We start from the raw sequence: 52051 nt of genomic DNA, 5'->3' as shown, positions 1-52051 counted from the left end.
AGGCTCCAGGCTCCAGGCTCCAGGCTCCAGGCTCCAGGCTCCAGGCTCCAGGCTCCAGGCTCCAGGCTCCAGGCTCCAGGCTCCGTCGTTGTGCGCCAGAGGTGCGGCAGTTCTGGGACGGGGATGATGGGACGGTCGTCGATGAAGCTGCACGGGTCAAGGACCACCGCCCTGGTGAGCACGCTCGGTCCATATTCGGTGACGCGTATCACGGTGCCGTCACTGACGAAGGCGAGCCAGGACGCTCCCGGCCGTCACGGTGGCGGCACCCCCGCCGCCGGACGCTGGGACGGCGGACCGTCAGATTCCCCACGTCAGCAGACGTGGAAGCCCGCCGAATCAGCTCATGACGAGCTGGGTGCGATCATCGCAGCTTTCGGGTCCAGTATTCGAATGCCGTTGCGCGGAATATGCACACATCAGGAACACGGGCATTTACCGTGAGACCCAGGTGAACGCGGATGAGTCGCGTGACCTTTCGTCTGATGAAAGCATCAAGGGTGAAAAATGCGATTCCGCTCACACCAAACACCACAAGGTAGGCAACCCCTCCAGCATTCGACCATCTGGGGCCGGAGAGAGCGACGCACAAGACGATCACTTGGGCGAATGCCCACACGGTCAACATGAGGTGAGTCAGGACGTACCGCACGCGATACCTCGACGCTTCCGCACCTATGCGTTCAGGCCAGCTGCTCTCAACGTTCACTTCGTAGCACTTCCCCACATCCCAGCGTCATTGACCACAGAAAGCCTCCCGGATTGCCTCAATTCCCCCGTGTATGTCGATCATTCCGGCTGGCAGAGCCAGCGTCGAGGCGCCCAGCAGATTCACGCCCCAGGCCGTGGACTGATCGGAGATCAAGGTTGCGCTTCCGATGTCCGCTCCGAGAGCACCCGCACCGAACAGCGCAGCGACACAGGCTGCCTCGTCGTGGTTCATCGTGCAGGCTGCGCCGTCGAGGACACCTCCCGCTCCGGAGGCAGCTCTTCCGGGCCACTTCGCAGCGCCGGCAACCTGCCGGAGGCGGGATACCTCCGCAGTGGTCGTCTCGTTGCTTGCCGCGCTGTCGATGCTGTCTGCTTCCGCGATGCTGCTCGCTTCGCCGGCGCCTCCTTCGGCCGCACTCGCTGCCTCTGTTCCCGCTTCGGCGGTTCCCGCTTCAGCCGCTCCAGCTTCCGCAGCGCCGTCAGCTGCCACTGCCGCGATGTCCGCGCCTTCCAACGCCCCGAGCGGCCCGTCAGCGACGATCCCGATCCCGGTTGCGGTCAAGCCGACCATGACCAGGCCAATGCCGACCGCTCCGGCGACACCCCACCAGCCGGCTGCGCTGAGCAGGCCGAGAGGGTCGCTGAGGTTGATCGGGTCGTCATTGGCGTATGCGTACGCCTGCCCCGTGTGCTGAACGAGCGGATCGATGGTGAGGAAGTTGGCGGTGCGGGGGTCGTAGTACCGCGCCAGGAGGTAAAGCAATCCGGTCTCAGCGTCGGCGTACGCCCCGGCGAACTGGAAGGGAGTGGATGCGGTCCCGGTGTGTGTCGTCGCGGTGCCCCAGGCGTTGTAGGCGTAGGAGCCGACCACCGCGCCGGTTGCGTCGGTGAGCGCGGCGGTGGAGTTGTGTGCGTCGGTGAAGTAGTACTGCGGCGCGGAGCTGTTCGACGCGGTGTACTGCTCGATTGGCGTACCTGTTGGACCGTAGATGTAGTTCGTGGTCCCGTCGGTGAGGAGCTCGGGAATCGGGGTTGCGGTGTCCCAGGTGAACGCGGTGCTCGTTGCTCCGACGACCTTCTTGGACCGGATCCCGTCTCCGTCGTAGCTGTACTGTGTGGTCGCAGTTGCCTTGACACTCGTCAATTCGTTCGCCGCGTTGTAGCTATAGGTGGTCGCCGCGGAACCACTTGGCGTCATGGTGGCTCGTTGTCCATCGGCCGAGTACGTGTAGGCGGTGGCATTCGAGGGAGTCGTCGCGCAGCTCGGGCCACTGACCGTTGTGGTGGTGCTCCAGCAGAGTTCGTTCGCGGCGTCGTACTGCTGTTGACCGGAGCCGACGTTGGTGAAGTTGCCGTCCGCGTCGTAACCGTAGGTCATGGTGGCAGCCTTGGTGAGTCGCTGCGAAGCGTCGTAGGTGTAGGCCTGCGTCACTCCTGCGGCGCCGTTGCTCGGCGTCTGTGAAGCAACCGTGCCGTCGTCCGCTCGCACGTCGGTGAGCTTGGCGAGAACGGTTGTCCCCTTCGTGAGGGTGCTACCGGTCGCGGAGTCGGACGCCCCGTAGGTCTCGGTGGCGGTTGTGCCGTTCGGCGCTGCCGTACTGAGGAGGTCACCGTCGACGTCATACGTGAATGTAGTCGTCTTCGCCATGGGGTCGGTGACACCGGTGAGCCGTCCTTCGTTGTTGAAGGTGCGTGTGACGGCTTTCGCCGAGCCGGGGTATGTGATGCCGGTGGTGTTCCCGTCTGCGTCGTACACGTACGCGACGGCCTTGCTCGCACCGTTTGTTTCACCGGTCATCTCGTTGAACGCGTCGATCGTGTAGCTGGCAGTCCCGGTGCCGTCGACCATTTTGGTGCGGGTTCCGTTGGCATCGTAGGTGAACGCCACCGGGTGGGTGCTGTCGGAGTAGCTGGTTCCGCCGAGTTGTCCGGTCGGCGTGTAGGTGTTGGTCGTGGTGACACCGGACGGTTTGGTCGTGGTCAGGACTCGCCCGTCGAGGTCGTATTGCAGTGTCGTGACGGCCCCCTTCGGCGTTGCGGTGGTCGCGGGCGCGGCTACCGTGATCTGCTCACCGAGCGAATCGTACGCATACGACGTTTCCGCAGCTGAACCGCTGGTCCATGGCGACGCCGCGCTGCAGGTCGGAGTCGTGCCGACGCTGCCGTTGGGCGCAATGGTCGCGGTGCGGTCGCCGTTCGGGTCGTAACACTGGCGCGTGGTCGCTGCGGCGCTGGTGCCGGCGCCGGTGGTGGTGGATGTCTGGTGTCCGGCAGGGTCGTATGCGTACATTGTGGTGTTTGACGTGGTCGCGGCGACCGCGGACCCGGGGGCGTCCGTTTCTGTCAATCGTCCGGCGGCGTCGTACACCGAGGTGGTTGTGACGGTTCCACCGGTCGTGCTCGAGGGGCTCGGGCTGACGGTACTGACGGGTTTGCCGATGGTGTTGTAGGCCGTCGTCGTCGCGTCCGCGGCAAGGCGCTTCGTGTATCCCTTCGGGTAGCTGGTCGGGCACGAGGCGGCGGTGAGCTTGTTCGCGGCGACGCCGGATGGTGGGACTGTCTGAGACGGGTGGCCGTCACCGTCGTAGCAGGTGAGTGTGGCGTGGCCGTCCGGGTCGGTCAGCAGTTGGAGTTCATCGGCAGCGTCGTATGCGTACTGCGTCGCTTTTCCGCGGGGGTCGGTGGTGGTGATCTTGTTGCCGTCCAGGTCGTACTGGGTTGTGGCTTTCCGCGCGGTCACCGTGGCACCGGAAGCGCCCGCCTTGGTGGTGGACGTGGTCCGGCCATCGGAGTCGTACGTCGTCGTCGTTGTGAAGTTCGCGGCGGTGGCGCCGCTGACGTTCCCGTTCGGCGTGATCGTGCTGGTCTGTTCACCGTCGGCGTCGTAGGCGAAGGTCACGGTCGACATCTGGGTGCCATTGCCGTTGGGGACACTCACGGCGGTGAGGTTGGTCGCCGAGTCGTAGGTCAGCTGCGTGACGACACCGGTCGGATCGATGGTGGCGCAGGGCAACGACGCCATGGGGGCGCTCTTCGTACAGGTTTGCGCTTTGCCCGCGAGGGTCACGGACTGGCTGTTGTACAGCCGGTAGGTGGTCCGGATGGCGGAAGCGTTGGTGGCGCCAGGAGCGTACTGACCGGCCGACTGCCAGATCTGCCGACCCAACGTGTCGTACTGCGTGTACGTCACGTACGCCGGCGGGGCGGAGGCGGGCGGAGTGATGGTTGAAGCGGTGCTGGGGGTTGCTGTGGGCGGGCTGAGACTGCTGCAACCGTTGGCTGCTTCGGGCATCGCAACACACGTGGCTTGACCGAACGAGTTGTACGAATAGCTCGTGACGCTGCCGTTGCCATCGACGGCGGTAGCGGTGTCTCCGGCCGGCGTGTACGTGCTCTGGCTGAGATTCCCGTCGGGGTCGGTCACCGAAGTCAGCGCGTTGGATGCGCTGTCGTAGGTCTCCGTGGTCGTCGCCGCTTCCGAGGTGCCGTATCCGGTCGTGATCGAGGTCAGGTCTCCCGAGGTGTACACGTCGCGCTTGACGTTCCCATCGGGGTCCGTGATGAGTGTGGCGCCAGACAGGCTGGATGCGTCGACACCGTACGACCAGGTGGTGGTCCGTCCGAGCGGATCGGTCTGTGATGTGACTTGGTTCCCCGAATCGTAAGTGTTCGTGGTGGCGCAACCATTGAGTCCGGCGCAGCTGTTCGAGGTCTGCTGAGACCGTTGGTAATTGTTCGGAGTCATCAGCGACGTGATCCGGTGGGCGGAGTCGTAGCCGTAGGTGGTCACACCTCCGTCGGGATGCGTCACGTGGATCAGGTTGCCTGCGGTGTCGTACGCGTATCGCACGGTGCGACCGAGGTTGTCGGCGACTGCCGTGAGCTGATTGCCGGTCCAGGTGAAGGTGAGGGTGCGACCCGCCTGGTTGGTGACGGTGCTGATCCGTCCGGAAGCGTTGTGGGCGACCGTCGTGCTGTCGCCCTGCGGATCCGACTCGGCGGTGAGGGCACCTGATGCGTTGAAGGTGAAGATCTGGTTCTCGTGACGGGTGAGCGCCCAGCTGCCGTCACTGTTGGAACGCAGCGATGCCAGGACTCGTGAGGGGGCACTCCAGCTGCCGTCGGATTGGTGCTGGAACTGCACGACTGAGCCGTTTTCTTGGTAGACGTCCTCGATGCTCGCACTTGTCGGGTCGGCGCTGATCGTCATGTTGAAGCCGTCGGTCCAGCCGTATCCCAGAGGGCCGTTCGGCAGCGCAGTGTTCGTGGCAGATGTGGACGCTTGCGAGCCGTAGGAGCGCGTCAGGCTCAGAGCAGGCCCGGGGCCGAGGAGGGTGAGGTCGGTTTCGTTCTCGGTGAACTCCCCAGTTGCAGAGTTCACGGGGTCGCCGTCGCAGCCTTCGCAGCTCACTTCGGACTTGTTCGTGCCGCCCGAGATCTCACGCCATGCGATCGGGCCGCTGGTTCCTGCGGTCCCGCCAGTGGAGCCGATCCGGATGATCTTCCACGACCAGCAGCCGCCCTGGAGTCCGGACCCGCTGTCCGTGCCGGCGTCCGAGGAGGGGCACGTGTTCGTCGCCGCGTACTTGTTCGCGTTGAAGGTCGCGAGAGCGTTGGCATACGTTCCGACCGAACTGCCGATCAGGTTCGACATCGACGTCATCCCGGGGATAGCGGTTCCCGAAACGGCGGGGATGTGGGAGGCGACCTGCTCGTTGTTCGCGTCGGCACCGGATCCGGAGACGATCATCGAAACGTCGCTGTAGTGCAGGCCAGCCGTACTTCCAACGCTCCCACCGAGGGGGGTCCAGTTCCAGAACAGCACGTCGCCGGCTCTCGTGCTCGCGATGTTCGTGCTGCTGCCGGGGAGGGCTTTGCCGTTCCCGGCGGTCGTGAGGAAGGTGTACAGCGCATCTGCTGATGTCCACGAACGTGCGTGCATCGGCGGTTCCGTTGGACTGTTGCTGGAGTTCCAGCTGTTGCTCCACCAGGTGTTCGCCGCGAGCGGGTTCCCGAGGCTGGGCTGCATGCCGCCGGCCTGGAGGAGTTGGCTGGAAAACGCTGCCGAGTCCTCGCCGTAGGGGTAGTCACCAGGGTTCGGCGAGGCAGCGTAGGAGCAGGCGTACTGGTACGCGGCGCTCAGGTTCAGTGGGCTAGAGCCGAAGCTTCCCGTTGGGCAATCTGAAGCGAGGGCGGGAGACGGGTCAGTGGTCAGTCCCACGGCCACGAGCGAGGTTGCCGCCAGTGCGGCAACGAGCACCCATCGCAGAACGACCGCGCGGAGACCCTGCGTTCGCTGTTTCATCGGGTTCACCACGACACGTCGTCGACGTAGACGCTGTTGCCCTCGCAGGAGGTGTCCCACGTGCTGCTGGTCAGCGATGGCACGTCCACCTCCAACCCGACGGCGTTCACTGCGGTGACCGCCGCCCCCGTGGATGCGTCGACACTGGGCACGGTGATCTGCAATGCCGTCCACGATCCGATGCTTGCCTGCACACTGGTACCGGCGGAGTAGTCCCAGCCGGAGTTGAGTCGGAGGACGGGCTTGAAGCTCAGCCCCTGACAGGTGTTACTGCCCTCGTTGACCCACATCGTGACGGTACTCCCGGGCGTCAACAAGGCGACCGACGCCGACTCGACTTCGATCTCCGAGTACGGGTTGAACTTGGGGGTTCCAGGAGCGACGGTCGTGCTGGTGTCGAGTGTGGGGTTCCCAGCCACGGTGATCTTCAGCGATCCACTCCCGGATCCGGTGTGGGTCTGCGTCGTGTCGGCGGCGACGCCGAGGTCCCCCCAACCCTGGTTCTTCCCCCACCCTTCAGCGGTGCCGTCGATGAATGAGTAGTGGTTGGTGGGACCAGGCACCGGGACGTCCCAATGGGAGCACGCGGAGTTAGCCGCTGGTCCAGGTGATCCCTGGGACCAGCTGCCGGAAGCCGTGAAGTCCTTCACCACACACAGTGCCGGGTCCTGAGAGCCCGCCCCCTGCGCTGTGCCGGAACCGTAGGAACCGTATCCGAGGGCCTGATCGTTGGCGACGTTCCAGGTGCTGGCGGAACTGGCCATGATCTTGTCCCACAGGACGTACCCCGCAACGCCGTCGTTGAAAGCCGCAGCGAGTTTGTCGCTGACGTACTGCGCTCGCTGTTGCAACGAATCGGGGGTCGGGGATGCATCAGCGTTGTGGTGTTGCGTGTCACCTGCGGACACGTTGGCCTCGACGCCGGCTTCAGTGATGACAAGCGGCTTCGTGCCACAGTCGGCGATGCGCTGCTCGAGCGAGTTTTCGGGAATGCCGTACCACTGGTAGCTCGGGTCGCTTTGGTCTTCCGCGTCGTAGTCGTGCACGTCGCAGATGTCGATGCTGTTTGCGCTGTACACCTCACCGAAGTCGTCGACGTTCGCCGCTCCCGTCGGGTCCGCGACAGAACTCGAGACACCGCATTGACCGATACCCATCGAGCCGAAGCTGATCAGTGGGGCGGTGGCTCCCGAGCTGCCGACGTATGCCGACTTGATCGTCGAGCCCATGTCCTGCGCGAATGCATTCAGCACAGCCGCTCCCCCAGGGGCGCAGGCGACAGATCCGTCCTCCTTGGTCATCAACCCCTGGTCCGCGGCGGGTGTCGAAGCCGCAGACGACGGATTGTCCGCCTCCGCCTCATTGACTACCTGATAGAACGCGATCTGCCGCCACAAACCAGCTGCAGCTGCATCGGGTGAATTCGGGCTGAACTCCCGCGCAACCATTGCCGACCACGCCTTCGCGGAGTACTGATACCCGAACTGACTCGACGTGTATCCCGACTTGTAGAAGTTCACCGACAATGCGTTGCCGTCGTTCAGTGAACCATCTTCTCGGTCGCACTGGTTCCATTCGTTGACCAGCACCGGGATGACCCGTAGACCCGCCGCCTTCGCCTGCTGGAGCAGCTGGATGTACGGCATCCAGCCACTTCCGGAGGGATTGTTCGCCAGGTAGTCCTGGTAGTACTTCTGGTAGAACCACACCCGAATGACGTTCGAGCCGGTGGCCGCGATCTGCTGCGTCTCCCACGTCTGGTCTTCGTCATCGACGATCTGCCCGCACCCCTGGTTTTGCGTGCTCGATTGCACGAACGCATTCGGGGCTGCGTAGTCCATGAGCCGATAGTCATTGAACCCCACCGCTCTCCACGGCTGACAGCCCAGCGTCAGACCGCCCTGGCCGTTGCTGTACACGCTCGCTTGGACCGTAGCGGGGCACGCCGATGTACCACTTGCGGCCTGGACGGCAGGATCCACAGTCACCGGGAACACCGCGTGTCTAGGAACTGTGAGATGAGTCGTCACGACCGCCCCGCTCACCGTCAGCCAGCTGGTGAGCGCGTGGCCGGCAGCGTCTCGCGCTGACGGCTTTGCGAAGCGGGCGATCGTCTGCTCCCTGGAAACGTCCTTCCCTTGCGGAATCCGGTCCACGTCTACAGCTCCCCGTTGGAGACGAAGCCGCTCCTCACCATCAAGGAGAACCTTCCAACTCGACGTCGTCGGCGCGGAAACATCTCGGAGAACGTCGGTGGTCTCCAACCCGCCGCTCGCTCGTGCCGTGACCACTGTGGCCGCCGCGCCATCGACGTACGCGATGGCCTGACCGCCGTCCACGACAGTCGCGGAAACCGTCGACGAGCTGTTCATCAGCTTCATTGACAGCGTCGACGACCCGATCTTCACGATCATCGGGCGCGCCGTCGTCGCTGGGATCACGACGTCCTCATTCGCGGAACGATAGGATCCGCCGTCAGAATGCAGTTGTGCGCCGCCTCTGGCGATGACGTCGAACGCCCGCGCGAAGTCCGCCGCCGTCCCATTTTGTGAGAGATAGATTCCACTCACGACACTGCCGCCGATGAGCGCAAACGAAATGAGTGCCGCTCCTAAGCGGAATTTACGAGAATCGTTCAGGATCAAAAAACGATTCGCACGTTTCTGACTTTGATGAGCACGCGCCCCGACGAGCCGTCCGACAATCAACAGTGATGCACGACGCATGTCAACTGGCCCCTCGCCAACCAACCCAGAGACGCCAGTCGACGCTTCAAACACTGAACCTAGGGGCACATGGCAGCTGAGCGCTATATCCCGATCATGCAGGTTCCCACAGCAATTAGTGGCGAGTGAAGAGCGCCTCTGAGGTCTGTCAATTGTGTTTGCGCCTCGCCCTACCGGCCGACTACTGGTCGGCGGAAGTGAGTAATCGCCGCTTGCCACAATCCCGAGGATCGCTCGAGAGAGTTTCATGCACTGCCACTTCCTCTTTCGGGGGTCAGGCGCATGGGCCGAGCCAGAGGGTTGATGTGTTCTCAACTCTTCGCTGGGAGCGATGGCAGCTCGAGATCAAAGAAGAAGAGTAGGTCGGACGCACGTATCAAGAACGTCGAGAAGGTCCGCGAGGGTGACCTCACTTTCGACGATACGGAGACCGGCGTCAGCCGCACGGAGCACGAGTGGCGGTGGTCGGCTCCCGAGTGGCGTTGCGAGTGGCGCCGCCCGCGAAGATACCGCGTCGGCCGCGGCCTCGACAGCATCGCCTCCGGTTGCGGGATACGACGTCAGCATGATCGCTTCGGCCTCGCATCCTAACGCCGCGCCGCAGCGGGCCGCGCGCCCAAACCGCGGAAGCGGCCCGACGAGTACCTCGAGCGTGCACGCGACCGCAACGGCGAAACCCGCTACCTGCGGAACCCACCGCCCCGGAAACTGGTCCCCTGGAAACCGTCAGTGCTACCGCCCGTGCCTGCATAGCGGGCTGACCCCGCACCGGCACCGCCGGTAGAACCGAGCTACACCACCCGCACACCCCAACGCTCAGCCGCGCCCGAAAAAGGGGCACCGAACGTCCGGAGTGCTTCGGCGCGCCCGAGGACGAACAGTACGCCGAGCGAGCGCGTCACCAGCGGCCGCGAATCCCTCAGCGAGCGCCGGATCCGACATCGAAACAGTCCCAGAGAACCAGAAGAGCCCCCGGCCGAAGCCGGGGGCTCTTCTGTTGGATCAAACTTGCAAATGCTGGAGGCCAGACCTGCAAACAACCCTGTGGCGGGTCATTTGCAGGTCTCGATGACCCGCATGGTAGAGCGGATGCAGCGCTGTTGGTCGGGCCCTCTTCGCTGAGTTTCCCCTGGGCCTGCCTCGATTTTCCCCTTTTTCAGTTGAGCCCTAATCAGGAGGGGTGCGAGCTGGGCGCTCCTTCGAAACTGAGGGGGTAGCGGTCCGGCCAGTCGTTCAGAGATCGGTGGCTTCATCTGCCGGACTCCAGAGTCCTCGAGCCGTCGGACGGTGACCGGGTCACCCGTTGCTCCAACTGAGCGCGACGCGCACGAGAAGCTACCGAGTCGATGACGATTCGTGAGCCTGCAAATCAGGACTCGTGATCATCTGCTGCAGCAACTGCAGACGCACCTGGATGACGTCGGTGCGGCGCTGCACGCGGACTTCTCACTCACGTTCACTGGGTTCAGCAACGAGAGTGATGTCGTGGCGGCGCAACGGTTGCTGGAACGCGGCGACACGAAGATCTCCGAGCTCTTCCGCTTGCAGGCCTGAGACCGGGCGGGTCCGTTCACGCCTCCGCGTCGGCAGGGTGGCCGGCGAGCCAGTGGAACCAGCGGCTGCACCGTTCTAGCGTGTGCCAGGCGGTGTGCCCTGCGAGGAGGTCGTCGTACGTGCTTCGCCAGGCGGCGCGAGCGTGACGGGAGTCTTCCGGTTCGTGGAGCTCGGAGGATGGCCGCCAGGTCAGTCCAGCGCTGATGTGAATGACACCGCCTCCGCCCCCGAAGAACGGGGTGTCGTCGTGGGTCATCGAGAAGGGCAGCTGATGCGTGTGCCGGTCACGGGCCCAGAGAAACGCTTCCACGTATTGGCCATCCGATGATGCGCTCCGTGCCGCTTTGTACTGTTTCGCAGCGGACGCGCCCTTGCCGCCGAGCCCTTCACAGATTCGTTCGTCGAGGGCAGCCACCCACCAGGTGCCTTCCGCCAGAGCCGCGAACGCGGGGCGGATGCTCGCGCGATCGAGCGGTCTCAGCCGGTTGATTGCTTCGTCGATAGCTTCGAGTGCGACTGACGCGGGTGTCTCGCCGAGGATGGATTGCGCCTGGAATCGCCACTTCAGGTCGTCATCGGTGTTGCTGTCCGGCATCCGTTGTCTCCAGTCTGTTGGGTAAGGACCCAACTTGGGCTCCGTGCTTCGTGCGGTGCTTGCCGTTCGATGTTGGCTCATCAGAACAGTCGTTCGGCGCTGCGCTCTGGGGCCTCTTCAACCTCGAGGAGCCGATCCTGACAGCACCCACTCGACGCGTCGGTTCTTCCGTTCAAATGCGACCGGACCGTCGGCTCTCAAGCCGGCCGAGCACGCGCGCGTTCGAGGGCGGAGTAGTCAAACTCCCATTCCGGGCGTGCGATGTCGTAGTCAGGGTCAACACCATGGTCTCGCACTGAACGGACAACGCGTGTGTTCCCGCTGCTGCCGCGCTCGACGGGCACGGTGAGGAACACACGGTGGCCGATCAGTGACTGGGCGCGTTCCGCTGCCGCGCGGCCAGCGGCCGTGTCAGTGCGTTCGGTGTGGACGAGCTCTGCCCGTTGACGTGCGTGTGCAGGAGCACAACGGCTCGGGTTGAAGTGACTTCCTTATCGATGCCGATGATCGTCGCCGGGAACTGCTTAATCTGACTGGTGTTCCGGTCCCGAACATCGATGTCGCTGAACACGGTCATCGGCGCGGATCCGTCCTCGACGTATCCGGCTAGCCGTTCGGTGTGGCGTCGCACGTCGTCTTCGCTTGCATCGGCGCCCGCGATGATCGAGCGGCGAGGATGATCTGTGCCCACTCGGTTGGTTCGAACGCCATGGTGCTTCCTCAACTCGGCGGTACTCCTGAGGGGGCCACTACAACGCTGCGGCCTGTCTCTGATGTGAGCAGCAGCCGTGTGAAATCTGGACTGGAAAGTCCAGTTCACGGGTGCGCGAGGCTAGGTCTTCCCCTACGGTGAGCATATGGATGAGGTTCTCGAATTCTTTGACGGCCGCGACAAGTTCAGCGAGCCGTCGGCGGTGTCCTTTTACGATGTCGAACGCGACGGGTGGGGTATCCGCGTCGAGGTGACGGACCGCGGCGCCGCAGCGGACGCGAATCGGTTCTCCGTCGTCGCGTACGTTCCCGACATCCCGGAAGAGGAACGCATCGTGAACCAGTACGCATACACCGTCGGCAATCCGGACAGCACGATCACCGACGCGCTCTTCAACGCGCACTGGATCGTCTTCGAGAACCTCAAGTAACCCGGCTCACCTCCTCGACGGATGGTGACGTGACCATGGCGAACCCTGAGCACGACGACGAGATCGACGCGAAGAACGTCCTGCAGAGCCAGACGGCGTACCGCGTCGAGCATGCCGACCACTTCGGCGGTGTCGACTACCAGTCATCGGACGGCGCGGTCGCGATGGAGGTGACAACCGTCACCAGTGAGGAAGTCAAGGCGTCCACTGCCCGCCGTGGTGCGCTGCTCAACACGAAGACGCCGACGCCGGCCGCCTGTGTGTGCTGGTGGGTCACGATCGATGAGCTGCACCCCCGATTCAAAGGGCTGGAGGCGAGGGTTGTCGACGCGCTCGGCGTCCTCGAAGCCGACGGGGAACCAGAGTTCTGGTCCCACTCTGCACATGCCCTGCTGACTGGAGACCCCGACCGCAAGGTGGCCGTGGCGACGCTGCAACGCGAGCATGTCGAGCATGCTGTGCAGACTCCGGAGATCTGTTCCCGTGAGGGAGAGGAACATGAGCACGGCGTCCTGTGGTCCACCTCCGGCGGCTACGTCGCGTCCGGGAGCGACGCGGCACTGCGCGAAATCGAGGAGACGCTCAACGACAAGCCAGACAACTACCGGAAGCTCGCCGAGTCCGGCGCCGAAACACGGGTGCTCTTCGTTTGGGTGGACCGGGACACCGAGGGTTCCATCACCCGTCCGCTCCGCGACGGCATCAGCGAGAAATGGGACCATTTCGGGCTGCCGTCGCGCGCTCCGGAGCTCGACGAGTCGGTAGACGAGCTGTGGGTGGTGCACCGACAGACGCGTCGGAGCTGGCGATGGACGACTGATGGGTGGACGGCGCTCGAGAACGTGTGAACCGCATTCCGGCTGATCGGCGATTGAGGGCTCGATGTTTGCGGCTCCGTCGTCTACACCGTGCGCCGTGACCGCCGATGAGGCAGCGCCGTCCACCGGCCTTGTCGCCGTCTAGGTCTCGGTGCCCCTTGCTGTTACGCCGATCGAGAGCCCTTCTCTTGCGCTCGTGGCCTGGCGTTCCCCTGGGCTGACCCAGAATTTACTTCTTCCGCATGAACCCCAGTTCAGGGCGGTTATATCCGCAGCTCCCCCCCCCCCCCGATGTCCCATCCCAGCGTGGTGACGCCGCTCCGCGGAAGGCACACTCCGATGTCGTCCGCTGATGGGACGATCCGGGCGTGGACGAAACCTCTGTTCCAACGACTCTCCCCGACGACGAAGCGGCTGGGACAGCAGGTGACGTCAGCAAGACGTCCGACTTCATCGAAGCCTTTCAGTGGCGTGCTGACGACAACATGGTCGCGCTCCGGTTCCGAAGCGGGCTCGTGCGAGGTTTCAGCGGTGACGCCTTGCACGCGGCTCACGCGAAGGACTTCGCGATGGTGGAGGTGCACCCGTGGCGCCGGTCGGTGTTCTTCAAGACAACGCGAGGAGATGGGTTCTCTTCGCGGTTCGGATCGCGCTTCAACTCGTCGCCCCTTCGTGCCCGACCACTTGTGTACCTGGATCAGAATCAGTGGAGCACGCTGAGCAAATCGGTCCACGCTCCCTGGCGCGTGCAATCAGACAACGAGCTGAAGGCGGCTTGGCGTCTCATCGGCCTAGCCTCGTCCGGCAGAGTGATTCTGCCGCTCTCCGCCGCTCACCTCGGCGAAACGGGTAGCTTCGGGAACGACGAGGGACGTTACGAGCTGGCGGTGACGATCATGTCCTGCAGCGGCGGATGGCAAATGCGCGACCCCCTCCAGGTTCGGGCCGCAGAGTTCCGTCAAGTCCTCGCCCGTGCCGCCGGTAGATCGGCTGGGACGGTGCCTGCCGTCTTCACATTGGAGCCTTGGGCGGCTCTCGACCCTGCAACCCGACAAGGGTCCTCTCCGCATGAGGTGCCGCATGAGGTTCCTGCTGAATGGAAGTACGCTAGCCGTCGCTCTCAGCGTCACACTTGTGACGGCACAACCCGCGCACACGGACAGCAGCTACCCGAAGCTGGCTGCTGCGAACGTGCGAAACGCACCATCGACAGCCGCACCGATCGTCACGGTCATCCCGCAGGGCTATCCAGTCGCCATCAGCTGCGTAACCCACGGACGGTCCGTGAACGGTACTGACCTGTGGGATTACGTGCCAGACAGCGGTTGGGTGTCCGACTCGCTCGTGCGGACCGGCACGGACGACGCGGTTGCGCCCCTCTGCGCGAACGCTACGACCTACGATCGGGCCGCGGCGGGCACCACGAAGGCAGCAGCATCCGCTGACTACTTGAAAAACGCGCTCCAAAGCGACGGCTACGGCGTACTCACCGAAGTGGCTGTCGGAGACCCCTCCGCCGGCGGCGCAGCGGTCGGCGATGTGATCTTCTACGACTGGGACGGCGGCCACGCCGACGGGAAGGTCGATCACGCAGCGATTGTGACTGCGATCCGCGACGACGGGACCGTCCTCATCTCGCAACACAGTGAGGACCGGCCCGAACGTGTCTGGAATGAGGAACCAAGCCACACTCGGTTGACCAACCTCCGCGCCTACCTGCTGCACATCACCAGCTGACCGGGGGCCAGGTTGAAGCGACCACGGTCGGGGCGCTTCAACCTGGTTCCGGACTGCTTCAAGTTCGGCTAACGCCACTCGATGCGTTTACCGCCGTCGCTGAATCAGCTACGCCGTGAGGCGGACCATGCCGCGCTACGGTAAGCGGCGATGACTGCCGCAGCCCCCGACTCGCTGTCCGACTTCCCGCTCGGACCGCTCGCCGGGACGACGACAACGTACTTCCGGTCCCCACACGGTTCGACGTTGCACGGTGACCCGCAGTGCCCTCGAGCACGAAACCTCAGCCCTCACCGCACGGTGACGCACCCTACATCGGGCACACTCGCGGATCTCCGGGTCGAGGACGCTCATTGCCAACCAGTGCACGCGTACGTTGGCACAGCAAACCGGCTCCTCGCGAAACGTGCCCGCATCGACGACTCGGCGACGTGGCTACGCGACGGGGACCTTCCGCGCACACTCATCACCCCGCCCCGATACGGGACGACGGATCAGCAGCCGCATCCGAGCTTGCTCGAACAATGGACGGCAGCCGTCGCCGAGGAGGCTGCCCTCGTCGCCCAGGTCGCGGAGCGGTGGACCGGCAGGACCGCTGCAACGATTCTCGTCGCCGCCTGGATCCGACAAGGACGCACTGCTCGGATACACGCTGAGCAGTACGCACGGTTTGAGGACGCCGATGTGACCGGACTTGACCGGAACCAAGGCGGTGCGCCCTGGCGGAACGATCTCCTCGCGCAATGGCTCGACCACATCCTCGCGGGCCGCCTTCCTACGCACGCGTCGAAGCTAATCAGCACCAAGAACGGTCGCAGTCTCGACGGCAATCAGCCGTGGAACCGGTGGGAACGCACCGAAGAGGAGGCCGAAACGGTCCGCCTACTCACCACGCACTGGGAGGGTCAGCTCGCTGAGGAGGTCACCGACGCGGGCACTGAACCAGCGCTGTTCCTCTACGCCGAAGAACGCGTCGCCGACACCCGCGAACTGGCCGACATCTGCACGGTTGCCGCGGGCGGCGCATCCGCGGACGGGCGGCACGGGCTGCTGCGCTCGTTCACCGCCCCGGCCGCGTTCCGACGCCTCATGGAAACCGACCATGGCATCTCCCACGTCGGGCTTCTTGTCGACGACGCAGCATCGGGGACCACACCCCCGGCTGTGCAAGCGGACCTGCTCGCGCGCATCGTCGACGCGGAAGCGGATGATGCTACGGCCTACGCCCCGCTGCAGGCGCTCACCGTCGAACTGCCGATCACGTCGCAACGGCAGACTGACTCGCGCCGTATCGCCTTCGCAGACAAGACGCTGCACCCTCAGATGCGCGGGCCGCTCGGCTTCTGGATTGACCAGCAGTCGCTGCACCGCGCTCGCCACTGACCGATGGCCGAGCGAGGCGAGCATCCACGCGGGGCGCCCACGTGCAGTCGCTACGCGCTGATGTGTGCTCGTCGATCGCAGCGAGCTCGTTGGTGCGAAGTCGTCGTCCCGAGCGTGCGGATCAGCCGCTGTAGTCGGCGGCCGCACAGTCAGTCAATGAGGGTCGGTGACCGGATTGTCGTCGTCGGCTGCGATGAAGCGCAACGCTCCGAGGCGTCGGCGGTCTGATTGCGGACAGTGCAAGGGATCGCCACTTCGCGGTGTCCGTCGACGAAGCGCTCCCCCGTTCTGGGGGATGGGCGGGCACCGAGCCGGCGCCGTCTTCGCCGTAGCGTTCATGCGTACCTTTGAAGGGGGATCGATGGACCAGAGACGTACGGCAATCTCTGACTCGCTCGACCGGGCGCGGGCACTTCTGTCGGAGACGGGCACTCGTGCGGTGCCCTTCGGGTGGGATGACGATGCTGATGAAGCAGCGTTCCTCGAATCTGCCCGCGCTCTGCTCGTTGAACTCGGCGTTCAGCTCGACGCGCGCAGTTTCTCGGGCGCCCGGCGGTTCCATGCGGCAGTTGCCGAGGTCGACGCACAACGCGAGCGCCTCGACTCCCCGAATCCGCCGTGCGAGTGCTCGCATCCGGAGTCGGCGCACACGATGAATGGCTGCTGGGCCGATGAGCCGGATCCGGCCTTTGTCGGCTGCCCATGTGTTCATCGCACGTCGTGGCCAGCGACGCAGATGCGGGTGCGTCCGCGCCCGTGATCGTCAGGTTCGTGTCACGGCGGTGAAGCCCCACCCGATCGGGGTGTCCCGCAGCGTCGGGTAGCCGTCGCTGTCGAGTGCGTCGGCGAGCTGCGCCGCCCAGAGTGCGACGCGGTCGCTTGTGCCGGGTCGGCGGAGTTTGACCGTTCGGAGGAACTCCGCGGGTGCGGTTCCCCAAGGTGAACACCGTGTCTGATCGGAGGGGACTTCGGTCGTCGCTGCGCCTGCGTTGCAGCGGATCTGCCGCTCTCGCTCGTTGCGTGGCACGGCGGACGCCGCGACGGTTTGGGGGTTCATCATGCTCTCGTTCCTGGCGGGGGTTGATACCGCCGCTACCTCTATGCGCGGACGAACGAGGCTGCGGCGACCCTGCCGGCGCCCGAGACGGCTGCCGTCGATCGCTCACATGAGCGAGACAGGCGAATCTCCGCCGCAGGAGGGTCGGGTGCGCTGCCGTCATCCATGCACGCTGTGGCGGCGTGGCAAGGTGTGAGAGCCACCCGGGCCGAGCGAGTGACGAGGGGGCGACCGATGCGGATGAGTGTGGTGGTGGCTGGCGCGATGGGTCTGCGCGTCGTGACTGCTGCAGCGACGATTTCGAGCTGGTGGGCCTTCCGCAACGACGGCGGTACGTCCGCCGCCGCTGATGCCGTCCGGATTCCCTCCGGCTGGACGCTGTCGGAAACCAGGGTCAGTCGAGGGCAGTTGTTCTGCTTCGACGGCCCGCGCTGCCCGTCGTTGCAGCGCAACTATGTCGGCGACTCCCCGTTGCGTTGGACGCAGTTGCAGCAGGCGCTCGACTCCTCCGATGCGGGGTTCTCGAAGCTTCGCTGCTCCCAACCGTCCGCAACGGTGTCGTCGTGCAGCGCTTCCGCGATCCTTGAGGGTGTTCGCCTAACGGTCAGCTATGCGGCCCCTGACACGGGTTCACCGGCGGGTTCGTTCTCGGTGATCGCGTCCCCCGTGCCGATTGCCCGGGGCACCGGCCGTTGACGCGACTCAGACCAGCGCCCGGATCTGGTCTCGCGCTTCCTCTCGCAGCGTCTGACGCCCTGTGTGATGCCATGTCGTATCGCTGCTGTGCGCTGCACGGAGGCGTGGCAGGACTGTGGTCCAGAGGTCGTCGATGAGGCGAGCAGCCTGAGCGGCGCCATTGAGACGAAGTCCGTCGTAGGTGCTGCTCCTGAGCGGCTGGAACCCGCCGTCGGGGTGCACGTAGACGTCGGCGCCGAGGTCGGGGTTGGTCACGTCGAGGTCAAGTTTCGCGGGCCCGAACTTCACCTCTCCAAGCGCGATGAGCGCTGCAAGTTCAACGCGTTGCATCGTTACCGTCTCACTGAAGCGCGTCGGTCGGAGGTGACGGTCTTTCGACGACAGCTCCCCGATACCGCCCAGTCGAAGTTCGGTTGAGAGCTGCTCTCGCCCTTGGAGCCGGTACACGAGCCACAGGAAAAGGTCGTCGTCGATCGCTTCCGGCACGTTGTCGACCGTCATGGTGAAGGACTTGCTCAGTGTCGAAAGAAGGGTCCCAACTGCGCGGGTTACGGTCTGGAAGTCCCCGGTCTCTCTGGCGGTGACGAGTCCGCTGATGCTGCCGTCCACGTTCTCGTAGAGCAGCACGTCCGCAGCTTCCAGGCGGTGGCGGTTCCGCCAATCGGTCGGGTCCACGCCCGGCGCCAGGCGCGCTCGAGGCCGTGGGTGCATCCAGTAGTACCGCACGCGTAGCCGGCGGGGTTGCGCACCCTTCGCCTTGAGTAGCAACGGTCCGCCTACCGAGAAACTGTACTTTGGCGCTAAGCCAATCGCGAACGCATCGTCGGCAACACTTCCCCACCCGTCGGCCGGAGTCGCCGAAGACGGGTTGAATTGCCGCTTCCCCATCGCTGACCGCAGCTGCTGCAGATTTACCCCAGGTTCAATCCGGAATGGTCGGACGCCAATCTGCGGCGAAGAGATGACTGCCAATTCATTTCCTTACAGTGATTCGTTTGAGGCCGACCGTGACCGGCGCCCACCAAAGACCAGAAGAACCATCCGCAGCCCGCAGCTCCGCGCGGACGGTGACGTCGTCACCTGCGCCTGAGATTGTCCCGGGCAGCATGCTGCCGACGAACATCGTCTGCGCGACTTCGTGCGCGTCGTCGATGACGTCGAGCAGAAGTTCAGGAGCGGTGTCCTGCTCCCGCAGTTTGCTGCCGACGCTGTACTGCTGACGTCGAATACGCACGGCGCCGAGCGGGCGGAACTGAATCCAGATGTACATCTGCTGCGACCGGGCATGTCGAAGCAGCAGCTGACCAAGGATGGACTGGAAACCAGCACTCATCTCGACCGTGAATGGGAAGGCTGGGACGCTTTTCCCGCGGACGTCGATGACGGTTTGGTCGGTGACGCCGCGCTCATCAACTGTCCATCGCAGCTGGAACCGCGGTAACCCGAACAGGAAAGCCGGCAGCAGGACTCCGAGGATGAACCCAACGCCAGTACCGAGAGCGCGGGTGACAAGCGGCTCACCTGGTAGCAGCGCCCCGAGCGCACCGCCCGCCCAGATGAGCAGCAGAGCCAGCGCGAGCTCCAACGCCGTCCAGCCTTTCGCGATGAGGTCCGAGCGGGACCGGATCACGTGGCGCTCAACGCCTTCACCAACGCCGTCGGGTCGGACGAACCGAGCGGTTCGACCCGTCCGTACTGCATGAGTCGGAAGCGCGCATGCGCACGTCGGTTCGACATGGTGATGGCGTGGACGAATCCTCTGAAGTACTCGTGGCTGAGCATGTGGAGGACGCGCTCGGCGTCTCCCTCGTTGAGAGCTTCGAGAACCTGGTTCCGAATGCCGTCGTCGAGTTCCTCATCGTGGCTGTCCGTGACAAGGACGTTCGTTGCCCGGTACCCCTGCTCGATGAGCGCGGCGGCAGTGGTAACCAAATCTGTTCCGCCCCAGAGCACCGCGCGGAAGCCCTCGCGCTCGAAGTCCATGAAGGGGCGTTCGTCGGGGTTGTCGCGGTACTGGATGACGCGGCTGTGTTGGCCGTCGTCCCGCTCCACCAACTGGATCGTCCCCATGTCCGTCATCGTATTGCTCCTCGTCCACGGCGCGGCATATCCGGAGCTACTATGCGGCGAACCGCCGAACTGCCGTGCCGTTGGCGGCTGGTGCTGCGGAGCAGGCGCAGCCCGGCCGCCGGCGACGACTCGATGTGGAGCGGTTCGTGCGATCCGTTCCCGTTGGCCGCGCCGTCGGTCTGCGGCCGGCGCACCCGCAACTCTCGTCCGTTCCTTCTGATCAGCTGCGACATGGGCTCATTGAGCGAGTTCGTTCAACGCGAGAATCTCGGAGTGCGTGTAGGTCCCAAGGGGCGCGCCGTCATCACGGATTGTCGTGATCGTGTCGACGGCGGGCCGGATGCGGTTGCCGAGGTCATCGTCGAAAGCTATTGGCGTGGCGGCGAACTTTGCCAGGTTGGGGAACGGGTTGCCGTAATCGAAAACTTCTTGACTGACGCCCGCGGCGGCCGGGCTGAACGTTACCGTCACGACCCGGTCCGAATACGCGACGTTTGTGACAGCTCGACCGAGGACGACTCCGGAGTTGGCGCGCTCTCGAAAGAAGTCGTTGAATGCGGCGAGTACCTCGGCGTCCGTGACCGGGGCAGCGACAACCGCAGCTGATGATGATGGCGCCGAAGGCGAAGGGCTGGTTCGTGCTGGCGGCTCCGAGCGCGTTGGCGCTGCCGCTGAGGTTGTCGTGGACGACGGTGCTGGCGAAGAGGTTCCTTCCGTGATCGAGCCGATGATGATAGCCACGACCGCAGCGGCCGCAGCTGCTCCGCCGGCGACCCAGACCCACCGTGGAACAACTTTGCGCTCACGACGAAACACAAGCCTTGTCCGAAGCACCGACGATTCGCGCCGTTCCACAAGCTCCCAACCGTCCTGCTCCATCTTGGACAGGGTGCGGGACTCGAGACCACGCACTGTGTGCACGGTCTTCGTTTCATAGCGCGGCGTGCTGTCAGCCATGAGGCTCCATCTCCGATCCCCATGGTGGGATGCTCGATCACGATCGTAATCGCACGAGAGCGATGCTCAGGTACCGGATCCGGCGGCAGCGACGCCAGTTGTTTCGACCGACCGACCCGCACGCCCAACGGGGAACACAGCGACGTCTTCGTTCAACGGGCAACTCGATTCGACGCGCGCAAGACGGCACGGCAGAATCTCCCGCTTCACCGCGAACGCCGTCATCTGTCGCCCGCGCTCGGTCGCCGCCTGCGAGCTTGATGCTGCGGGAGAGCTCCTGCGGTGACCGAGCGCGCTTCGTTGATGTCAGCGTCTCGATCTACTCTCAACCCCATGAAACGGCGACGGCGTCAGCGAGGTTCGCGCCAGCAACGGGCGCAGCTTCGCGATGTCTTAGATGCCGCGTCGGCGATGACGGCCGCCGGGCAGGAACCTCGCCGACATCATCTCGTGCCGCGCTTCTACCTCGATCAATGGTCGATCGATGAGCGCGTGCAGGTCACTGACTTGCTGCAGCAGCGACGTACCTTCGAGGTGCGCCCCGAACACGCACTCGTTGAAACGAACTATTACCGCATCAACGAAGGAATGGTCGATGGCGGCTCTCCAGTCGCTTGGGAGACGTGGTTGTCCGCAGTCGAAGGAGCCGCCGCCCCGCTCCTTCCCATCGTTCGAGACGACGGACTACACACGATTGAACCGGAATTGCAGGGGCAGTTTCTCCAGTTTCTTGCCGTCCAAGTCACTCGCTCTCGCATGTGGAGGTATCAGGGCCGATGGCTGCTCGGCGAGGGGTATTACCGGATGTGGCAGCTTGGGAAGCCTGGGGCAATCGCCGCGCATCTCGAACGCAACGGCACGGAACCGACCGCCGAACGTGTCGCGGAGTTGCAGGCCTACTTTGACCGAGTGATCGATGATCCATGGTCCGCTGCGCGGAGCCCAGAGCTCGAGATGAAAGCGTCGATGCGTTCGGCGAACGCCCTGATGCCGAACTTCGTCGAACGGGTGCCCGTCACGTTCCAGTCGGCCGCACCCCTGCTGACGACTGACGAGCCGGTGACACTCCTGACTGAGCATCACGGCGACATGGACTCCCCTCACGCTGGCTTCCACGCTGCACCGGTCATCGCGGTGCCGTTGGGACCGCACCACGTCCTGGCACTGTTCCGTCCTGACCTTCCCGCGGTCGACACCACGCGAAACCTCAGCAGGACGGACACCCTCGAGCTGAACCGAGCACTGCTTGGCAACGCGCACCGCCACGTGGTGTCACAGCCAGGCGAGCGTCTCGCGCAGCGGCTATTCGTGCCCGATTTGAAAGCCCCAATGCGCTTGCGCAACGTGCAGCACGATGGGCGCACGCTCCTGCAAGCCACACCACAGTTCCGCTGGTCAGGGGAACGGGATGCTCCGCAACGGCCGGTGTCCTTCTGGTGGCCGACGACACTTCCGCCTGCTCCACTTCCGCCGGAAACGCCGGCGGAATGGGCCGCGGAACGGCGGCACTACAACGCTCAGTAGCTGCAACCTCGTTGCGTGCGGCACCGTCCGTGAGCGATGGGTGAACTCCGACACCCGAAGGCGACGCCCTGCAGCGACGCCCGTCGGGCGCTCACCTCTGCCTCAAACACCGACCGCGGCCCAGCCCAGCCCTGCCCGGCCCTGCCCTGCCCTGCCCTGCTGACAGCGTTCGGCGCGGATTGAGCGACGACCCCGCCGAGTTCTATCACCCCCGTCGCAGGGTCAACCCGGTGACGGCATCGCCCGGAGGGCGCAATCTACCCCAAACCTCCCTCCCCTCGTCTGCGAATTGACTTCGCGCTGAAAATCGTTCTTCGACTGATGCCAGCGCAAACCTTCTCCCAGGATTCAGCGCAATCCCGGGACTTGTTTCGTCGGAATCGTTCGTTATGCTGCGATCACCACGGGGATGAGGAGCGACAGGGGTGCTGTTGTCGTTCGCCATTCCCCTGACGGGACAAGGGATGACGTCGACAGGTATCGCGAATGATGGGGATGAACTCGAGGCGCATCGCTGATGCGCGCGCAGAGTTTTCGCGCCCACGTGCGTCAGCGGTACGTGCTATACGCATGCCGGAAACAGCTTCGTGCCTGCAACCAGCTCCCCACCGTCATGACCACGCTGCTGATCGAACTCAGCGATCCAACGAACAGAGGGAAGAGATGACAAGCATCACGCATGAAGCACGGGCCAAGGTTGTCGCTGATGCGGCAGCAGCCGCCGCTGCCGCAACAGGCGCGCAACACCAGATCGGAGCAGTGCCCTACAAGGGGAAGCGTCTCACGCTGCCGGTTGCCCAGGTGCCCCTGGATCATGTGTTGCTCAATCCGCGCAGCCACCGCATTCGTGCGCAGCTGCAGTCGAAGCCGAGCGACCAGGCGACGACGGTCGCTACCGACCCATACGGCGAGGAGGCGCAGGACCTGCTGCGCACCCTCCTCCGTGAAACCGACGGGTTCGCCGAGATCCGAACCAGCCTTGAACGGAAGGGGCAAGAGGACGCCGGCGTGATCACTGCTGGCGGTGTCCTCATCAACGCCAACACCCGCGCAGTTGCTCTTGAAGAGCTCGGCGTGCAGTACATCGATGTCATGGTGTTGCCCTCCGACGCCACCGATCGGGAACTCAACGAACTCGAGCTGACGCTGCAGATGGCTCGCGATGTGAAGCAGGACTACTCCTTCACCAGTCAGCTGCTGTTCATTGAGGACCTCATCGAGTCTGGGTGGTCGATCGACGAACTCGGCATGAGCCTGCGGCCGGACCTGCCGAACACGAACACCGGGCGCAAGGAAGCACGCTCGTACGTGCAGGCGGAACTCCGTCTGCTGTCGCTGATCCGCGACGTCATCACGTTGAGCGGGAACACCGCGACGTTTGTCGAGTTCGACGAGCGCCGTCAGGCGTTGATTGAGATCGACTCCGACTACGAGGGGCTGAAGAACAAGCGGCCCGACGATGCGGCCCGGCTGCGTGATGCGCAACTCGCGGGCATGTTGTCCGGTATCGACTACCGCAAGCTGCGCAACGTCGATCTCACCCTCCTGAACCGTTACCTCCCAGAGGCGATGGAGGACGACCCGGTCCTCGGCGCCGCGAGCGCCGCTTTGCTCTCTGGCGATGCCCCGGTCGTGGTGACAGACGACGATGCTTCCCTCGACGGCCTGGACCTCCTCGACGACGATGACGATTCCGCCGACGACTCATCCAAGGAGCTGCCCTCGTTCCGCACCGTGCTGACACTCCTCGCGAAGAACGACGCCGACGGCATCGTCATGTTGCCTGGTGCGGGAGCGGAGATCCCCGTTGATCGTGCCAACTTCAAAGCAGCCATTCAGCAGGTCTTCATCAACGCGTTGCTGGTTGCTGCCGCGAACGACTCGAAGGTAGATGCAGACGCTGCTCCGACGAAGTTCCTGCAGGACGCGGTGCGCGCAATCGACAACGCCCGGACTGCATTCACTGAGGTATTCAATAGCGGCAGCTTCAAGCGTGACAAGTTCGAGGAGGCTCGCGACAAGCTCGACGAGGCAACGGAAGCATTCACTGACGTGGTCAACGAGAAGCTGCAAGGCCGAGACGACGTCACCGACGAGCGGCTTGAAGGCGGCGACGATGCCTGAGAACACGTTGCAACTTGAACTGCACGGAACGATGGTCCGCGCTCTCCGCGGAACTACGCCGTGGGGGTTCTGGCTGCGATTGCTCAACGAATGGGGCGCAGACGGCAGCACCCCGGGCGCCAGCGTGGAGTTCGGAGTTGAGCGTGTCGTCGGTCATCGCGAATGGCTGCGACCTGCCTGCGTGCAGTACAGCGTCCGGATCGAATGGGACGATGCGCTAAGGGCTGTCATCCAGTCGAATCAGGCGCAGCGACGCGCACTCGGGGTCGCGCTGCAAACGCAGCCGGTGCTCTCTGAGGAAGCCGTTCTCGCACGACTTGAAGGCTCCAGGTTCACCCGGCAGCTCCGATCCTTCCAGATCCGCGACCTCGGCAAGGTGCTCGCGCTCGATCATGCAGCGAACTTCTCTGTCCCCGGAGCCGGGAAAACGACCGTCGCCCTCGCAGCATACGAAGCGGAACGCACCGCTGAACGTGTGGAACGGCTCCTCGTTGTTGCCCCCATCTCAGCGTTCGACGCGTGGAAGAGCGGCGTTGGGGAGTGCTTCGCTGGCGAGAAACCAACCATCGCAGTGGTTGGCACGTCGATCCCGGACGGCGCGGAGATCCTTGTCGTGAACTATCACCGGCTGGACTCCAGGTTTGATGAGTTGGCGGCGTGGGTGCAAGAGAAGCCAACGATGGTCGTGCTCGACGAAGCGCATCGAATGAAGCGAGGGTGGGACGGGACGTTCGGCGCAGCGAGCCTGAACATGGGGTTCCTCGCAACACGACGCGACGTGCTCACGGGAACGCCTGCACCGCAGAGCCCGCAGGATCTCGTCGCCCTGCTGGATTTTCTGTGGCCGGGACAGGCGATGCGCGTTCTCCCGCAGGACGCGCTTGCCACGCCCACGCCACCGGACGCCGGCCACCTCATCGCCGACGCCGTCAGACCGCTGTTCGTCCGAACGAAGAAATCTGAACTCGATCTCGAGCCGCCGAATCATTTCGTCATCAAAGTTGAACCGTCGCCGTTGCAAGCGCAAATCTACGACGCACTCCGCAACCAGTACGCAGGGCAGTTCAATGTCCCCTTCAACGACCGTGCCCGGTTTGCGCGGATGGGTCGAACAGTGATGTACCTGCTGGAAGCAGCGACGAATCCGCGGCTCCTCACTGCGGGTTCCGACGAGGCAGACGACTTCCAGTACCCGCCGCTTCATGTCGCCCCTGACACTCGGTTGTGGGACCTCATCAAGCAGTACAACGAGGTGGAACTACCGGCAAAGTTTGAACAGGTCGCAGCGCTCGTTCGTACCAATGCTGAAAACAAGCGCAAAACGCTGATTTGGACCAACTTCGTGCGCAACATGCCTGCCCTGCAGCGGCTCCTCAGGCGCTATAACCCCGCCGCGATCTACGGAGCAATTCCGTCTGAGGTGTCAGATCCGCGAGCGGAAATCACACGCGAGACGGAACTGGCACGGTTCCGCGACGAAACCAGCGACTGCTGGGTGCTGCTTGCGAACCCTGCGGCGATGAGCGAGGGAGTGAGCTTGCATAAGACCGCTCACGATGCGATCTACCTCGACAGGACGTTCAACGCCGGTCAATACCTCCAGTCCGTGGACCGCATCCACCGCCTCGGCCTGGACGAGGGCATCGAGACGAACGTGACGTTTCTGGTCACCGCGGGCACGATCGATGAGGTTGTCAGCGACCGTGTTGCGGAGAAGGCGGCCCGACTTGGGGAGATGCTCGACGACGCAGACATTGCGACGATGACGCTGCCATCGCCGGAGGATCATGCAGCACCGATCGATGTTGCAGACGTTGCCGCGCTGCTGCAACATGTGCGGTCAGCCCCATGACCGTCACTGTGTTCCTGCTGCAGGCAGCGGCGTACGCGGCCACTGCGCTGGGCGACCAGGGCGCTTCACGAGGAGATGCCGACGCCAGTTACAAGGCGACGGCGAGCGGTGGCCTGTATCGTGCCGACGATCTTCGCCTCGGTGAACAGGTGCTCATCGATGCGCACCTCCTCCGTGATGAGGGCGGACAACTGGTGCCGTCTGACCGTCTGCTCCCCATTCGGCGGGCGCCCGTGGATGTTGCAGCGGAGCTCATCCTCCGTGAGCTTCTCCTGGTTGAGCAGCCGTTGTGGTTGTGGGCGGCTGTTCACGGTTCAGACCTGCAGTGGGAGCATGTTCCGGATCGTGATCAGCAGCTCGTTGAGCATCTGATCGACGCCGAACGGCGCGAGGCGTACCTCCTGTCAATCGCCCGCACAGTGGACGCGGAAGCGCTCGGTCGCGCCGGTCGCGTGGGCGAAGAGATCGTCGCTGCTGCGTGCCGGACGTACCTGGAACAGCAGGGGCGCAGTGACCTTGCCACGACCGTCGCTCACGTCAGTGAGGTGAGCGATGACCTTGGCTATGACATCACCAGTCCTGATACCGGTGGGCGTCGGCACCGTATCGAGGTCAAAGCGGTCTCCGCACACCTGACCACGGTCTCCTTTTTCATCTCCCGGAACGAAGCGACGCAGGCCGCACGGGATCCGCTGTGGTCACTGGTCGTTGTCGCAGCGCAGCTGGATCAGCCGATTGTGGGATGGGTTGCCGGCGCTGCATTCCTTCACTGGTTGCCGGTCGATGTGGCAACGGAACACGCTCGATGGTGGAGTGCCCGGGTGACGTTAGACGTCACCGCGTTGACGCCGGGGTTGCCGTTGGACGCGCGCTAACGCTTCTGGTCTTGCAGGAAGGCCTCAGCTTCGAGACGTCGGCGGAACGTGTCTGCCCAGTCGGATTGCAACGCACCGATCAGGAGTACCTGCTCAGCGACCGTCGCGAGGAATCGACCCTCATCCGAGTCCACCACTCGTGGACGATGCTGCGCGATGGGGGTCGATCCTCGCGGTACGAGGTCCAGGATGAGGTCGAGCGTGCACGCACGAACACTGCGTTTGGCGTGGTCAGATTCGTTCTCGCTGTGGACCATCTCCACGCCGATCGCGCGGAGTCCTGCAGTGTCGAGGGCACTGATCAGGTCGATCCACGCACGCACGTCGCGGTTCGCGAAGCTGAAGATCAGATGGCCATCCGGTCGCAACGTGCGACTCGTTTCATGGAATATCCGGGACAGCAGCGCCGCGGAATCGGTGGTTGCGGCGCTCGGGTTCACCGCCGCATCACCGTCCGCTTCATCGAGCGACATTCCTGCCCATGCGCGCAGTGGAAGCGACAGCTCACCGTATTGGACATCGTCGTGGTACGGCGGGTCGGTGAGCGCGAGGTGCACGCTGTTGTCCCGGAGTGCCTGCCGCTCTGAACTGCCTTGCACCACTGTCACGTCAGCATCATGGGTCCGCTTGGCGCGCATCCACTCAGCGATCTGCACAAGTCGCACCAAGCGGCGCAAAACTGTTCCACGGCCGATGTGCGTCGCACCCCAAACGTTGGGCTCAGCAGTGAACGTCGTGAAGTTGAATCGATGGTTCGCCATCGACTCGTAGCTTTTGAGGTAGTACCGGTCCCACCGGGAAACGAAGCCAGCCATCTCTGCCGCGCCGATGATCGCGGTCCGGAGCGCGCCTCGCACGGCAGCGTCGTCGGCGCAGTCGTCAACGAGGTTCAGCAGCATCTCAAGGAACCAACGTTGCCGGTTCGGGTACAGATCCTCCCAGTTCCGGAACCCGTGCCGTAGCAGCACCCGAGTCTCGTGTCCGTCTCGGATCGGACCGAGCGTTCGAGTGGGCGCCCACCGAGCATCGTGTGCTTGCTGCACTTCAACTGGCCGCGGCACGGCAAGCTCTCGCCGCTTCGACGCAGACCGCTCGATTAGGACGATGTCCCACCGGATTCCGGAGCGGGCAATGCGCTGCTCGAGACGCTCACCCGACCCGCAAGCGGTGCAGGTGACGATACGACCACGGGTGTACACCGCCGACGGTGCAACCGTTTCCCCGCAGTCCGGGCAAGCCGAATCACCTACGACGTCGCCCTCGAACAGGTGCCCGTGACGGCACGCAAGGAACGCTGCGGTTTGGCGACTCTCCGCTCGGACTTTCAAGGACACCATCGCGTGCGGGAAAACACGTTGACCGTGCCCGCACACCGAGCACGACGTGTGCGCCACGCGGAACGTCTGCGTAATCAGCCCCGGAGTTCCGTCGTCGAAAACCGTTCCGTACGCTGCTTCAGAGCTGGCAAGCACACGCTGTGATAGCGCGGCGATCGCGTCCTGCAACGCAGCAGGTTCGGGGAGCTCCAACATCGCCTGCAACCCGGACGCGGCCCACTCGTTCAGATCCTGCGCGTAGACACGATGACCGCGGAGCGCCGCGGCGAGCGGGATGACTCCTCCACCGGAGAACGGGTCACTGACGAGCATCTGCTCGGAGTGATCCAGCGCGGCAGCGTCAATGAGGGCACCGTTGACCGCTTCCGTTCGTCGCGCCCACCACCGGTACACACCCGTTGGCGGCAGGTGCTTCTCCCGGTTCCGTGACTCTCGCTTCGCCGCTGCGCTCACCGCTTCGGGGTCGAGGTACCGGAGAGGGCTTCGGATGATGGCAGGTGAGCAGTCGGAGGCCACTTCCGCGTCGAGGTGCGGCACGTCGAGTTGCGTCAACATGTCCGCCTCCTCAGCCAACGCGCCGCCCACCGATCCGCACCTGCTGTGCATCGGAACCCTACCGCCGACGGCCGACCCATTCCGTCGCACTCTGGGGCTGGGCGGCACTGCGCCATCAGGTGTTGACCGAGCTATCTCATCGTGGTGCATCGTCTGTCCCGTCCTTCCTGGTGCTTCTATGCGCGGAGCAGCGACGGAGACGTGCGTTACCGAACGGTGACAGGCGCTTGGGGGTCGGCTCGCGCCATTCGACGGGGTATTGCCTGCTCCACGACGTCCTCAGCGTTCGACGGTGCGCGGGCACTACAGGGGCAAGTTTTGCCGTCTCGTGGTGGGCACCCCGCGCGACAGTGAGGTCCGGCTTCGCTGCAACTGTGCGTTGTCGCGGCATCGCGTGAACATGGATTGCGTGCCACTCACGGGTTATGGAGCGGTCGCGGTCGCCACGGGCATCGAGGCGTTGTGTCACGATGGGTTGGCACTTATCAGCGAATGGAGCACGATATGGCCCAGAAGGTCACTACTCACCTCGTCGATGACCTCACCGGGGATGTGATCGAAGCGGGTACGGGTCGCACCGTCCAGTTCTCGTTCGACGGCAGCAACTACGAGATCGATCTCTCCGATGACAGCGTCGAGAATCTTCGCGAGGCGTTCTCCGACTACGTCGCAGCTGCACGGAAGGTCACCGGTCGCAGTGGTCGAACCGCGTCGGGATCTGCGGCCACGAAGGGTCGCAGCAAGCCTGATGAGCTCGCGAAGATTCGTGAGTGGGCTGCCGCGAATGGGCACGAAGTTGCCGCCCGTGGCCGCATCAGCCAGCAGGTCCGCGACGCGTACGAAGCGGCGAACTGACCGTCGCGCCTCTTTGGTTCGTCGCGGACGAGCCTCTGACCGGGTCCCCGTCTCGCGGCGGCGACCCGGTTTCTTTGTCTTAGGCTGCGAGAAACTCCCCGGTGTCAGCGTCACGGCGCTGGGTGCGTTCGCGGTTCACCCAAGCGGTTCTCAGCGCCGCCGGCCGAGATCGCTCGGCGCAGCGATGGCAGCCGCTCGGACCGTTGGCGTCGAGGTGGTTCGTGGGACGCTGCGCGAACGGGCCGTGCTCGCGGCAGACGATGGTGACGTCGGTGTGCTGGTCGACGAACACAACGGCGGAGTAGTCGTATCGGGTGCCGTGCAGGTCGATGGCTCGCGCTGTGAACCTGGCGCCGCGGACGGACGCCCGCGAGTTCCGTCGTCCCGAGCAGTCCGGGCACCGCTGGCCACGCTTGTGCTCGTTCGGCTCCTGGTCGAAGTCGCCGTGCTCGCTGCAGCCGATGGTGACTTTGGTGTGCGCGTTGACGAACTTCTCTGCAACTCGCGAGTAGTCGTACTTGCCGGCATGCCTCGTTGTCGCCGCTTCGATGAAGGCGTCGAGTCGCTGCTCACGGGTGTGGTTCGGCATGGGTGCTTCCTTTCGGTCGCAGCCTCTATGCGCGGGCAGGTTCCTGTGACGTGCGCTCACGGTCAGCCGGAATGATCGGCGAGCCACGCGAGCACGTCGTCGCGTTCCCGGTACCCGCGTTCGCGCAGTACCCGGATCCCCTCTTCGAGGACGGCGGCGAGGACGACGGCGTCATCGAAATCGAACGTCGTCGATCCGCCCGCGGGCCCGTCGATGGTCGTCAGCCCGGACCGTTCGACGATGACGGTGATGTCGTCCATCACCGTGGCTTCAGCCGAACCATCACCGTTCTCATTGGTGAACCAGAATCGATCCTGCATGCGTATCCCTCCGAGGCCGCACCGTGCGGCGTCGACACCTGCTATGCGCGGACGGGAGCTGGTGACGCGGGCTGGAGCGGGGGGAGGACTCGGCACCTCGCGATCACGACTCCTTCCAATCTCACCTACTCCCGCGAGGGGTACAGCTGTAGGGATAGGGGCATATATGTACCTGCTGGAGCTATATACCTACTACCTACACATAAGAGATAGAAAGATGTAAGTAAGCAAGGAAGACGCCCCCACACCCCGCCGATGGCCCGCCGTTGCACGGATCACGCGGACTTGACGCTGCGCATGACCCGATAAGGGAAATCGCCCGAATGCGCTCGTTTACCCCCTCCTGAAGCGTTTCGCTGACGATCAGAACGTGCGAACTCCGCCGTGCTCCACCCTGCCCTTGGCGACCTCCCTGCATAGGAGTAGCCGCGAGCAGCGAACCAGACCTAGACAGCCACACCGTCGTTCCTTACTATGACCACCATGGCTCTGGTTGAGGTGGAGCTCGGGAAGGGGTTCGGTATGAGCAGCGGCCATGAAGACCCAGTTCCGCATGGGCAGCACGTCGGATCGCCCCGACTGAAGCGCATCGCACTCTCAGACCTGCGTAACGAGAGTCCTCCAGGCCTCGCCGCGCTCTACACGGACGTCCGGGAGGGCCAATCCCTCATCCCCGGCATCAAGATGGGGTTGGGCGCGCTCACCGTCCAGCGCTGGGACCCCACTCGCGCTGCTGCCGGTTGGACGCTCTACGGCGCTGACCTGACCCTCGACATGGGCCACCCCTTCGGGTCGATGTTCTATCGCAATGATGACGATGGCCGTGTCCTCCGCATCGGCGTCAAGTGGCATCCGCCGGTGCAGCAGCTTGAGTTCCCGGCGTTGCACCCGTCGAAGCCGGAACTGACTTCCGACTGCACTGATGACGAGGTCGCGGCGGTAGTCCTCGACGCGCGGAGCCGGATAGGGACGCTTGTCGCGGTCAACGCGCAGATCGGTTCGTTCGTCGCCAGCGAGGAGTCCGAGAACGCGATCCTGGACGCTTCGGGGCTCGGGCTGGAGCGGCTGTCGGAGGATGACCCGCGGTTGACCGGCGATGTCTGATCGTTATGGTCCGCCGCGATTCGAGCCGGTGCCGTTGCGGCTGCTGTCGTTGTCGGCGCAGTTCGACGCCGGGATCTGGCCGACGTTGGCCGGAATGACGTTCACGAACTCCACCGGGCCGAAGATCCTGCAGCGGACCGTCAACGTCCGCACCAGCGAAGACGGGTGGGTGTTCACGCTCCTGAACGGAACACCATTGTCGGATCCTGCGGACCCGCTGCGTGAGGCAGCGACTCAAGTGATGGACGCACTGTCGAAGCTTCGTGCGGTGGGGCGTGGTCCTGAAGCGGCTGGTGCGGCTGATGTCTGACCGGCAGTGGGTGCGGACCATCCGGCATGAGCAGTCGATGCTGTCGCTGCCGTTCGGGCTTGGCTACACGATCGACATCACCGAGACCCTCACCGCCCTCGCTGCGGCCGGGCTGACCGCACGCGTGGAGACGTTCGACCGGCTCCGATTCGACGACGGCCGCACGGCGCTTCTCGCCACCCCGGACCCGACCACCACCGTCACCGACGGCGACGGCGGCGAGGGCCGGGTGGATGATGTGATCCTCCAGCCCGGCGGGTCCGAGGGCGGGGTGCTGTCACTGGTGCGCCGATACCCCGACCTGGTGGTCGTGAACGGGAAACGCGGGCGGGTGTGGGCTGACGGGCGGCAGCTGTCCGGCACGTCGATGCAACGGGAAGCGACCCCAGGGTGGCGGACCGTGTTCGCGATCGCCCGCGCCATCGCCATCCACGGCGGGGGTTCTCAGTCAATCGCGGACCGCATCGGCATTCCACTTGATGTTGTGCGTGCCGCGATGCCTGCTCTCGGGACACACGTGTTCTTCACGCCGATCGGGTGGGAAGCAGCCGATCGCGCCGCCCTGTGCGATTGGGCGCTGGCGGCCTACCCCGGTGTCGGTGGAATCCGGACCTGCTGGCGCCGCGACACCACCATCGACGAGCAGGCGGACCAGCTGATTGCGTTGGGTGGGGTGATGTCGGACCGGTGGGCGGCGCAGCAGTCCGGCGTACTCGTCCCGCCAGACCGATTGACCGCGTTCTTCGCCGAGCATCCCGACATGCAGGCGCTCGGCTACGAGCCCGCCACTACGAATGAGGCGACAGTGTCGGTCGTCATCCCGCAGGACACCACCGTCCTGACCGGCGCTGAGGGGTGCTGCGCGGACGACTTCATCACCGCGCACGTTCTCTACGAAGACAGCTGGGTGGCCGCGAACACGGATGCGGTGAACGGGCTGCGGCAGCTGCTGCACTTCAAGTCGGACCTTGCCCATGACCTTCGCTGGCACCCCGGCAGCGGTGAGGGCAGGGAGGGCTGATGCTGCAACTGCTGTCACTGACGTTGGCGTACGACGACACCCGATTCTTCGGCTCCGTCATGTTCACCGACCCCACCCACCCGGACGACAATCCCGCCGCGGTCCTGATGGACCACACGGATGAACCGCCCTGGTTCCGGCTCACCAACGTGGACCCGGACGGGCAGGATCGTTCGGTCCCGGCGATGGTCGAGGCGGAACGCATCATGCGGTTCCTCCTCCGCTACACGCCCGAACGCATCGGCCGCACTCCCGCCGACTTCCCCCAGCCCTGATCCGCTCTGCTCACGCCCGTCCCTTTGGAGGTAGTTGCTGATGATGCATCTGGTGTCCCTGCATCTCTCGAACGACCGGATCCTCTCGGGGCATGTCCTCCTCGAGGACACCGAGAACCCGGACGCACACCTGGCGCAGATCCTTGTCCGCGCCGTGGATGTCGAGCCGGGGTATGAGCTCTACGACAGGACCAACACGGTCCTGTCGGACCTGACGGTGCCGGCGGTGCGGGAAGCGAACCGTATCGTGCAGACCCTCCTCATCCCCGCCTCCGAGGTCGCACGAAGGGAGAAAGCCGTCCGGGCGGTGATCCACTCCGGCTACTTGGAAGGGTTCCCGGACGATGTGCCGTGGCAGTCGCAGCTGTGGATGTACGCCCGCGGTGAAGTCACCCGCGAACAACTCTCCGCGTACGCCGATGAAGGCCGCCAGATCCCCCGCCAACCCGACCATTCCGCTGTCGGTCCGGCGGACGTTCCCGAGGACTGGTGGCAGACCACGCAGGCCCGGATCCGCCGGAACCTGCTCAACACCACCCTCACCGAGGCGGAAGTCGCCGCGGCCCTGCAGATCAGCATTGAGGAGGTCGGTGAGTTGTTCGAATCGAATCGGCTGACGAGCTTCGACCTCGATGGCGAAGAACGCATCCCGGACTGGCAACTCGTGAAGCCCGCCCTCCCCGAGTTCGGCGACCCGTCATCGCAGCTGCCAGGCCTTGACGTCCTCTACGCGGCAGCCCCGCAGCCGCTCCTCGACGCTGCCGCGATGACGGAGTTCATGACCACACCCTTGGACTTCCTCGCCGTCGACGACCGGATCCTGACGCCGTTGGACTGGATGCAGGAAGGCCGACCGTTGACGACGATCATCGCCCTGTTCCGCGGACGACGGTGGCGACCATGACCAGCCAGCCGGACCTGTTCCTCCTCAACGTCGCCTACGACGCCACCGGAGTGCACGGGCACGTGTTCTTCCGCGACCCGCCTAGCAGCGAGCTGCGGCAGGTCATCATCCGCAGCACCGACACCGGCAACATCTGCGAACCAGTACACGGGGACACCCGCGACGGGTGGGAACCGTTCCTCGAAGAAACCCGCTGGCTGATCGCCATCACCCGGCCCGACACCCCGGGAGAACAAAGCTGATGGGGCTGAGGCTCGAATGGGTCGCCGCCGCGTACGCCGGTCGGCCGCAGATCACGATGCCGTACGGGCTCGGCGACACCACCGACCTCACCGGCGCTCTCGCCGTCCTGAAGCTCGCTGGGCTCCCCGCGGTCGTGGAGTCGCACGACACGATCCGCCTCGCCGACGGCCGCCGCGCACGCTTCCCGTCACTGACGCAGCAACCGCGCGATGAGCCAGCAGTCGCTCCGGAGTTGCTGCTGCTGGCGCCGCGGACGGTGACGACGACGCAGGTAGCCCTCGCGGAACAAACCGAGACCGTCCTGCTCGTCGACGTGGACCGGCGGAGGGCTTGGGTCGACGGGAAACAGGTTCTCGGTGTGATCGAGCGGTGGAAGGACGCCGCACCCATCTACGTCACCTTCGCCGTCGCACGAATGCTCGCCGTCAACGGCGCCACGTTCGACCGGCTCGTTCGGGCCGGACTCACCGCGGGTCAGGTCGATGACGCTCTCGCACGCCTCGGCAAACGCGTCCACCGCACCGACATCGGATGGGAATCACGGAAGGTCGGCGGGCTCGTTGACTTCGCGATCGCCTGCTACCCCGGACCAGGCGGCGTCAGAACTCAGTGGACGTCCGACCTACCGCTTCCCGAGCAAGCGGAGCGACTCATCGGCGCCGGGTGCCGGATCTCCGGCCGCGCCATCTCCGACCGACCTGGCTACCCCATGATCGGCAAACGCGACCTGCCCTACCGGCTTGCCGCGTTCACGGAGCAGGAAGTCGACATGACGGTGCTCGGATTCGAACCCGACACGGTCGGCTACGCCGGCACCGAACTGATCCGCCCCGCCGACCCCACCATCTTCCTTACCGCAGCCGCCGCCGGATACCGGGACCGGACCGATGACTTCATTACCGCGAGCACGCTCCTCCGCGCTGACTTCCGCGACGACGACGACACCGCCGCTCTCGACGACGTCCGCAACCTGCTGCAGTTCGCCGCCGACACCGGCTACGACCTCCGCCACAATCTCCTCAACTGACCACCCATAACCCTCACCCTCGAACCCGCCGGCACACTCACGCTCCTGCCAGACCCCCGACCAGCCGAGTTCCTCGACGGCGGGGAGCTCTGGCACCGCGACAACAGCACGCACGCGCTCTGGGAACCCCTCGACACCCTCCAGGCAGCCGAGGACATCATCCGGTCTCGGTCCGCCCGGAACCCCTGGGCAGGAGTCGGCCGCTTCTCTCAGATCAGCGCGGACGGTGAAGCGGGCCAGGTGCACATGCTGGAAGTCCTCGGCTGGGACGACCGGGTCTACGTGTGCGGCGACGTCTCCCGCGTCGGCTTCCAATGGCGGTGGAGCAGCTGGCCTGCGCCAGTACCGTCATCGTGCACGCCGGCAGCCGTCGGGCCCGCCTGGTACCGAGCAGACGTGTTCGCGGAACAGCTCGTCACCGTGGATGACGCGATCGCCCAGCTTCGCCCAGCACTACACGCCATCGACAACATCGCAGACCATACGCCCGGCTTCCTCTGGCTCCCACGGGAACTCGATACAGCACCAAATGCGCACTTGCGCACACCGCTCACGTCGGACTAGTCGCCTCAAGCAGGTCCGGGATGCAGCCGCGGTCTGCCCCGCACTCGCCATCCACCTCGACGGTTAGCGCCCCGCCGGAAGGCTCGGGTGCGCCCCGCACACTCCGCGGTGTGCGCGCCGACACCATGACGGCGGCGCGCACCCGGTGAGCGGGAGATCCATCAGGCGCCTCCAGCCGTGTCAGCACGAAGGCCGACGCCGGCGCGGGTGCTGCGAAGTGCCGAGCCGCGGATACATGGGCCCCTGGTAGACGGTGAAGCCAAGGCACGATATGTTCCTACTTATGAACCTTCGGGCGGACCGCGTGCTTCGCTGGATTGCCGCATACCTTCAGCAACACGACGTTCCCCGGGTCGGCTGGCCGGCCTCCGTCGTCCCGCCACCGGGCGTGCACGTTGAGGCAGTTGAACGTGCAAGCGTCGTCACGATCGTCGTCACCGAAGGTCGCAGACACGCAGCTGCTCGACTTGATCTGGACACTCGCGAGGTGGCTGTCTCCACCACGGGCCGTGATGAGCAGACCCGATCGAAGCTGCGCCGAATCGCGCTGCACTTCGTCGCCGACCGGAACGCGTTCGACCGTCGCGCGGGTATTGAGACGCGGAGCGCTCCGCCGTCGTTTGACCCGGGCGACCCGGACACGTGGACGGAGATGCAACTGCTCGCCGACGTCACCGACAGCGACTGGTACCCGCCAGAGCCCGTCGACCGGGGCAGTGACGGCTGGGCTGCGTTCTACGCGACCGCGCACCGGTTCAACGACCGGTTCACCCAACCGGATGCCGCGGCCACAGTGCAGCATCCAGCCCCACCTCGAGGCGGGCGATAGTTTGCAGATCCGGCCACGCCTGCCCCGCGAGGACGCGCTGCAGAGTGACATGCCCGATACCGGCGTCGGCGGCGACGGCACGAAGACTCCGGCCAGCCATCGCGTCGCGAACATTCACGACGAACTGGCGGTCGATTTCACCGAACGGGTCCGGTGACGGTGTTTCCGGCCACGGCGCGCCCGCGAGTTCCACTGGCAGCGCACGTGACGGTCGACCCATACGGCAAGCGTAGAGGCGGCCGCCCCGAGCGATGACGACGCCTCGCGGAACGTACGGCCAGGAGCGGAAACGAAGTTGGGCCCCCTCGGAGATGAGGGGGCCCAATGCGTACGAACGAGCACTCACGGCGCACGGTCAAGGCATCAATGATGCATGTGGCGGAGGCGTCCGACCGGCTAGATCTACGATCCAGGGCTCGTGTTGTGGTCGGGTAGCGTCCCCACGCTTGTACCGCTTGCTTCGGGTCCGGATGATCGATCCGAACCGTCCTTCCGATGCGTAGGCACCGGATCGGGACCTACAGTACCTACCGCGTGCGGCGTTTGTCACGCCGATGAGGTGTCTTCTTCGGGGTGGCGCGGCTCTTTTTCTGGTGCTCCGCGCCGAGTTCGTCCCAGATCTGCACTGCGGAGGACGCTGACGACTGCCCACCCCGCACCACGGCGTTCGGGTACACATTCACGTAGGCGCCTCGCGGGAACGCCCAAACCTCGAGGTGCGTGCTCAATCGGCCCGAACTCCGCTCGCTCTGCACATCCCAGTGGTGGCCAGCACGCAGCTCCACACCTCGCGTATGCAGCACTTCGTTGCCGTGCAGCGCGGTGGGTCGCTTCCAGTCACGGTCCGCGTTGTCGATGAGGTGAGCAGCTCGCCCGTGCGCCCGCTCGAACGACGCGACCCCATCGGGAAGGTGCAGTGCGGGCCAGTCCTCGAGCGAGAACACATGCATCGGCAGCACCCGATGGTCACGCTCGTCGGAGAACCGGTCATCTCCTGGCCACAGCATCACCGCGTCGATGAGATCTTGCGCAGCGTCGACGTCATGGATTGACCGGTACACCGCCTTGTACCGGACAAAGCGTTCCAGCGGCACGGTGCGTCGATGCGTCAGCGGGCCGAACAGGTCGGATCGAACGCGCGCCTTCCCGGTGCCGAGCACCGCGACTGGGCCGCGGTGCAGGGCTTCGTAGATGGTATGCGCGTGCCGGGCACGGAGGAGGTGCATCGGCCGGTTGCTCTCTTCAGGGACGTCTGATGTCAGAGTCGCAGTTCGGATGGTCTGCACCGTGAACCCGGCACCCTCGAACGCGTGCTGCGCGGCCTTCGCTGAGTCGAACGTGTCCTGCGGCTCCTCGGCGGCGAGCACGATGAACATGCGCGGATCAACCATCAGTCACCGCGCCAGACGCAGTGCGACCGTCGGATCGATTTGCAACCTCGCGAGCTCAGCCTCGGAGGCAGTGTCGATGTAACGGTGAAGGTACGCGCGCAGCGGCGACTCAGGGTGAGATGCCCCGCGGTTCGGCGCCGCGGCGTGCACGGGGACCTCCGAGATGTTGTGCAGGTCGAAGAATCGGCGGACGTGCGCCGCGACCTGTTCCGCCTGGTACCTGTTCCACGCGGCACGGTGATGGTTCGGCAGTCCAATGGTGCGTCCGGCGCCGATTTCCGCCCAGTCGTGGGCAGGACCATCCCCGGCTTCCACGGTGTCGGCGAAGGCGGCGCGCCACTGCGCGATGTCACCGCGATGCAGCGTCGGAAACACGATCGTGCCGGCGTCCACGGGCGATGCGGGGCGAGCGCTCTGCGACTCCGGGTCCCAGACATACTGCTGGCCAGAGGCGTAGTCCAAGCTTGCGCGCCAGAGGTCTGATCGAATGCGTTGCTCGGTGCCGCTCGGAGTGGACGCTTCCTCCGCAGAGGTCGGGTCGATGAGCTCGACCATCGGGACACGGTCATCGCCAACGGGTCTGAGCAGCGCCGGGAACAACCGGACGAACGATCGGACATGCGGCACGCCGTAGTCGCTTTCGTGAAACTCTCTGCCGATCGTGCCGATGAGCCGATTCTTGAGCACGGCGATCGTCATCGGCCGGAAGACGTCCTCGACACCTCGCGCCCGTTCAAACGCCTGCACGATCATCGGCTCAAGAGCTCGGAAGCTCTTTCGTGGCGTCACAGCGCCGAGCAGCTGCTGAACAGCCTCGGCCGGCAAGATCGCCGTCAACGGCACCGCCTCGCGCCCGTCGACGAGCAGGCGTTCAACCACTTCAAGTGGCGCTTGACCGAGCACGCGCGCGACTTGGTCAACGCGGGCGGGAACGGCCACTGCTTCCCGCAGAATCCGAGCGTCGTCGCCGTCGCCTCGCTCGCCACCACGTACCCGAATATCACTCATCCAGACACCGTACGGCACGGTTCCGCGCTTGACGACGAGTGAACACGGACCACCGCGCGCACGTCGCACAGTGATGGCCTGCACCGCCCAACCGCACCACCCGCACCACCCGGCGGTTATTGTTACGAACATGGTTGAGGGGTCAGGACAGCGTTCGTACCGACCGCAGCTACCGGCGAAGGACTGGCAGGCGATCTCCGCATATGTCTACGACGTCGTCGACCGTGCAGAACCCCTCGTGGTCTACTCCGCACGGGAGCTCTACCCTGCGGTCACACGGCTTACTCACTTCGCCCGGACGGAGTACGCACCACTCACCGATGACGCAGTGTTCGACCCGTACATGGTGAACCGCTTCATCATCCACCACCTCGCCGGCTACAACCGTGCCAGTCGGAACACCATCCGTGCCCGCCTCCGACGCGTCTCCGAAGCGCTTCTCGGCGACGGCGCCGTCGGAAAGTTCAGGGCACTCGGAAAAGCAGACGCGGTCCGGCCATATACGGAGGCCGAGCAAGCCGCTCTCGAAGGGTGGTCACGGGCGCAGACCTCTGCGGAACGGCGGACGTCCGCAGCGGCGCTGCTCTCGCTCGGGTTCGGCGCCGGTCTCACCGGGGCGGAGATCATCCGGTTGCGACTCGAGAACGTCGCGACGACCGACACAACGTGCGTGGTGCGCATCATCGGCGAAGGCGCACGGGACGTTCCGGTGCTGCACGAGTGGAGCGCAGGACTCCGCAGCAGATACGTGCACCTGAACGGGCAGGGGTGGGCATTCCGTGCCGAACAACGCGGCAGCAACGTCAACCTCATCACCGACTTCGTCTCCCGCACTGCACCGCCGATGGAGATCCAAACCCGGCGGATGCGGGCAACCTGGCTCGTCGGACGCCTTGAAGCGGGCACACCGCTGAAGACGCTGCTGCGCGTCGCCGGACTGCAGTCCGCGGAAGCGCTCGACCGGATACTGCCGTTCGTCTCCGAGTAGCGGAGGATCACGGGTGGCAGTAGTCCGTGGACGCGCTGCCCCATCGCTTCATCGTCGATGCCCGTACATCGCCGACCGATGACGCAGCGCGCGTCTGGGTGACTCTCAACGTGATGCGGGACGCCCTGCGGAGAAGCCGACACGCCCGGGCTGCATCGACGCGGATCACCAATTCCGCAGCGCCCTGGCGCAGCCCGGGCAACACCGAGAAGTGATCCCTGATCGGGGCATTCGTTCCTGCCGCCTGGCGGACTCGGCCACTGATCGAGGAGCGATCTCACACCTGGAATCTCAGCTGCTGAGGTCACCCGCGCATAGCCCCGGCATGACCGAGACCCAACACCAGACCCCTTCCACTTCGCCCGCTCCTGTAGCACACTCTGTTCCTAACACGGAACACGACACACGGGAACTGTGGGAGGCGCTCATGCAATACCGCCCGTTCAACGTCACTCCCGCCGACTGGGACCGAGTGCAGGACTTCGCCCGCCAAGCCGTCGTCGACTACGGGCCGCCGAACATCCCCGTAGGGACCCGGATGCTCTCCGTCGTTACTCACTACGTCATCTGGGCCACGAACAACGAGCACGTCCCACTCGACCGCGCCGAGCTCTTCCACCCCACCCTTCTCGGCCGGTACGTCCGGATGCGTGCACCGAAGAAGCAGTCGAGCCTGCACAAGACGCTGCACTCGCTGCTGTTCCGTGTTGCAAGCGCCGTCGCCGACGTCGACCACAACCGGAAGAAGCGCGGCCGCATCAGCCACGGCGTCATCCCCTACAACGCCCGCGAACTCGCGGAACTCGAAAGCTGGGCCGTCGCCCGGAAGAACGCCGTCCACCGCCGATACGCCAAGACGTTCCTCGCCCTCGCCGGCGGTGCCGGCCTGCAGTCCGTCGAATGCGCACACGTCCGCGGTCGCGACGTCGTCCGGTCCGACGCCGGCTACAGCGTCCACGTCACCGGCCGGTACCCGCGGACCGTCCCCATCCAGACGGAGTGGGCCAGCTACCTCGACGACGTGTTCGACGACTTCGACGCCGACCAGTTCGTGCTGTTCCCCGGGCAGGCCGACGATGCTCGGGTACGGACCCTCAAGTGGTTCTGCGTCGGCGCGCACCCCGCCCCGTTCGCGCAGCGGCTGCGTGACACGTGGGTGCTGAGCCAGCTGCCGGTACTGCCCCTCGGCGCGCTCATGCACGCCGCGGGAATGCCAGACGTGCAAACGCTGCGCCGCTACCTGCCCCGCATCACCGCCACCGACCTCGCCGGCTGGGACACGGAGCTGCGTGAGCCATCCGCGCACCTCCGACCCGCGGCGGCTGACGGAGCGTGGACCGCCGGCTACTGCCAGATGCGCGACGCCACCGAAACACCAAGCCGTCTGCTCACTCTCGAGGCCGCGGCGGAGGGTGCCCGGCGCGCGATGACCGCGTACGTCCGCGACCAGACTGCAGTGCCCGCTGGCAGCGCGCATGCGTCCACGTCCACGTCCACGTCCACAGTCGGGACGGTGTTCCCCACCGTGCACGACCTGGAACCGGACTGGATGCCGGTGCGCTCACGAAGTCAGGTTCCGTCGGACGCGCCGCGCTCCCCTCGAAAGCAGCGGTCGACGGCCGGCCCGGACGCTATGGCAGAGCTGAAGGCGCACCTGCAGGAACGTCGGACCAAGGACGGCGGTGACGCCCGATGAGCATGGAGGCACTCTCCTGGGACGACACCGTCGCCCTCACCCTCGAAGTACTCGCCAGTGCAGCGGAAGGCGGGCTCACCGGACGGGAAGTTGCCGCAGGCGCCGGCGCTATGACCCCCATCGATGCGGACCTCGCACAGACGTGGCTCAACCGCGTCCTGCAGTCGCGGGTCCTCCCAGCGTTGGTCGGCTGGCGGCGGTTCGACCGCGCAGCGTCCGGCAAACGTGCCGGCGGACCGCAGCCCGACATCTCCGACGCAGTCATCCTCACCGTCGCGCTCATCCTCGTGATGGAGGAATCAACCGTTCGCATCCGCGACATGGAACGGGCACTCGAGCACCGGCTGACACCAGAGGCACGGGAAGTACTCGGCATCGCCCACCTGTACGACAACCCGTTCAAGAACTGGTACTTCCTGGCGCATCGTGCCATCCACCGCGTCATCGCGACGTTCGACCCATACGTCGCCAACGACGGGTTCAAGCGGAACAAGTGGAAGGCAATGACGCTGGAGGAGCGGCAGCTGTGGGAAACGAACCTCGACGAGGAGTTCCTCGCACGGATGCGCGCCCGAGGTGAATGGTTCATGAACGCCCTCGTCGAGATGTCGATTCGGCAGCAGGCGCCAGAGTTCCGTCGCAAGAAGACGGCGTTCACCATCGACCAGAGCCAGGTCACCGCCGGCGTCCACCAGGCACGGTGGAAGCGCGACAAGGACGGCAGCGAGGTCCCGATGCGCAACAAGCTCGACACCACGACCGACAAAGCCGAACCACGCCGGGTGCTCGCACTCGAAGCAGACTGGGCGCCGAAGAAGAAGGGGGCGAAGAAGCGCAACGCCGACGATGAGAAGCGCGTCTCCCGCATCAAATGGGAGCTGTCCTACATGGCGAACATCATCATCGACGTCATCGAGGACCCCGACCTCGACAAGAAGCTACAAGCCCCACAGCTCATCCGCGCCATCAGCCTCGGCACCCCGAACAAGCGCATCGGCGACCACGCCATCGACCTGCTCGACTCACTCCAGGCCCGAGGATACGAACTCACCCGATTCTCCTTCGACCGCGGCTACTCGCAGCTCAAAGACGCCTTCCACGAGGAACTGGTCCGCCGGAACATCCCAGTCGTGAAGGACTACGTAGAGCGGCAGAAGGGCATCACCAACGGCGCAATCGGCGGCGCCATCATGGTCAACGGACGCTACGTCTGCCCCTCGACACCGTTCGACCTGCTCGACGTCACCGCACGGTGGGAAGCCGGCAAGCTCACCGACGCCGAGTACTGGAAGGAACTCGAACGCCTTGAGTACTACGAACTCAGCGTCCACGAGAAGAAGGCAGACGGCACGCTCCGGCTCAGCTGCCCAGCATCCGGTATCTCCCCGACCGCATCGTGCCCCCTCCGGAAACTGCACCCGAAGGCCATCCCGGACGACGAAGCAGACCGTGTCCGCATCCAAGCAGCCAACATCACCGACCGGCAGAAGGACTACAAGGTCTGCTGCCAGACAAGCGTCACCGTCAAGCCGACCGAGCATGTGCAGCAGCGGCAGATGCTCCGACACAACGGCCGCGAGTGGTTCAAGGTCTACCGCTCCGACCGAAGCAGCAGCGAATCGACCAACGACCTTCTGCAGCGTGACCACAAGCTCCACGTCACAACCAACCGGCCTATGCGCGGGCTCGCCGCCCAGCAGCTCGCCCTCGCCCTGCTCGCCGTGAAGTCGAACATGACCCGCATCATCAAGTTCGAGAATGCGCTCAGGGAGCAGCAGCTCCGCGAAGCAGCCGGACGAACGCCGGTGCGGAGGAAGCAAGACGGCGAATACCTGCAGCGGTCCCGCGACCGTCGCGGGGAGACGCGCTACCTGCGAAACCCACCGCCCCGGGAACTCGTTCCGTTCGTGGAACCGGAGGTGCCTGCGCCGCCGGTTTAGCGCAGCAGCGACACAGCGCCCACCCGCAGGCCCGCCTCCACACTTTGGACACGACCATGCGATTCGTGTCAGTCCTACAGGGACTCAAGCTCAGGAGGAAGAGCGTTTGAACCTCGAGTCCTTTAACGTGGCAAGCGCCATTCGGCTTGAGCGCCATTGGTCATCGGCACCCCGAATGGCGTCGAGGCGTCCGCGCGTCGCAGCAGCTTTCAGCGCCACGAGATTGAAGTCCTCATCGACGAGGCTCTGCAGCGGCACGTACTCCGCGGGGCCAGCGATGTTGTCGCGGGTTGCCCTAGGTAAGGAAACAAAACAAGTTCCGATCCGCATGCCTGAGCCGATCGAGATCACAAGATGTGGTCAACGGACTTGACGGTCCGTCGATCGGCATGGCTGCGCGCTACAAGAGTCCGCGGGCGACCAGGCTCCCTGAGTGCCCAGCTTGCCCAAACCTGGGCATCAGCTCAACGCCTTCCCGGCTCGGGCTCACGAAGCGGCAACAGGGTCACCGAACCGCGCAAGGCGCTGCCAGCCACCACGAAAAACGAGAGCCCCCCGGCCGAAACCGGGGGGCTCTCGTTCTTGGTCAGACTTGCAAACGCTGGAACCCCAGACTTGCAAATGACCCTGTGGCGGTACCGGTGGGATTTGAACCCACGGTGGAGTTGCCCCCACACATGTTTTCGAGACATGATCCTTCGGCCGCTCGGACACGGTACCGAGAGCGAGTTTACATGATCCGGGAGGCCCCTCGCGACACCGCAGGTCGGCTCGCCCTCCACAGGCGGTCTCCTGCAGGACGTCACCCACACCCCCAGGATCCGCTCTGATCCGACGAGTCCCACGGGCGTACCGTCCACGGCATGAAGTCCCGGACCCTCATCGCACTGCTCTCCTCGATCGGCGGCGGCCTGGTGGTCGCCGGTGGCGCGGCCTTCGGCGCCCGGGCCGGCGTCAAGGGACAGCGCGCCGCCTCACAACGCGTGGTCGAGATGCTCCCGACGCACGCGGAGTGGTGGCGCGAGCGACTGCACCACGAGGGACAGCTCACCTACCTGGCGATCGGCGACTCCGCGGCGCAGGGCGTCGGCGCGAGCGTGCCCTCGCGCGGGTACGTCGGGCTGCTCGCTCGGCGGATCCGGCACCGCTCGCGGATGACGCTCCGGGTCGTGAACCTGAGCGTCTCCGGCGCGACGACCTGGGGTGCCAAGAAGGACCAGCTGCCGAAGCTGCAGGGCTTCACTCCGGACATCTGCACGGTGTCGATCGGAGCGAACGACATCGCCGACTTCCACCCGGACAAGTTCGAGCGGAACCTCCGGGCGATCTACGGCGCCGTGCCGTCGCACGCCGTCGTCGCCGAGTTGCCGTGCATGTTCGCTCCCGACCGTGAGCGCAAGGTCGCCGTCGCGAACGAGATCGTCCACCGCGTCGCCGACGAACTCGGGCTGACCGTCGCCCCCCTGCACGCGATCACCAAGCGGGTCGGGATCCGCCGCACGTTCTTCAACTCGTACGGCGACCTGTTCCACCCGAACGACCGCGGGTACGAGGTCTGGGCGAGTGCATTCGAGCCGGCGATCGATGCCCGCGTGGACACCGTCGCCGCGATCCGGCACTACCTGTCGGCGCGCGAGGCAGAGGACCTGGGGCGCGAAGCCGGTGCCGTGGCCAACGCCCGTTCCGAGCAGGACGTCGCTGGTGCCGAGGAGATGGAGTACGCGCACCGCCCGAACCGGATCGACCGGCTGCGTGAGCGCATGACCGGAGGCATCCCGATCCCCGGTGCGCAGGACCGGAAGCAGAGCGAGCAGCAAAGCGAGCAACAGTCCGAGCACCAGCCCGAGCACCAGCCCGAGGGCCCGCATGACGAGCACTCCGACGACGACTCCGACGGGCCGCAGCAGCGGTCGGGTGATGTCGGCGGCGCGGCCTAACCTCGACTCATGGCCCGCCCCCAGTCCACGTTCCGCTGCTCCGAGTGCGGGTGGACCACGATCAAGTGGGTCGGCCGCTGCGGCGAGTGCCAGTCGTGGGGCACGGTCGAAGACACCTCCGCCGTCACGGCCAGCGCCCGCGGCACCACCGCGGTCGCGGTCACGGGCACCCGGATCGCCCAGCCCATCACGCAGGCCCGCGTCGGTGCGGTCCCCCGGTGGACCAGCGGAATCGGCGAGTTCGACCGCGTGCTCGGCGGCGGGATCGTCCCCGGAGCCGCCGTTCTGCTGAGCGGTGAACCCGGCGTCGGCAAGTCCACGCTGCTGCTCGAGGTCGCCTCGCGCGCGGCTGCGACGGGCAAGCGCGTGCTGTACGTCAGCGCGGAGGAGTCCGTCGACCAGGTCCGGCTGCGTGCCGAGCGCACGGGCGCCATGCACGACGAGCTGTTCCTGGCCAGCGAGGTCGATCTGGGCGTGATCCTCGGGCAGATCGACCAGGTGCAGCCCGACCTGCTGATCGCCGACTCGGTGCAGACGATCTCGTCGGCGACGATCGACGGCATAGCGGGCGGGACGTCCCAGGTGCGCGAGGTCGCTTCGACCCTGATCCGCGAAGCCAAGCAGCGCAATCTGCCCGTGCTGATCGTCGGGCACGTCACGAAGGACGGCTCGATCGCCGGCCCGCGGCTGCTCGAGCACCTGGTCGACGTGGTCTGCCACTTCGAGGGCGACCGGCAGACGGCGCTGCGGTTCGTCCGGGCGCTGAAGAACCGCTTCGGCCCCACGGACGAAGTCGGGTGCTTCGACATGGCCGGTGACGGCATCCACGAGGTGCCCGACCCCAGTGGGCTGTTCATGTCCCGCAACGGCACGCCGGTTTCCGGCACGTGCATCACGGTCGCGATGGAGGGCCGCCGGGCGCTGCCGGTCGAGGTGCAGGCCCTGGTCGTCCCGAGCTCGGCGCCACAGCCACGTCGCGTGGTGAACGGCGTCGACGCGTCACGCGTGGCGATGCTGCTGGCGGTGCTCGAACGTCGCGCGGGCATCAAGCTGTCCGACGCCGACGTGTACGTGTCGACCGTGGGCGGCATGAAGCTCACCGAGCCGGGTGCCGACCTGGCGATCGTGCTCGCCCTGGCCAGTGCCGCACGTGATCGCCCGTACCCGCACACGCTGGCGGCGATCGGCGAGATCAGCCTTGCCGGCGAGATCCGTCAGGCGACGGGAGCCAAGCAGCGCGCGAGCGAGGCGCGACGGCTCGGGTTCACGACCGTTCTCGGCGCGGACGCCGAACACCTCCGCGAAGCCCTGCGGGTCGCGTTCTCGATGACCAGGTCCGTGCGCGAACGCGAACTCGACGCCGCCTTCTGACGCGCCGGCATGGCGACCGCGGGCCGAGCCTCCAGCCCGACCCGCACCTGCGTGGCGGACGCGGGCCGAGCCTGCAGTTCGACGCGTACCGGCGTGGCGGACGTGGGCCGAGCCTCCAGTCTGACCCGCAGGGTCAGCGCACCGGCAGCCGGTCGTCCTCGACACCCAACCGTGCGACGGCCGACGGGAACCCACGACGGTCCTTCGTCACCAGCAGCCCGATCACCGCGGCAACTGCCAGCGCGGACGCGACCAGCCCCGAGAACGGCAACCCGCTCGTCGACAGCAGCGCCCACCCGCCGGAGCCGAGCGCCCAGCGCACCAGTCGCTGCCCCACACCGGGCGTCGGCACGGGCCGCAGGCGCACGACGGCCTCTCCGAGCGTGCGGCCGGTCGCGAGCACGACCACCACCTGCACCAGCGGTGCGACGAACCCGACCAGAGCCTGCGCGGTCAGGGTGGCGGGCGAGCGCAGGTCGACGCCGAACGCGTTGAGCGCGAGCGTCACCCCGACGACCAGCACACCGCTGGTCAGGGACAGCGCCAACACGTCGGCCAGGATCCCGAAGGCCCGACGCCAGAACGTGACCGGGCGAGCGGCATCAGGAGACGGCTGTCGTCGTGATGCCAGGAACACCCCGAGCAGTGGCGCCGCCAGGGTCCCGAGCAGTGCGCCCGTCGTGTTCGCGATGAGGTCGTCGACGTCGAACAGCCGGTATGCGCACGGGTACAGGAACCAGTCGCCCGTGAGCTGGGTGAACTCGATCGCGAGCGAGACGACGAACCCGGCCGCGCCGCCGACCACGAGCCCCCAGAACCAGCGACGTGGCGCCAGCGCGTTCCGGACCAGCGCGCCGAGCGGGAAGAACAGCAGGACGTTGAACACGACCTGCGCGGCAGCCGGGTTGCTGAGCAGGGATCGTGGACCGGACAGCCCGCCCTCGCGGGCGATGTCGTCCAGGAACGTGAACGGGTGCAGCTGCGGCATCGCCGACACCCGGCAGGCTGCGGCTGCGTCGGTGGGCAGCGGCAACAGCGTGTAGGTGACGAGCGCCAGCGCGTAGACCAGGGTGACGAAGGCCAGCACGCTGCGGCGGAACCCAAGTGCACCGTGCCGGCGGTACTGGATCGCGGCCCACGGCACGACCGCGGCAACGGCGAGGAACCCGCCCAGGACGAACGCGATGATCCCTGGCAGCACGGTGGTCCCCATGCGGCGACAGTACCGACAGGACCGGGATCGCGCCGACGGGATCGGGATCGCGGCGACGGGACCGGGATCGCGGCGACTGGTCCGGCGTCGTCAGGCGCGGAGTGCGTCCAACAGGTCGGCGGGCTCGGCCTGCATCGTGTGCGGGCCGGCGATGTCGAAGAAGACCCCCTCGAGCGAGTCGAGGTGCGCGGCGAGGAACTCCTCGAGCCGGGCGGCGTCGTAGACCATGACCTGCCGGACCTTCTCGCCCGGGACCATCGCCGTGTAGGTGTCCGCCGACGAGAACAGCAGCAGGATGCGCTTGTCCGAGCCCTCGCGGCCGAACACTCGCACCTGCATGTCCTTCTTGCCGGTGACCAGCCGCGGCACGATCACGATGTCGTTCCGCAGCGCGTACGCCACCGCCGCCACGTCCTGCTTCGCGAGCGCGTCCTCGAGCTGTTCGCTCCGGAACCGCTGTTCCTTGTCTGCCATCAGGGTCAAGTTCACCAGATTTCCCGAATCGGGGCGACCGCGTCTGGCCCTGGGCCCCAAGACCCGCTACGTTGGTACCACCGCTTCGGCGGCGTCCAACGTCCGGACGAGGTGGTTTCGCCCCTCAACCGGACTCATGGGTCAGTACATCCGGGTCTTCGACCCACCGTCTGATCCCGCACCCGTCCCGCCGGCACCTGCCCGCGTGGCGCATCATCCTCGTCGACATACGTCGAGGCTCCGTCTGCGTGTCATACCGCGATGGAAAGCAAGAACAGTTAAGGAAACGCCATCATGGCAACTGGAACCGTCAAGTGGTTTAACAACGAAAAGGGCTTCGGGTTCATCGCCCCGGACGACAACAGCGCGGACGTCTTCGCGCACTTCTCGGCGATCTCGGGCAGCGGCTACCGCGGTCTCGAAGAGAACCAGAAGGTGGAGTTCGAGATCACTGAGGGCCGCAAGGGCCCGCAGGCGGAGAACATCACCGTCATCGGCTGAACCCCAGGGGAACGCTGACCGTCATCCGGTCGGCTGACCCCGAACACGACCGCGGTCGGACTCGATCGAACCTTCGTCATGACGAAGTTCGATCGGCCGGCCGCGATTGTGTTTGTATGACCATTCGCAGCACCATCACCCGTGCGTCCGCCGCTGTCGTCCTGGGCGCAGCAGCCCTCGCTCTGACGGGTTGCACGCAGATCCACCAGCAGTTCGGCGATGCCTGGTACGTCACCTACGAAGTCAGTGTCGACTCGTCCGACGCCACCACGTTGCACGCCGTCTCGTACCTGGGTGCCGAGTCCCGTGGCGATGCCGCCACGACGCGCACGCTGTCGACGGCCATGACCAAGCCCGGCGCCGGCAGCTCCGACGGCAGCGCGTCATGGACGCACGAGACGATCGTGCTCGCCGAGTCACCAGCCTCGGTCGCGGCGACCCCCGCAAGCGGCCGGACCGCCACCTGCCGCATCCTGCTGGACGGCAAGCGCGTGATCTCCGAAGAGCAGGGGCAGCCCGGCCAGCCGGTGCGCTGCAAGGTCGACACCCCGAAGTTCAGCTGATCCCGCCCGGCCCCGGACTCAGTTCAGGATGAACTGCGCCGAGTCCGTCGAGGTGATGTTGCCGACCGACACGGACAGGTGGTAGCTCGCTCCCCCACCGGTCACCGACGGCCGTGACGAGTCGCACGTGCTGGTCGACGACCGGGTGCGGTCCCACGCGATGGCCGGCGTGGTCAGGGTCTGCCCGGCCTTGATCGTCACGTCCTGGTTCGTCCCGCCGGTCTGGCAGTCCTTCGACGACCAGTACTGCTCTTCGCCCGAGCTGATGGTCAGCACCTGCTGCGCCGACCCCAGGTCCAGGTGGCAGGACTTCGACCCGGTGTTCGCGATCGACATCGCGATCTTCGGGTCCTCGGTGGGGCCGTAGGCGCTCTTGTCGAGCACGGGCTTCAGCGTGATCTGTCCCTTCGCGCACGTGGACCCGTCGGCACCCCCGGCGTCGGCCGTGGCGGACGGTGCCGGCGTCGCATCGCCGGACGTCCCGGACGACGGCGCTGACGACGCGGATGCCGCCGGTGCCGCAGCAGCGGACGAGGTGCGCGCAGATGCAGAGGGCGACGGCGCTGCCGCAGGAGCACCGTTCCCGCGCCCGACGACGATGAGCACGATCACGATCACGACGACCGCGATGATCCCCAGCACGGTCAGGCGACGGCGCCAGTACACGCCCGGCTTCTGCGGGCCCACGGGGTGACGGAACGACGACATGCGCACAGGGTAGACACCGCGCGGCGCTGGGCGAGGGAACCCCGCCGACGGCGACGAGAAAGCGTCAGAGGATCTTCAGCATGCGGGTGTTGCCGAGCGTGTTCGGCTTGACCCGCGCCAGGTCGAGGAACTCCGCCACGCCTTCGTCGGACGAGCGCACGAGCTCGGCGTAGACGGACGGTTCGACGACCTGCTCGCCGATCTCCAGGTACCCGTGCTTGGCGAAGAACTCGACCTCGAACGTCAGGCAGAAGATCCGCGCGACGCCGAGTTCGCGGGCATCGTGCTCGAGCGCTTCGAGCATCCGGTGGCCGACCCGCTTGTGGATCCAGTCCGCGTCGAGCGCGAGCGTGCGGACCTCGGCGATGTCGTCCCAGAACACGGCCAGGGCGCCGCAGCCGATCGGCGTGCCGTCGGGCCCTTCGGCGATCCGGAACTGCTGGATCGAGCCGTACAGGGCGACGTTCTCCTTGCCGAGCAGGATCCGCCGGTCGACGTACGGCGCGATGAGCCGCTGGATGTGCGGCACGTCGGACGCCAGGGCGGGGCGCACCAGGATGCCGTGGTCGTCCCGTTCGTGGAACGCGTGCTTCCCGTGCTGAGTCATCGTCCCAACCCTAGCCCGACCCTGTGCCGCACCCAGCACTCGCCGCCTACCGTCGACGTCATGCCCCAGATCATCGAGACCATCGACGTCAACGTCCCCGTCAGCGCCGCCTACGGCCAGTGGACCCGCTTCGAGGAGTTCCCGCACTTCCTCGACGAGGTGCAACGGATCATCCAGGTCGACGACACCACCACCGACTGGACCGTGAAGGTCGCCGGTCAGGAGCGCGAGTTCCGCGCCGTCATCACCGAGCAGCACCCGGACGAGCGTGTCGCCTGGACGGTGAAGGACGGCGAGACCGACCACGCCGGCGTCGTCACGTTCCACAAGCTCGCCGACAACGAGACGCGCGTGACGGCGCAGATCGACTGGCAGCCCATCGGCTTCCTCGAGAAGCTCGGTTCGGCTGTCGGCGTCGGCAGCCACGCGGTCAAGAAGGACCTGCAGAACTACAAGGAGCGCGTCGAGTCCACGCCCGCCGACGCCGGCTGGCGCGGCGACGTGCAGGCCTGATCCACCGCACCACGAGACGGAACGGGAGGCCCGGGGCCAGCTGGCCCCGGGCCGCCCGGGTATCCGGGGTGCCGCGGTGTTC

45 protein-coding genes and 1 tRNA gene are annotated in these 52051 nt (G+C 65.6%); 28 read left to right on the top strand and 18 right to left on the bottom strand.

The features are described 5' to 3' along the window. Positions 1 to 736 precede the first annotated feature (736 nt). Entirely contained in the window at positions 737 to 5740 is a 5004-nt protein-coding gene (locus MT346_RS13105) for an RHS repeat-associated core domain-containing protein (protein WP_243563516.1), read from the bottom strand. A gap of 281 nt (positions 5741 to 6021) precedes the next feature. Further along, complete coding sequence (locus MT346_RS13100; RefSeq protein ID WP_243563515.1) at positions 6022 to 8742, bottom strand: hypothetical protein; 2721 nt, start codon at positions 8740 to 8742, stop codon at positions 6022 to 6024. 1356 nt (positions 8743 to 10098) lie between these two features. Between MT346_RS13100 and MT346_RS13095 the strand changes: the two genes are divergently transcribed. After that, positions 10099 to 10296, top strand: coding sequence for a hypothetical protein (locus MT346_RS13095; RefSeq protein ID WP_243563514.1), 198 nt, complete (start codon positions 10099 to 10101; stop codon positions 10294 to 10296). 16 nt (positions 10297 to 10312) lie between these two features. Here MT346_RS13095 and MT346_RS13090 read toward each other — a convergent pair whose 3' ends face one another. Beyond that, positions 10313 to 10891 carry a hypothetical protein gene (locus tag MT346_RS13090; RefSeq protein ID WP_243563513.1) on the bottom strand — a complete coding sequence of 193 codons (579 nt, stop codon included), beginning with the start codon at positions 10889 to 10891 and terminating at the stop codon, positions 10313 to 10315. Between the two features lie 367 nt (positions 10892 to 11258). Beyond that, entirely contained in the window at positions 11259 to 11468 is a 210-nt protein-coding gene (locus MT346_RS13085) for a hypothetical protein (RefSeq protein ID WP_243563512.1), read from the bottom strand. 280 nt (positions 11469 to 11748) lie between these two features. On the opposite strand from MT346_RS13085, the gene MT346_RS13080 reads away from it, so the two are divergent. The 6 genes from MT346_RS13080 (at position 11749) to MT346_RS13055 (ending at position 17724) form a co-directional block, all read left to right on the top strand. Continuing rightward, the gene (locus tag MT346_RS13080) at positions 11749 to 12033 is read left to right on the top strand and encodes a hypothetical protein (RefSeq protein WP_243563511.1); all 285 of its coding nucleotides are present in this window, start codon (positions 11749 to 11751) and stop codon (positions 12031 to 12033) included. Positions 12034 to 12062: 29 nt separating this feature from the next. Further along, the gene (locus MT346_RS13075; RefSeq protein WP_243563510.1) at positions 12063 to 12881 is read left to right on the top strand and encodes a hypothetical protein; all 819 of its coding nucleotides are present in this window, start codon (positions 12063 to 12065) and stop codon (positions 12879 to 12881) included. Between the two features lie 1050 nt (positions 12882 to 13931). After that, entirely contained in the window at positions 13932 to 14588 is a 657-nt protein-coding gene (locus MT346_RS13070) for an amidase domain-containing protein (RefSeq protein WP_243563509.1), read from the top strand. A 363-nt stretch (positions 14589 to 14951) separates the two neighbouring features. Further along, the gene (locus tag MT346_RS13065) at positions 14952 to 15971 is read left to right on the top strand and encodes a hypothetical protein (protein WP_243563508.1); all 1020 of its coding nucleotides are present in this window, start codon (positions 14952 to 14954) and stop codon (positions 15969 to 15971) included. A 361-nt stretch (positions 15972 to 16332) separates the two neighbouring features. Then, entirely contained in the window at positions 16333 to 16731 is a 399-nt protein-coding gene (locus MT346_RS13060; RefSeq protein ID WP_243563507.1) for a hypothetical protein, read from the top strand. A gap of 531 nt (positions 16732 to 17262) precedes the next feature. Then, entirely contained in the window at positions 17263 to 17724 is a 462-nt protein-coding gene (locus MT346_RS13055; RefSeq protein WP_243563506.1) for a hypothetical protein, read from the top strand. Between the two features lie 6 nt (positions 17725 to 17730). Here MT346_RS13055 and MT346_RS13050 read toward each other — a convergent pair whose 3' ends face one another. From MT346_RS13050 to MT346_RS13035, 4 genes are all read right to left on the bottom strand, one after another. Beyond that, on the bottom strand, positions 17731 to 18351 hold the full coding sequence (locus tag MT346_RS13050; RefSeq protein WP_243563505.1) for a hypothetical protein: 621 nt from the start codon (positions 18349 to 18351) through the stop codon (positions 17731 to 17733). A 346-nt stretch (positions 18352 to 18697) separates the two neighbouring features. Continuing rightward, positions 18698 to 19354, bottom strand: a complete 657-nt coding sequence (locus tag MT346_RS13045) for a hypothetical protein (protein ID WP_243563504.1) — start codon at positions 19352 to 19354, stop codon at positions 18698 to 18700. Next, the gene (locus tag MT346_RS13040) at positions 19351 to 19794 is read right to left on the bottom strand and encodes a hypothetical protein (RefSeq protein ID WP_243563503.1); all 444 of its coding nucleotides are present in this window, start codon (positions 19792 to 19794) and stop codon (positions 19351 to 19353) included. The genes MT346_RS13045 and MT346_RS13040 overlap by 4 nt, the downstream gene beginning before the upstream one ends. Positions 19795 to 20031: 237 nt before the next feature. Beyond that, complete coding sequence (locus tag MT346_RS13035) at positions 20032 to 20751, bottom strand: hypothetical protein (RefSeq protein ID WP_243563531.1); 720 nt, start codon at positions 20749 to 20751, stop codon at positions 20032 to 20034. A gap of 333 nt (positions 20752 to 21084) precedes the next feature. On the opposite strand from MT346_RS13035, the gene MT346_RS13030 reads away from it, so the two are divergent. The 4 genes from MT346_RS13030 (at position 21085) to MT346_RS13015 (ending at position 27126) form a co-directional block, all read left to right on the top strand. Further along, positions 21085 to 22275 (top strand): DUF4238 domain-containing protein, encoded by a 1191-nt coding sequence (locus tag MT346_RS13030; RefSeq protein WP_243563502.1) that lies wholly within the window; start codon positions 21085 to 21087, stop codon positions 22273 to 22275. A gap of 663 nt (positions 22276 to 22938) precedes the next feature. Next, positions 22939 to 24399, top strand: a complete 1461-nt coding sequence (locus tag MT346_RS13025; protein WP_243563501.1) for a hypothetical protein — start codon at positions 22939 to 22941, stop codon at positions 24397 to 24399. Next, the gene (locus MT346_RS13020; protein WP_243563500.1) at positions 24392 to 26251 is read left to right on the top strand and encodes a DEAD/DEAH box helicase; all 1860 of its coding nucleotides are present in this window, start codon (positions 24392 to 24394) and stop codon (positions 26249 to 26251) included. Before MT346_RS13025 ends, MT346_RS13020 begins: the two co-directional genes overlap by 8 nt. Beyond that, complete coding sequence (locus MT346_RS13015) at positions 26248 to 27126, top strand: protein NO VEIN domain-containing protein (RefSeq protein WP_243563499.1); 879 nt, start codon at positions 26248 to 26250, stop codon at positions 27124 to 27126. The genes MT346_RS13020 and MT346_RS13015 overlap by 4 nt, the downstream gene beginning before the upstream one ends. Here the strand turns inward: MT346_RS13015 and MT346_RS13010 are convergent. Next, complete coding sequence (locus tag MT346_RS13010; protein ID WP_243563498.1) at positions 27123 to 29018, bottom strand: hypothetical protein; 1896 nt, start codon at positions 29016 to 29018, stop codon at positions 27123 to 27125. The genes MT346_RS13015 and MT346_RS13010 overlap by 4 nt on opposite strands. Positions 29019 to 29522: 504 nt before the next feature. On the opposite strand from MT346_RS13010, the gene MT346_RS13005 reads away from it, so the two are divergent. After that, positions 29523 to 29873: an Lsr2 family protein gene (locus tag MT346_RS13005; protein ID WP_243563497.1), complete on the top strand. Its 351-nt coding sequence runs from the start codon at positions 29523 to 29525 to the stop codon at positions 29871 to 29873. A gap of 79 nt (positions 29874 to 29952) precedes the next feature. On the opposite strand, the gene MT346_RS13000 is transcribed toward MT346_RS13005, so the two are convergent. After that, complete coding sequence (locus MT346_RS13000) at positions 29953 to 30462, bottom strand: hypothetical protein (RefSeq protein WP_243563496.1); 510 nt, start codon at positions 30460 to 30462, stop codon at positions 29953 to 29955. Positions 30463 to 30524: 62 nt separating this feature from the next. Then, a complete protein-coding gene (locus tag MT346_RS12995) occupies positions 30525 to 30782 on the bottom strand; it encodes a hypothetical protein (protein WP_243563495.1) in 258 nt (85 codons plus the stop codon). A 483-nt stretch (positions 30783 to 31265) separates the two neighbouring features. On the opposite strand from MT346_RS12995, the gene MT346_RS12990 reads away from it, so the two are divergent. The 8 genes from MT346_RS12990 (at position 31266) to MT346_RS12955 (ending at position 37059) form a co-directional block, all read left to right on the top strand. Then, positions 31266 to 31886 (top strand): hypothetical protein, encoded by a 621-nt coding sequence (locus MT346_RS12990; RefSeq protein WP_243563494.1) that lies wholly within the window; start codon positions 31266 to 31268, stop codon positions 31884 to 31886. Continuing rightward, on the top strand, positions 31879 to 32196 hold the full coding sequence (locus MT346_RS12985; RefSeq protein ID WP_243563493.1) for a hypothetical protein: 318 nt from the start codon (positions 31879 to 31881) through the stop codon (positions 32194 to 32196). The genes MT346_RS12990 and MT346_RS12985 overlap by 8 nt, the downstream gene beginning before the upstream one ends. Further along, the gene (locus MT346_RS12980; RefSeq protein ID WP_243563492.1) at positions 32162 to 33217 is read left to right on the top strand and encodes a hypothetical protein; all 1056 of its coding nucleotides are present in this window, start codon (positions 32162 to 32164) and stop codon (positions 33215 to 33217) included. The genes MT346_RS12985 and MT346_RS12980 overlap by 35 nt, the downstream gene beginning before the upstream one ends. Beyond that, entirely contained in the window at positions 33217 to 33492 is a 276-nt protein-coding gene (locus tag MT346_RS12975) for a hypothetical protein (RefSeq protein ID WP_243563491.1), read from the top strand. Before MT346_RS12980 ends, MT346_RS12975 begins: the two co-directional genes overlap by 1 nt. A 40-nt stretch (positions 33493 to 33532) precedes the next feature. Beyond that, positions 33533 to 34396 carry an antitoxin VbhA family protein gene (locus MT346_RS12970; RefSeq protein ID WP_243563490.1) on the top strand — a complete coding sequence of 288 codons (864 nt, stop codon included), beginning with the start codon at positions 33533 to 33535 and terminating at the stop codon, positions 34394 to 34396. After that, complete coding sequence (locus MT346_RS12965) at positions 34393 to 34638, top strand: hypothetical protein (RefSeq protein WP_243563489.1); 246 nt, start codon at positions 34393 to 34395, stop codon at positions 34636 to 34638. Before MT346_RS12970 ends, MT346_RS12965 begins: the two co-directional genes overlap by 4 nt. Continuing rightward, the gene (locus MT346_RS12960) at positions 34638 to 35666 is read left to right on the top strand and encodes a hypothetical protein (RefSeq protein WP_243563488.1); all 1029 of its coding nucleotides are present in this window, start codon (positions 34638 to 34640) and stop codon (positions 35664 to 35666) included. The genes MT346_RS12965 and MT346_RS12960 overlap by 1 nt, the downstream gene beginning before the upstream one ends. A gap of 847 nt (positions 35667 to 36513) precedes the next feature. Further along, positions 36514 to 37059: a hypothetical protein gene (locus MT346_RS12955; protein WP_243563487.1), complete on the top strand. Its 546-nt coding sequence runs from the start codon at positions 36514 to 36516 to the stop codon at positions 37057 to 37059. 527 nt (positions 37060 to 37586) lie between these two features. Here the strand turns inward: MT346_RS12955 and MT346_RS12950 are convergent. Next, the gene (locus MT346_RS12950) at positions 37587 to 38435 is read right to left on the bottom strand and encodes a hypothetical protein (RefSeq protein ID WP_243563486.1); all 849 of its coding nucleotides are present in this window, start codon (positions 38433 to 38435) and stop codon (positions 37587 to 37589) included. Between the two features lie 18 nt (positions 38436 to 38453). Continuing rightward, positions 38454 to 39458, bottom strand: coding sequence for a hypothetical protein (locus MT346_RS12945; RefSeq protein WP_243563485.1), 1005 nt, complete (start codon positions 39456 to 39458; stop codon positions 38454 to 38456). Between the two features lie 130 nt (positions 39459 to 39588). Between MT346_RS12945 and MT346_RS12940 the strand changes: the two genes are divergently transcribed. The 3 genes from MT346_RS12940 (at position 39589) to MT346_RS12930 (ending at position 44082) form a co-directional block, all read left to right on the top strand. Next, on the top strand, positions 39589 to 40446 hold the full coding sequence (locus MT346_RS12940; RefSeq protein ID WP_243563484.1) for a hypothetical protein: 858 nt from the start codon (positions 39589 to 39591) through the stop codon (positions 40444 to 40446). Between the two features lie 427 nt (positions 40447 to 40873). Further along, positions 40874 to 42142: a hypothetical protein gene (locus tag MT346_RS12935; protein ID WP_243563483.1), complete on the top strand. Its 1269-nt coding sequence runs from the start codon at positions 40874 to 40876 to the stop codon at positions 42140 to 42142. Then, positions 42139 to 44082 (top strand): hypothetical protein, encoded by a 1944-nt coding sequence (locus MT346_RS12930; protein WP_243563482.1) that lies wholly within the window; start codon positions 42139 to 42141, stop codon positions 44080 to 44082. The genes MT346_RS12935 and MT346_RS12930 overlap by 4 nt, the downstream gene beginning before the upstream one ends. Positions 44083 to 44712: 630 nt before the next feature. Here MT346_RS12930 and MT346_RS12925 read toward each other — a convergent pair. Next, positions 44713 to 44802: transfer RNA gene (locus MT346_RS12925), tRNA-Ser, on the bottom strand. A 143-nt stretch (positions 44803 to 44945) separates the two neighbouring features. Between MT346_RS12925 and MT346_RS12920 the strand changes: the two genes are divergently transcribed. Both MT346_RS12920 and radA read left to right on the top strand, forming a co-directional pair. Beyond that, positions 44946 to 46019 (top strand): SGNH/GDSL hydrolase family protein, encoded by a 1074-nt coding sequence (locus MT346_RS12920; RefSeq protein ID WP_243563481.1) that lies wholly within the window; start codon positions 44946 to 44948, stop codon positions 46017 to 46019. Positions 46020 to 46028: 9 nt separating this feature from the next. Continuing rightward, on the top strand, positions 46029 to 47390 hold the full coding sequence (radA, locus tag MT346_RS12915; protein WP_243563480.1) for a DNA repair protein RadA: 1362 nt from the start codon (positions 46029 to 46031) through the stop codon (positions 47388 to 47390). Between the two features lie 133 nt (positions 47391 to 47523). On the opposite strand, the gene MT346_RS12910 is transcribed toward radA, so the two are convergent. Continuing rightward, positions 47524 to 48603: a VanZ family protein gene (locus MT346_RS12910; protein WP_243563479.1), complete on the bottom strand. Its 1080-nt coding sequence runs from the start codon at positions 48601 to 48603 to the stop codon at positions 47524 to 47526. Positions 48604 to 48693: 90 nt separating this feature from the next. Further along, on the bottom strand, positions 48694 to 49092 hold the full coding sequence (locus MT346_RS12905) for an SseB family protein (RefSeq protein ID WP_243563478.1): 399 nt from the start codon (positions 49090 to 49092) through the stop codon (positions 48694 to 48696). A gap of 279 nt (positions 49093 to 49371) precedes the next feature. On the opposite strand from MT346_RS12905, the gene MT346_RS12900 reads away from it, so the two are divergent. Further along, a complete protein-coding gene (locus tag MT346_RS12900; protein ID WP_056126521.1) occupies positions 49372 to 49578 on the top strand; it encodes a cold-shock protein in 207 nt (68 codons plus the stop codon). 116 nt (positions 49579 to 49694) lie between these two features. Further along, positions 49695 to 50141 (top strand): hypothetical protein, encoded by a 447-nt coding sequence (locus MT346_RS12895; RefSeq protein ID WP_243563477.1) that lies wholly within the window; start codon positions 49695 to 49697, stop codon positions 50139 to 50141. Between the two features lie 18 nt (positions 50142 to 50159). On the opposite strand, the gene MT346_RS12890 is transcribed toward MT346_RS12895, so the two are convergent. Both MT346_RS12890 and MT346_RS12885 read right to left on the bottom strand, forming a co-directional pair. After that, on the bottom strand, positions 50160 to 50849 hold the full coding sequence (locus MT346_RS12890; protein WP_243563476.1) for a hypothetical protein: 690 nt from the start codon (positions 50847 to 50849) through the stop codon (positions 50160 to 50162). A gap of 64 nt (positions 50850 to 50913) precedes the next feature. After that, positions 50914 to 51456, bottom strand: a complete 543-nt coding sequence (locus MT346_RS12885; RefSeq protein WP_243563475.1) for an amino-acid N-acetyltransferase — start codon at positions 51454 to 51456, stop codon at positions 50914 to 50916. A 60-nt stretch (positions 51457 to 51516) separates the two neighbouring features. Here MT346_RS12885 and MT346_RS12880 point away from each other — a divergent pair, with 60 nt between their 5' ends. Then, positions 51517 to 51969, top strand: a complete 453-nt coding sequence (locus MT346_RS12880; protein WP_243563474.1) for an SRPBCC family protein — start codon at positions 51517 to 51519, stop codon at positions 51967 to 51969. The last annotated feature ends 82 nt before the right edge of the window (positions 51970 to 52051 follow it).

The sequence above is a fragment of the Curtobacterium sp. VKM Ac-2922 genome (assembly GCF_022815645.1).
Lineage (GTDB): Bacteria > Actinomycetota > Actinomycetes > Actinomycetales > Microbacteriaceae > Curtobacterium.
Note: the sequence above shows the minus strand (reverse complement) of the source record. Positions and strands in the feature narration are given on the sequence as shown.

Coding starts and splice junctions, on each gene's coding strand:
- MT346_RS13105 (WP_243563516.1), bottom strand. CDS start 5,740: ATGCAGCCCAGCCTCGGGAACCCGCTCGCGGCGAACACCTGGTGGAGC.
- MT346_RS13100 (WP_243563515.1), bottom strand. CDS start 8,742: ATGCGTCGTGCATCACTGTTGATTGTCGGACGGCTCGTCGGGGCGCGT.
- MT346_RS13090 (WP_243563513.1), bottom strand. CDS start 10,891: ATGCCGGACAGCAACACCGATGACGACCTGAAGTGGCGATTCCAGGCG.
- MT346_RS13085 (WP_243563512.1), bottom strand. CDS start 11,468: ATGACCGTGTTCAGCGACATCGATGTTCGGGACCGGAACACCAGTCAG.
- MT346_RS13080 (WP_243563511.1), top strand. CDS start 11,749: ATGGATGAGGTTCTCGAATTCTTTGACGGCCGCGACAAGTTCAGCGAG.
- MT346_RS13070 (WP_243563509.1), top strand. CDS start 13,932: ATGAGGTTCCTGCTGAATGGAAGTACGCTAGCCGTCGCTCTCAGCGTC.
- MT346_RS13060 (WP_243563507.1), top strand. CDS start 16,333: ATGGACCAGAGACGTACGGCAATCTCTGACTCGCTCGACCGGGCGCGG.
- MT346_RS13055 (WP_243563506.1), top strand. CDS start 17,263: ATGCGGATGAGTGTGGTGGTGGCTGGCGCGATGGGTCTGCGCGTCGTG.
- MT346_RS13040 (WP_243563503.1), bottom strand. CDS start 19,794: ATGGGGACGATCCAGTTGGTGGAGCGGGACGACGGCCAACACAGCCGC.
- MT346_RS13035 (WP_243563531.1), bottom strand. CDS start 20,751: ATGGCTGACAGCACGCCGCGCTATGAAACGAAGACCGTGCACACAGTG.
- MT346_RS13030 (WP_243563502.1), top strand. CDS start 21,085: ATGAAACGGCGACGGCGTCAGCGAGGTTCGCGCCAGCAACGGGCGCAG.
- MT346_RS13025 (WP_243563501.1), top strand. CDS start 22,939: ATGACAAGCATCACGCATGAAGCACGGGCCAAGGTTGTCGCTGATGCG.
- MT346_RS13020 (WP_243563500.1), top strand. CDS start 24,392: ATGCCTGAGAACACGTTGCAACTTGAACTGCACGGAACGATGGTCCGC.
- MT346_RS13015 (WP_243563499.1), top strand. CDS start 26,248: ATGACCGTCACTGTGTTCCTGCTGCAGGCAGCGGCGTACGCGGCCACT.
- MT346_RS13010 (WP_243563498.1), bottom strand. CDS start 29,018: ATGTTGACGCAACTCGACGTGCCGCACCTCGACGCGGAAGTGGCCTCC.
- MT346_RS13005 (WP_243563497.1), top strand. CDS start 29,523: ATGGCCCAGAAGGTCACTACTCACCTCGTCGATGACCTCACCGGGGAT.
- MT346_RS13000 (WP_243563496.1), bottom strand. CDS start 30,462: ATGCCGAACCACACCCGTGAGCAGCGACTCGACGCCTTCATCGAAGCG.
- MT346_RS12995 (WP_243563495.1), bottom strand. CDS start 30,782: ATGCAGGATCGATTCTGGTTCACCAATGAGAACGGTGATGGTTCGGCT.
- MT346_RS12990 (WP_243563494.1), top strand. CDS start 31,266: ATGGCTCTGGTTGAGGTGGAGCTCGGGAAGGGGTTCGGTATGAGCAGC.
- MT346_RS12985 (WP_243563493.1), top strand. CDS start 31,879: ATGTCTGATCGTTATGGTCCGCCGCGATTCGAGCCGGTGCCGTTGCGG.
- MT346_RS12975 (WP_243563491.1), top strand. CDS start 33,217: ATGCTGCAACTGCTGTCACTGACGTTGGCGTACGACGACACCCGATTC.
- MT346_RS12970 (WP_243563490.1), top strand. CDS start 33,533: ATGATGCATCTGGTGTCCCTGCATCTCTCGAACGACCGGATCCTCTCG.
- MT346_RS12965 (WP_243563489.1), top strand. CDS start 34,393: ATGACCAGCCAGCCGGACCTGTTCCTCCTCAACGTCGCCTACGACGCC.
- MT346_RS12960 (WP_243563488.1), top strand. CDS start 34,638: ATGGGGCTGAGGCTCGAATGGGTCGCCGCCGCGTACGCCGGTCGGCCG.
- MT346_RS12955 (WP_243563487.1), top strand. CDS start 36,514: ATGAACCTTCGGGCGGACCGCGTGCTTCGCTGGATTGCCGCATACCTT.
- MT346_RS12950 (WP_243563486.1), bottom strand. CDS start 38,435: ATGTTCATCGTGCTCGCCGCCGAGGAGCCGCAGGACACGTTCGACTCA.
- MT346_RS12945 (WP_243563485.1), bottom strand. CDS start 39,458: ATGAGTGATATTCGGGTACGTGGTGGCGAGCGAGGCGACGGCGACGAC.
- MT346_RS12940 (WP_243563484.1), top strand. CDS start 39,589: ATGGTTGAGGGGTCAGGACAGCGTTCGTACCGACCGCAGCTACCGGCG.
- MT346_RS12935 (WP_243563483.1), top strand. CDS start 40,874: ATGCAATACCGCCCGTTCAACGTCACTCCCGCCGACTGGGACCGAGTG.
- MT346_RS12930 (WP_243563482.1), top strand. CDS start 42,139: ATGAGCATGGAGGCACTCTCCTGGGACGACACCGTCGCCCTCACCCTC.
- MT346_RS12920 (WP_243563481.1), top strand. CDS start 44,946: ATGAAGTCCCGGACCCTCATCGCACTGCTCTCCTCGATCGGCGGCGGC.
- radA (WP_243563480.1), top strand. CDS start 46,029: ATGGCCCGCCCCCAGTCCACGTTCCGCTGCTCCGAGTGCGGGTGGACC.
- MT346_RS12910 (WP_243563479.1), bottom strand. CDS start 48,603: ATGGGGACCACCGTGCTGCCAGGGATCATCGCGTTCGTCCTGGGCGGG.
- MT346_RS12900 (WP_056126521.1), top strand. CDS start 49,372: ATGGCAACTGGAACCGTCAAGTGGTTTAACAACGAAAAGGGCTTCGGG.
- MT346_RS12895 (WP_243563477.1), top strand. CDS start 49,695: ATGACCATTCGCAGCACCATCACCCGTGCGTCCGCCGCTGTCGTCCTG.
- MT346_RS12890 (WP_243563476.1), bottom strand. CDS start 50,849: ATGTCGTCGTTCCGTCACCCCGTGGGCCCGCAGAAGCCGGGCGTGTAC.
- MT346_RS12885 (WP_243563475.1), bottom strand. CDS start 51,456: ATGACTCAGCACGGGAAGCACGCGTTCCACGAACGGGACGACCACGGC.
- MT346_RS12880 (WP_243563474.1), top strand. CDS start 51,517: ATGCCCCAGATCATCGAGACCATCGACGTCAACGTCCCCGTCAGCGCC.